The organism is Cryobacterium sp. TMT4-31 (assembly GCF_004403385.1).
Taxonomy (GTDB): Bacteria; Actinomycetota; Actinomycetes; order Actinomycetales; family Microbacteriaceae; genus Cryobacterium; species Cryobacterium zongtaii.
This window is the reverse complement of sequence record NZ_SOGI01000030.1, coordinates 55,885-112,337: the sequence shown is the minus strand read 5'-3', so window position 1 is coordinate 112,337 and position 56,453 is coordinate 55,885. Positions and strand designations below refer to the sequence as shown.

Here is a 56,453-nt window from a genome sequence, read left to right as displayed (position 1 = left end):
GATTTCCACGCAGTAGAGATCGGCGAGGAAACATGCTGTGACTTTTCCGTCACCAGGCACCGCCAGACACGCGTCGGCGCAATTCTCGCTCACCGCAATTAGCTCGTCGCATGCATTGTCGCAGGTGCGGATCCGCTCCTGTACCAGAGCGCTCGTGACGTCGCCGCAATGCATGGAACACACAGTGTCGCGGGAGCGCGCAACCCCCTCCCTGAGGCTACGCAGTGGGGTTATGGTCTGGCCATAATTACTTCATGAGAGGAAAGCTCATGGGAACCTTGACGTACGACTCGGGCCTCACAATCTATTTCAACGACTGGACACTCGCTCATCTTCAGGTCGCCATCGGGGTCAAGCTCCACCTAAAAGAAAGCTTTCATCTCTCCTGGAAAGATGAGACGGACGGTGACGGAGGGCGGGGCTCGATCTGGATATTCCCCGGCGCCCCACTCTTCTTCAAGTTCGCAGACGGCCGATGGCCTTTCCTCGATTTGGAGTGGGTCGAAGTGTTAGTCAAGTCCGCGAACACGCCCGAAGGAATGACGGTCATCCCAGAACCGCGCCCACTCGTCGCGAATCGACCCGCCCAGGACAGGGCAACAGTGCCCATGAGCGGCTGAGTTCGGTCAGCACATTTGGTTCGACGGGACAAAATCCGCAATGTCGTCGATAGCCATTCCGATCATTGTGCAATCTCGAAGGACTGCCTTCGTCTATTTTGCTTTGGTGTCCAGAGCGTTCCATTGGGACTGTATTTCGATTAGCACTGTCCGAGAGCTGTCCAGTCCTGGATGGCTGGGCTGACGAACGGGACCGCTGAGGTCTATGAGCCAGTGTGGGCCAAGAGCACAGTTCGATAATCCGTATAGGGCCTTTGACAGTTGAGCGCAAGCCCTTTACGGCCGTCGTGATCGCGCTCTATTCTCTGTGTGCATGGTCTCCTCACAACGCGAAGTTGATCTTGCAGACGTCTTTGTGCTCCTCGCCGACTCACTAAGTGCGGGCCGCGACGTCGTCGACACCATGGACATCCTTGTCCAGGCCAGCACCGAATTTACCGCGGCGACAGACGCCGGAATTCTTCTGGCCGACAGCGGTGGAGTTCTTCACATTGTGGCGTCTTCCAACGAGCGTACGAGCGAGGTCGAAGAGGCCCAGCTTGGTCACGATCAAGGCCCGTGTCTGGACTGCTTCGCTTCCGGGGAACCTGTAGAGATTCCTAATCTCTCCGAAGAATCCGGGCGGTGGCCTCAGTTTGTTGCGATTGCCCTCTCGCGAGGATTCGATGCCGTGCATGCCTTCCCATTGCGCCTGCGCGGTCACACTTTCGGGAGCCTTAACCTCTTTAGTTCCACCCGCGAACCGTTCAGCGACCAGGACGCAGCCTTGGCGCTGGCCTTGGCTCAAGTGGCAACGATCAGCCTCGTTCAGCATCAAACCATCCGCAATCAAGGCACGGTGAACGGTCAATTACAGCAAGCGCTGAAGAGCAGGATAGTCATCGAGCAAGCCAAGGGTGTTTTGGCGCAGCGCCACGGGGTGCCCATTGATGCCGCCTTCTCCTTGCTCCGCACCTACGCGCGCACAAGTAGTTCAAAGCTGCACGACATCGCTGATGGTGTCGTGCATCACGGGCTCTCGTTTTAGGTGGAACGATTGAGACGTCCGCTTCAACGCCCTCGCCTGGATTAGAAGTCCAGGGCTGCTTGCCTTCAACTTTCCGGTAGTTCAGCCAGCGGGTGGGTAACGAGGCGCCGGACAGGACCCCAGATTTCAGGCGGTTTGGTCGGTTGGGGTGACGTGGTGTTGGATGACTGTGGTCAGCGGCTGGATAGTCAGTTTGATCAAGGGGCATTCGTGTTCTCGGGTGTAAGAGTCGATGCTGACGGCAAGATTGTGGCGAGTCCACGATGTTCGGGGGCTGTAGGGGTTGCGGTCAATGATCTCTGGCGCTCCCAGATGAGTGGTGAACTCGTTGGTCAGGGCGCCGTACCCGAGCGAGATGGTGGGGCCGGTGGCGGTAGTGTCCGACAGATAGACACTGAGCCCGATCCCGTGCGGGGGACAGGTCGTCCAGGCGCCCCAGATGTCTAGTTCGGTGCAGTGCCAACGCGCAACCCGAACCGTACGTTCAGTGTGCCGGTGAGCGAGCAAAACGTTGCAGCAATGCCTCTCGAGTAGCGCAATTGCGTCGCGTTCCAGTACAGGCCACGTCCCAGAGAGTAGCGAGTCGACCAGGTCGAAAATTCGACGGGGCGTAGCGGCGGTGCTCATCGGGCACCGCAGCGTAAGTTGAAGCGGTTGCGTAGATTCATGAGCACCCCCACACGCGAGTGGGCCCCCTGCTCAACTCGCGCTTTCACATAGCTGACACCCCGGACGGGCCAATGTCAATATTTCGAGCCGGCGTCCTGGAGGCGAGGAGCCACGCCGTGACGTCGTGAATCAAAGTCGAAATCCGGCTGCGTCGATCAGTTCGAATCTTAGGATCTCGTCGGGCGTCGTCGACACGGATTTGCGATACTGGCGCGGCACGAAGACCCAGAGACACCGAACTCTCACCCGGCGCAGCTTGCCGCCAGTATCGACCTACAAGTCAACGGAGCGCGCGTCAGATTCAATTTCCGTACCGCTGATGATGAGCTAGCCGAGGAGGCTCCCTTTCGAGTTGATGAAAACACAGTCAGCGCCAGTCGGCCAACGCCCCTGCCAAGCTTCTGCGTGAACGCGCGAGGAGACCACGGACAGTCGATACCGGAATTTCGAGTTCATCCGCAATGAGGGCGTAACTGCAGTCGGAGAACTCGCGCATCAGCCATGCGCGGCGCTGGTTGGTCGGCAGATTGGCAAGGGCTAGGGCCAATGCCTCATTCTGAAGCAGCGTTTCGACGACTTTGAAAGGCTCGGTATCGAGGATTTCTGTTGTGTCATCGTCATACTCGGCAGCCACCGGGGCGCTCCTACGCATCCGGTCGAGGCATTTATTGCGCACCACACGCATTAACCAGGCCTTCACGTGCGCGCCATCGCTTAAGGTTGGTAGCTTTTCCCAAGCAGTAATGAGGGCCTCCTGCACGATATCGTCAGCATCGGCAGACGACTTCAGGATCCTGACGGCGTAACCACACATCAGATTCCGATAGCGACGCACCAAGACCTCAAAAGCGACCAAATTCCCGCTCGTCGCGACGTCAACCAGGACGCTATCCGGCTCGTCTTCGAGGAGCGACCGGCCGACGTCTGCCAGCAGTATCGAGCTGCTCGATGACTGCGCGGAAGGACCCACCGGTTCGGGCTCATTGTCTCGATCAGCTGAATTCACTCGTTGAGTATACAAACACAACGCGGCCCGCCAAGGGCGTTCTCGCCCAACGTCACGGCGTACCCATGGATCAGGCCTTCCTGATCCTGCGAGCGGCCGCGGCCAGCGCGCACATGAGCCTTCGAGACATGGCAACGAAGTGCGTGACACACCACGTCAGCGACAACGAACAAGCGATGATCAGCTAGGTCCGATCAGCGACCACCCCTTGCTCAGGAAAGAGTTAGGGGTCAATCCGGAGGTTCCACCGTCTCTCCAAACGGCGGCAGATTGATGTCCTCCTCATTTACCTCGACGTCCCCAACATCATCGGGACCGCCTGTTCCCGGCGCCACATTCACTTTGTCGGCAATCTCGGGGTCGAGCGTTGACGGTGCGGCGTCGGTCTGTTTGGCTTGCGTTTCAGTTTCGCTCGCCGGGCTGTAACTGGTGTCCTTGCGGGTCTGGTCGTTGTCGCCCAAGTCAGTGCCGGACATCGCAATTTCCCTCCATGTCGTGGATCAATTCACTCAAGCATGCGTTGTCAGGGGTGCTCCTGACTAGCATTCGACAAAGATGCGTCAGTCGCCGGTAGCAGAGGTCGCACGCGCATGGGCGGCCGTGATCCAGCCCTCTCGGCCGAATACTCCGGTCATATCCTCACCAGCCTCGGACTGTCACTTCACGAAACGGTCTGGCAGCTCAAGTTCTGGTCCGAGACTCACCGCGACGAGGTCTCAGCGCATCAAGCGCAATTTGACCATGCGCGATAGCTGGGCCCAGGCGCTGTCCATGGCGCGCGATCCACGCTGCGTCACCACGCGCTCCGGGTCGCGAAACATGTCAACAGTTGCGTTCCGATCTGACGCGCCGCCTACGAGCGTTTTCGGTGAGGGGTCGATCAGTAGCGGGTACTGCGTAACCGAAAAGACTGCGGCGGGCGGCACACGAGTACTACGCGGGTGTGGACTCTGGTACTGCCTCGTCGCTCTTTTTCGAGACTGGAGTCTGATGTGCAGGTGCGGCTTGGTTCGTAGCGTCGTAGGTGAACGAAAGGCATGTAATGATTCGAGTTCACTCTTTGACCAAGCGCTATGCCGCCCCGCGGACGCGCGGAAGGAAATCCTGCATGCGCCCTCTATCCGGCCGCTCTCAGCAAGGTCAACCAGGTGCACGCTCGCGTCAGACGGTACCTGTCGCTGCCGGGCTGGCGCTGATGCTCGGTTCCGTACTGCTGGTCGGATGCTCGCCAGCGGTGGCCACCCCGGAGCAGCGGTCAACGACCGCCCTCAAGTCGGCATCCGACGAGCTCAGCACTATCGTCGCCGGGTTCGCACCCGAGGGCTGCACCAACGCCTCGCTGCCCGTCACAGTCGAAGAGGAGCGCCTCACGGCGTTTATGCCGGACGAGGCCGATCCGTCGCGGCCCGCCGATCGTACGTTCGCACGCATGATGGTCGAGGGCGCCGGATTCGGTGAGTTCACCGCTGCTTTCGCCAAAGACGTCTGCGGACAGGGGTCCCTTGCCGATGCGAAGACCGTCGTCGAGGGACTGGGTACCCTGCTGTGGCAGGACGCTGTCGCCCGAGCTCAATCGACGGAAGGCGTCACCGGTGACCTGCCGGCGAGCGACGACCGACCGCTGTACTGGACGCGGCTGGAGGCCATGACCGTGCTGCATCAGTGGGGCCCGGACTTCACCCTCTCCACCAAAGAGCGTGCGTTGCTGGTCGATGCCTTCGACCGGGCGGCCCGCGGCATGCGCGACGTCGATCTGCCGTCGGGCGACCAGGTGGCGCGGGTGCTGGTAAGCGGATTCGATCCCTTCACTCTCGACGGTGGCGCCACGGGCAGCGCGGCGGGAACAGCCGGCAATCAGATTCGCTACGGTAATCCGTCCGGGGCGACCGTACTGGCGATTGACGGTACGACGACGACGGCTCCCGATGGCACCACGGTGCGCTACGAGGCGTACACGCTGCCAGTGAACTACCCCGAGTTCGAGCGCGGATATCTGGACGACACCGTAGGTCCACTCATGGAGCCCGGCGACGATCGGTTGGATGCGTCAATCACCATGAGCCAGGCGGCCGGGTCGCGGTTCGCGCTGGAGCAATGGAACGGCCGTTACCACGGCGACGTTGCCGGCAACGACAACTTTGCGCCCTGTCCGCCTGCCGGTTTGACCGGCGCCGCGCAGCTGGCAAAGGACAATCCTGGCTGCAACACCCAGGTGCTGGAGCGTTGGGGTGGCGGCGACACATTGACGGATCCACCACAGTGGACCGCGTCGACGCTACCGATCGAGCAGATGATCGCGGCACGCACGGGTTCGAATGTTCCCCGTCCGCCGGGCGATTCATGGGAAGACGAGTCGGTTGCGTTCGGCGTGCTGTGGAATACGAACTACAGGTATTTCCCCAGATGCGACTCAGGTGAAGAGAAGGAGACTTCCCAGCGCGAGGACACATACCCGCCTGCCCTCGAGCCGACGCCCCCACCCCAGGGCTCCTGCGCGCGCAGCGGCGGAGGTGGCACCTATCTCTCGAATGAGTCGGCCTACCGCAACACGCTGCTGCGCGATCGGGCGGGGCTCGGCATTCCGGCCGGGCACATCCACACCCCCGACATGCAGCACTTCCACACCGAGTTCGCCGCGACGGATGCGACGTTCGAGGCGTGGCGTGACGCCATCGTTGCCCAGGCGCGCGAGCTGATCGCGGTGGTGGGGACACACAGCTGACATCTGCGGGCACGTGCTCCGGAGCCGGCCAGACGACGGAGGGCACTGGGGCGCACGATATCGGCCGCCGGCGCACCCGGCCGGACGCGGTCCGAGGCGACAAATCGTACTCGTCCCGCGCGGATCACGCGGCGGCAGGCCAGTCGGAGACTCGACGCCGCCGCCGACAGGAACCTCCACAAACCATCGGTTATGAGGCATCCCGAATATGAGACACGCTGTCGCTCGGGCTGGCAGAGCGTGAGAACCCTCGTTGCCCTCTCTCAATGCGCTGATTCATGGGTGTCACCAGAGCGGAAAGTCAACGCCGTGTTCGGATTGTGGGCGGGGCCCGAATACGCGACGCTCAGTCTCGGTGATCTGGTGGTCGTTGATGGATGCCTCGCGGCGGCTCATCAGGCCGTTGGGCTCGAACTCCCACAGTTCGTTGCCGTAGCTGCGCCACCACTGGCCGTGATCGTCGTGCCACTCGTACTGGAACCGCACGGCGATGCGGTTGCCGCGGAAGCCCCACAGCCCTTTGCGAAGCGCGTAGTGCTGCTCACGCTGCCACTTTGCGGTGAGGAACTCAATGATGGCCGGGCGCCCGACGACGTGCACGTCCCGGTTTCGCCAGATCGAGTCAGGCGTGTAGGCAAGAGCGACCTTCTCGGGCTCGCGGCTGTTCCAACCGTCTTCGGCTGCCTGAACTTTCTGCAGCGCCGACGGTAAGTCGAAGGGAGGGAACGGGGGTCGGGATTCGGTCATTCCATCTGTCCTTTAAGTCAGTTAGCGCGGGTTGCGCGGATAAGAGTTGACGGCGGTCTGGGTGGCGGGCCCGCGCAGCTGCGCCGCCCGGGCCTGGTCCTGCCCGACCCCGGCTTGCGCCGCACAGCCAGCTCGCCGGCGTGGAAACCCACATCGGCGAGCTGGTGCGTTCGATCGTCGTCATCATCTCCTCGAGGACCGAGGGAGATTTACAGCCCGACTACGGGCCAGTCGTTCTCCACCTTGGCGAGCGTGTTGAAGTAATTGGTGAGGATGTTCAGCGCGAGGTTCGCGACGACCTCACCGATTTCCGTGTCGGTCACGCCAGCGGCGCGGGCTGCGCCGATCGCTTCGTCGCCCACATCACCGGCAGACTCTGCGATCGTGTTGGAGAGTTTGAGCAGCGCGGCAACATGCGGGTCCCTCGACTCGGCGCGGCGTGCGGAGTCGAGCTCGGCAGCATCCACCTTGGCGATATTGCTACCGATATAGGTGTGGGCGGAGAGGCAGTACTCGCAGCCGTTCAGCTGTGCGGTCGAGATCGCGAGGCGCTCACGCACCGCGGCAGGAAGGCTGCCTGATCCCACTGCGGCGGAGAGCGCGAGGTACCCCTTCAGCAAAGCGGGGCTGGTGGCCATGACCTTGGTCATATTCGGCACGAGGCCCAGTCCCTTCTGGACCTGATCGAGCAGCTCTTTGGCGACGCCTGTGGCCGTCTCGGGCTGGATCGGGGCGATGGTGGCGGCGGTGGTGGCGGTCATAGTTTTGTCTCCTCGTTTCTAATGCATGAACACGTGTTCATCCGTGACAAGTTCTACCATGAATGTTCTAACGGATGCAAGCTACTTGTTCCGTGATAGTCTGGTGAGGTGAGAAATGACATGTCAGACCGTAATTGGGTACTCGCTGACGAACCCGCCCCGGTGCGGCTGATGGCGACGAGATGGGCCGACTCGGAGGGTCAGCACGATGACTTCGCGGCCCCGTCGGACCTGGACGCGTGGCTGGATGCAGTCGGCGTTGACGTGCAGGGCGTGGCGGCCACGCAAGAGGAGTTCCTGAGCGCACGGACGTTTCGGGACTCAGTACGCAAGCTGGCAGCCCACGTCACGGGCGACCGCCGTCCGGCTGCCGTATCCGCCGTAGCCAGCGTGGAGGACGCGGCCCGAAACGTGAACGCCGCTGCCAGCCAGCGACCGATTGCCCGGCTGCGACTGCTCGACGCGCGCCTCGTGCTCGCCGCCGAATCGGCGCGGTCGCCAGTCGTCGTCGGCATCGCCGGCGTTGCCGTAGAAGCCCAACAGCTGCTCAGCGCGAATCCGGCCCTATTGCGGGCGTGTCACGCCCCAGGGTGCGTGCTCTACTTCACGAAGACGCACCCGCGGCGGGAATGGTGCTCGGTTGCCTGCGGCAATCGCGCCCGCGCCGCCCGGCACTACCAATCCGTGAGGTCTGCACGTAGCGCGCAAGTGCGTGCCGACCAGTAGTGTCCTGACCTGACTCGAGTCTCTGAACTGTTCGTCGCGCCAGCACAGCACAGAAAATAGACCATGAACTTGTACGTTTGCATCGTCATCAATCCTTTGCGTGAGTGCGTGCCGACCCAGTTGACACTGCTCTGGCCTGGACCTGACAAATAATCGTCAACGGATAGATCGCGACCTCCAGTGCCCCCCGCAAATTTCCACGGGCCGCTAATAGTTGTACTGAGCCGAGAGGTTGGTGACAGTCGGGGTTGAAAGAAGGGAAAACCTCTGGTTCTGGTGGAGACTCGGCATCTACCGGCAGTGCGCCCACCGATGGATCAACCGGCACCGCGCCGAAGGAACAACAGGGCTCCATAATCGGTCGTCACGCCCCCGCAACTGCGCACGCGGTGGGGGCGCACCTGCGCCCATAGCAAGCAACCACCCATGACCAAGGGAACCGCAATCATCTTCGGAGCTGGCCCCCTGCATGGGCTTCGCCCTTGCCCGCACCTTCGCCGCCGCCGGCCACAACATCGCCCTACACGCCCGCAGCGCCGACAGCAGGGTCGACTCCCTGACAACTGAGCTCAGTCGCGCCGACGTGGACGCCCGCGACTACGCTGCTGACGCCAGTGATCCCCGCCAGCTTTGCGCGCGGCGCTGTCGAAGGCCATCGATGAGCTCGGCGCCCCGTCAGCCCTGATCTGCAACGCGGCACTACTGCGCCCCGACGGACGGCGATGACGACGGAGGGGCCAACGCTCTTGCCGTCGACGTGCTCGGCGCCAAAATTGCCGCAGAGACTGTGCTCCTCGCTCCGCGACAACCGTGGCAGCCTGCTGTTCACCGGCGCTCTACAGGCTTACGCCACCGCACTACACGCAGTGGCTCCCCGTCGGCGAACGGAATCCGTCTATGCCCGTCGCTACAACGGCCGCTACATTAGGTGCCGCTCCGGGCCAGTCGGCCAATGAGCGTGGTCATGAACCCACTGGCCGTCTTCGTCAAGCGCCCAGACACCGCTCTCGATCGCGAAGTTCCACCACCAAATTTGCTTGGCAACGGACACGATCGGGAACTCTTCCGGCGATGCGGTGGCGTCGGAAATGAGCACGAGGGCGTTGGGGATGGAATGATCGGTGATATCGATAACCCTGGCGATAGTGCTGAAGCTCAGCGTTAACCAGCGTGATCCTGGATACAGAAAAACATCGCCTTCGTTGCGAATGTCGAGTCTCATCAGGCAACCGGAGGTTGTGTTTCTTCTCGATCTCGCTGAGCTGGTTGGACGTGAGGCCCGGGCGCATCCGTCTGATGTTGCCGGCGCCGCGGTCGCTGCAGAGTTGCGCGAACCGCTGCAGCTCTTGCCCGACCTCAGCGGCAGTCACGAGTTAGCTCCCATTGCACAAAGTCAAAGTAGGCACTCCAACTGCGGACGGGGGGGGAGAGGAATCGCAAGGAAGCCCCGCTCTCCTACTGGCTTGGACGAAACGTGACACGTCGACAAAAAGGAACCGTAGCGGCTGCCCTGTAGTTGATTCTGTGCTCCATTTATGAGCTTGAGACTGGGGAGAGTCAGGGCGGTTGCCCCTCCTCGGACTGTAGCTCTGAACGGGTATTCATCACAATTGAGCCCTGCAACTGGGGCTGGGCATTGAGCTGAACCGTAGTACCAGGCTTCGTTGGAGGGGTTCTCGGCGCTAGGGCGGTAGTCAAGCTTGACCCACCCTGGCGATTGGGTCGGCGCTGCCAGGTCGTGGTCGGTTGCTTCGGGGACGTCGGAACGCCCAGACGCGAAGATGGGCTGCTCCTTGCATGCCTTGTAAGGGTTTCCGTAGACGCCCGCCGCGGCGACGAGCCAGAAGCACTGGGAGAGCACTGTCTGAGCAACCGAATCCGCAATCCCGTTCTCAGCAGCGAACTGCGGGGCTGATTACGGGAGCCGCCAAAGACCGGGCAGAGCTGCCGGGGGAGCCGGCGACGCTGGGGACGGTCGCCGGTTGCGGCGAGGATAGGCCCACGTTGCCGACCACTCGCCCGTTAAAAGTGCCGGTGGTCGTGTACGTAAAGCGATTGGGACAACCACCACGTTCGGCTAGCGCGAGGGGCACTTCCCTGTGGTTGATCGTGACGAACGGTTCAATGTTGCGCGCAAGGGTTGCGTCGATGAGGCGGTCGTCGAAGTCGAGCCCGGCAGGGTTGCGCCGCGTCCCGTCTGGGAAAACTCGCGTCCATGACAGCGACATCCGGTACGCTTCGACCCGGTGGTTTCGCGAGCGCAAAGCAGGTCCGCACAACGTTAGGTTAGGCTTACTTGGCCCGATTCTGCGTTTCCCGCCCGTGTTGAAAGTCGCCCGCTATGCCCTCGCTAGTCTCTGTTCCCAGCCTGTCCCTTCTCGGCGGTCGGTCGGACGCTACCGCCCTCGTGGGCAACGGCGTCAGAATCAGCTATGCCGAGCTACTTCTGCTCATCCGGGCGCGTCGGACGCAGCTTGGCGAGACCCGTCGCCTGGTGATGATCGCGGCGGCTAATGGGCTGGAGCCGATTGTGACCTACCTCGCCGCACTCGAGGGCGGGCACCCCGTGTTCCTCGTTCCCGGCGCCTCAGATGAGGCGAGCCTGATCCACAGAGCCGCCCTCACCGAGCGTTTCCGGCCCGATGTCATTGCCGGCCACGGCCCAGAAGGGTGGACACTCGAGGAGCGCCACCCCGGCAGCGCACACAAATTCCATCCGGAGTTGGCCCTACTCGCCAGCACGTCGGGGTCGACAGGATCCCCCAAGCTCGTGCGCCTCTCGTACGACAACCTGCGAAGCAACGCCGCATCCATTGGCGAGTACCTGCGCCTCGGACCTGATGATCGCGCGGCTACGACCCTGCCGCTGCAGTATTGCTACGGGCTCTCGGTCGTTAACAGCCATCTGTTCGCCGGTGCAAGCATCCTTCTCACCGAGCGATCGGTGACGGACGAGGAGTTCTGGGACGAGGCATCCGCCCATGGAATCACCTCATTTGCGGGCGTGCCCTATACCTTCGAGATGCTGGAGGCCGGCGACTTCGCCGAGCGTTCGGTGCCGAGCCTGCGGTACCTGACCCAGGCGGGCGGTCGGCTCGCTCCGGAAGTCATCCGACGGTTCGCCCGTATTGGCGACGAACGGGGCTTTCAACTCTTCGTGATGTACGGCCAGACTGAAGCCACGGCTCGGATGGCCTACCTGCCGCCCGATCTGCTCCAGGACTCTGCCGGTGCCATCGGTCGACCAATTCCCGGCGGCCGGTTCCGCATCGACGCCCACGATGGCACGGAGGCTCCGGCCGGTAGTCAGGGTGAGCTCGTCTATGAGGGGCCGAACGTCATGCTCGGCTACGCCGAGACACCGGCGGATTTCGAACTCGGTCGCACCGTGCACGAACTGCGGACGGGGGACCTCGCGCGCCGGCGCGCCGACGGCCTGTATGAGATTGTCGGCCGGATGAACCGTTTCGTCAAAATCTTCGGATTGCGAATCGACCTCGACCGAGTTGAACGGCTCCTCCTCGACGAAGGGATCGAGGTGCGCGTGGCCAGCTCCGATGAACGGCTGCTTCTCTTCGCCACCTCGGATCGCGCAGCCCAACGCGCCCACGAGCGCGCCGCCGCCCTCGTCGGAATTCCCATGCGGGTCATCGGCGCGTATGCGATAGCCCAGTTCCCTCGCACCTCGAGCGGAAAGCCCGACACGGCGGCTCTCGTGCGGTTCGCGGCACTCCAGGATCGCGTCGAATCGACCTCTGACTCGGTGTGCCACGTGAGCAAGGCACACGGGGGCGGCGTCGCACCCGACATGATTCGCGATTTACTCTCGACGCTGCTGTCCCGACCTGAAGTGAGCCTAGACGACTCCTTTGCCGGGCTCGGCGGCGATTCGCTCAGCTACATCGAAGTGTCGCTTCGGCTCGAGGCGATGCTCGGGGAGCTGCCCAGGGACTGGCCGACCCGCTCAGTTCGGGAGTTGGCGGCGTTCGCCACAGAGGTGCGCGAGAACGCCGACAGAGCGCGAGCGGAAGCAGGCCCCGGTGCGCCGGGCGCTTCCGTCGATGCAGGCCGCCGCCCTCGCTTCGCACATCTGGTGCGCCTCGAGACTCCGGCCGTGCTGCGGGCGGTCGCCATCGTGCTCATTGTCGGCACGCACGCCGACTTGTTCGGCCTGAAAGGTGGCGCCCACCTGCTGCTCGCCGTCGCCGGATACAACCTTGCCCGCTTTCAACTCGCATCGGTGCCGGGGCGGCCCAGATTCCGTGGCCTCGGTCGCAGCGCTGCCGAACTCGCGGTGCCCGCGGTGCTCTGGATCGGTGCTGTCGCCCTCCTGAGCGGCCAGTACAGCCTCACCACTGTCCTGCTAGTGAACAACCTCGTGCCGGGCGACGGGCGGTGGAATGAACAGTGGCAGTTCTGGTTTCTCGAAGCGCTTCTGTGGACCCTCGTCGGTCTTGCCGTCCTGTTCGCCATCCGGCCGGTGGACCGGTTGGAGCGGCGGTGGCCGTTCGGCTTCGCCCTCGTCGCATTCTCCGTCGCCCTCGTGGCGCGTTTCGTTTTCGCCGGGCCGCATGCCGAGTATGTCGAGCGCTACAGCGGACCCGTGGTCGTGTGGCTCATCGCGCTCGGTTGGCTTGTCGCGCGAGCCGACAGCACGTCGAGGCGAGTCCTCGTTTCGATGGTCATCGGGGTGAGTTCGTTCGGGTTCTTCGACGATCCGCTGCGCGAAGCCATCCTCGCCGGCGGCGCACTGGTGCTGGTCTGGGTACCGGCTATTCGCGTGCCACGACTACTGGTGCCCGCTGTCGTCGCGCTGGCTGGAGCGTCGATGTTCATCTACCTCACCCACTGGCAGGTGTACCCGCCGTTCGAGCAGGATGCGCCGTGGCTCGGGACTGTGCTCTCGCTCATGGTCGGTGTCATCGCCTGGCGTGGGTACACGCTGGTGAGCGGTGGGGTCAGAGGAGCGATTTGGTCGACGCGTGTTACCTCGACGGCGCGACAGAAGTGACCGGTGCAGGTCTAGGCGTGCTCAGGGCTGACTTCTGGCCCGGCGCGCCAGGCTGAGGGTAGAGCACCACCCCGCCATCGACAGAAACCTGCACGGAGCGTCCGGCCGTGAACTGCGCCGCCGCGTGCAACGGCACCCGGTGCGTCGCCTCCGCCGGGAACTCGCCGCCGTCGAACGCCAGCGTGAGTTCGGCGCCTGCACCGGTTGACCGGACGTTGATGACAGTCGCGTTGCCGCCATCCGCAGCCGGCGCCAGACGCAGCTGCTCGGGCCGAACCATCGCGAACAGGGTGGCGGCCGCGCCGCTGCGGTCGTGCCGCACTGGAAGGCGTCCCAAGGCGCAGTCCACCGCGTCGGCGCCCGCCGGGCGCGCCGGCACGAGCACCACGTCACCCAGGAACTCGGCGACACGGGCATCGATCGGAGAGTCGAAGACGGTCGCCGGCGTACCGGCCTGCACCAGTCGGCCGCCCGCGAGCACACCGACTTGCTGCCCGAATGAGAGCGCTTCGTCTCTGTCGTGGGTCACCAGAATGGCCGTCACGTCGCTGAGCTCGAGCATATCGACGACCGCTTGCCGGGTCTGGGCGCGGAGACCCGTGTCGAGGGCGCTGAACGGCTCATCAAGCAGGATGACCTTGGGTCGCTGCGCGAGGGCGCGAACGAGAGCGACCCGCTGCTGCTGTCCGCCCGAAAGCTCGTGCGGCATCCTGGCGGCCAGCCTGGCGTCGAGAGAGGCGAATTCCATCAGTTCGCGCACACGCGCGTGATTCCTGGCCGCCCTGGGCAGTCCGAACGCGATGTTGCGGGCGACGGACAGATGCGGGAACAGTGCGCCGTCCTGTGCGACGTAGCCGATGCCGCGCAGGTGCGCAGGCAGACTCGATCGCGGGCCGGCTATCTCCCGGCCGTCGTGGGTGATGGTGCCGGTATCAGGTCGTTCGAAGCCGGCGATGAGTCGCAACAGGGTGCTCTTGCCGCTGCCCGACGCCCCGACCAGGGCGATTCGGGTGCCGTCCGGCACCTCGAGGGTGACGTCGCGGAGCACCTCCGTCGCGCCGAACGACTTCGAGATGCCAGAGAGGTGCAGGGTCATCGGAGGCTCCGTCCGGTTGCGTGGGCGAACATGAGGGCGACGGCCGGGCACGAGAGCAGCACCAGCACCACGGCGTAGGGGGCAGCGGTCGGATAGTCGAGTGAGGAAGCCGCGGACCAGAAGCTGGTCGCGACCGTGCGGGTGCCGGTCGGCGCGAGCAGCAGTGTCGCGGTGAGTTCGTTCGCCGCACCGAGCGCGACAAGGGCGCCGCCTGCGCACGCCGCCGGCACGAGTAGCGGCACCGTGACCCGCAGGCGCGCGACGAAAGGTGGGACGCCGAGCGATCGAGCGGCCTCTTCCAACGACTCGGGCACCTGCGACAGGCCGGCTCGCAGCGGAACGAGCGCACGAGGCAGGAGGATCACGACGTACGCGGCGATGACCGTGAACGCAGTTTGGTAAAGAGTGGGGGCGATGGCGAGGGTCGTCGCAACGAGGGCGAGCGCGACGATGATCGCGGGAAGGCTGCTGGCGAGGTAGGCGGCTCCTTCGAGGACGCGCGAGAGCCGGTCTGGGTAGCGCACCGCCAACCAGGCGAAGGGGAGTGCGACGGCGATCGCGCAGGCGGCTCCCGCAAGCGACAGGACGAGGGTCTGGACCGTCGCCGATGCGAGGTGCCCGAGGTCGGCCGTGTCAGCGCGGAACAACCAGCGCACCACGCTTGTCAACGGCACGAGGGTCGAGGCCGTGACGAGGCAGACCAGCCCGGCGACCGCCAGCGGGGCGAGGCGTCCCAGCGGTACTCGGGCCGGCGGATGCGGCGAACCGCCGCCTACCCTGGCGTAGCGTGCACGGCCGCGGGCGAGGGACTCAGCGACAAGCAGGACCAAACACAGCAGCACGAGCACCAGCCCGAGTGCGGCCGCGTTCGGCCCGGCGAAGGTTGTCTGATATGCGACAACGATGGCGGTGGTGAAGGTGTCGAAGCGCAGGAAGGCAAAGGCGCCGTACTCCGCCAGGAGGTGCAGCGCGACCACCAGGGCGCCACCCAGGACCGCCACGCGCAGCTGCGGTAACACGACCCGGAAGAGCACCGTCCACGAGCCCATACCGAGCGAACGCGCGGATTCCTCGAGTGCGGGGTCGAGGCCCCGGATCGCCGCCAGCGCGGGCAGGTACACGAGGGGGAAATACGCGGTGACCGCGACGAGCACACCGCCCCACAGCCCGCTGATCGAGGGCACAACGCTCGCCCACCCGTAACTGGCGACGAAGGCGGGAATCGCCAGCGGCGCAGCCAGTGCCACCGCGAAGACACGGCGCCCCGGCAGGGCTGTGCGCTCAACCAGCCAGGCGCCGCTGACCCCGAGTACAACCGATGCCGGAACGCCGATCACGACGAGGAGCACAGTGTTGACGAGCAGCTCGCCGACCCTCGGGCGGAACACCAGCGTCGAAAGCTCGTCCCAGCCCATGGCAACCGAGGCCTGGACGACGTAGCCGATGGGCACGAGCGCGCCGAGGGCAAGAACGGCGACGAGCGTGATGAGACCGCCGGAGGCGCGACGCGCTGGCGTGGCGACTAACGGCGGCCGGGTTAGGTGCGTAGTCAGAGTAGACCGGCTTCCGTCATGAGCTCGATAACCTTCGGGCCGTTCAAGGCTGAAGGGTCGATCACCGGGGCCGCCAAGCCGTCAAGCGGTGGAAGTTCGGACTTCGCCTGAACGTTCGAGGCTACCGGGTACTCGAAGCTGTACCCCTCGCCGAGGATCTCTTGGCCCTGCTCTCCGGCAATGAAGGCAAGAAACTGCTGGGCCTCGTCGGCGTGCGGGGCGTTCTTGAGCACGCCGCCACCGGACACGCTTACGAAGGCGCCCGGGTCCTGGTTGCCGAAATAGTGCAACTGGGTGTTGCCGCTGTCTTCCGCCGCGGCATCCTGATCGCGGTACCAGTAGTAGTGGTAGATGACGCCGACGGGCACTTCACCGGCACTGACAGCCTTCATGGTGACGATATTGTTGCGGTACTCGGTGGCGTTCGTTGCCAGACCCTCGAGCCACTCCAGCGCGGCGTCTTCGCCCTGCGTCTCGACCACAGCTGAGACGATGGCCTGGAAGTCCGCCTTCGCCGGGGCCGCACCCCAGCGGCCTTTCCACTCAGGGTCGGCTAGATCCAGGAGCGAGGTGGGCAACTCTGCCTCGGAAATAAGGTCAGGGTTGTAGACGAGCACAGTCGAGCGGGCGGCAATGCCGGTCCAGTCGCCCGATGAAGGTCGGTACTGCTCCGGCACGAGCGCGAGAGTGGCCTCATCGACCGGGGCGAGCAGGCCTGCCTTCTCGACGAGCGACATCGCCGGTGAGTTCTCGGTGAGGAAAACGTCGGCTTGAGAGGCGGCGCCCTCTTGCACCAGTTGGTTGCCCAATTCGCTGTCATCGCCATTGCGGAGGACCACTTCGATGCCGGATTCCTCTGTGAAGGCGTCGGCCCACTCTGTGGTGAGCTCCTCGTGCTGGGCGTTGTACACGACGAGCGCGCCGTCGGAAGTGCCACCATCCTGGCTGTCGCTCGAATCATCGCCCGGGCCGCTCGCTGAGCAGCCGGCAACGAGTAGTGCGGCGATGGCAACGGGGGCAAGGCGCGCGAGACGCAGGGGAAAGAGCATTGGGGACCTTTCAGTCCATGGGGCAGGTAAGGCAATCCTAAGCCACCAGTGCGCGCATCGTGCTGCCTCGCCGATCGCTGTGACGATAATCGGTATGCCGTGGTTCACCAACCCTAGAACGATGGCTGCTGCGGGCACGTACCGTTCCACGCATTCGTCCGCGCCTCCACCAGGTGTTGGCGGCCTCTCGTCCCAAGTGATCGAAGATGACGTAGTGGTGCACGGTGCGCCCGGAAACACCGACGTGACGAAAGCTCACTGATCACTAGCGCGCTGGGAGGGCGAAATATAGTATTTGGCCATGGCAGCTGCTTCAGTGCCTGCCGGTTTGGACGGGAAAGCGTCGGACACCATGTTGGCGCTTGGCCGTTTTTTCACGCGGTGGGACCAGACAGATGATGGACGCGCGGTGTTCCGTGAGGGCGGGCGCAAGGGTGATGTGTTCTACCGTGACCGGTGGAGTCATGACAAGGTGGTGCGTTCCACCCACGGGGTCAACTGCACTGGATCGTGTTCGTGGAAGGTATATGTTCGCGATGGCATCATCACCTGGGAGTCGCAACAGACCGATTACCCTTCGGTCGGCCCCGACAGTCCGGAGTACGAGCCGCGCGGGTGTCCTCGGGGTGCCGCATTCAGTTGGTACACCTATTCGCCAACACGGGTGCGGTATCCGTACGGCCGAGGTGTGCTCGTCGAGATGTACCGGGAGGCCAAGGCGAGGCTGAAAGATCCCGTGCTCGCTTGGGCAGACGTTGTAGATGACCCTGAACGGCGCAGTCGCTACCAGAAGGCGCGAGGGAAAGGCGGGCTCGTTCGCATTCCGTGGCAGGAGGCGGTTGAGATCGCCGCTGCCGCCCACGTTCACACGATCAAGAAGTACGGTCCGGACCGGTGCGCCGGCTTTTCCCCGATTCCGGCCATGTCGATGGTGTCTCACGCGGCGGGAAACCGGTTCATTCAGCTCATCGGTGGGGTAATGACATCGTTTTACGACTGGTACGCCGACCTCCCCGTGGCCTCTCCGCAGGTGTTCGGCGACCAAACCGATGTGCCTGAATCGGGGGACTGGTGGGACTCCACCTACCTGATGATGTGGGGATCGAACGTTCCAGTGACACGTACGCCCGACGCGCACTTCATGGCAGAGGTGCGGTATCGGGGCACGAAGGTGGTCGCGATCAGTCCGGACTATGCCGACAACACGAAGTTCGCCGACGAGTGGCTGCCCGCCCAGGCCGGCACAGACGCTGCGCTCGCGATGGCAATGGGCCACGTGATGCTCAAGGAGTTCTTTGTGGACCGCGAGGTTCCGTACTTCAGCGGATACGTACGCCGTTACACCGATCTGCCTTTCCTCGTCCGCATCGAGGAGCACGCTGACGGTGGCCTCGTGCCGACTAAATTCCTGATGGCGACGGACCTACCCGACCAGGCGAACACTCCTGATGCCGCCTTCAAGACGGTTCTGATCGACTCGGCCACCGGCGCTCCAGTGGTGCCCAACGGGTCCATCGGTTACCGGTATGGGGAGGCGGGCAAGGGCAAGTGGAACCTTGACCTGGAGGGTGTCGACCCGGTCCTGAGCCTTCTCGACGAGGCCGACGGCGGCGCATCCGCCCGAACCGCCGAAATTCGGATGCCCTGCTTCGAGGCGCCCTCCGGCGAGGGCTCGGTGGTGACCCGGGGTGTGCCGGTCCGGCGGGTGGCCGGGCACCTGGTCACCACAGTGTTCGACCTGATGCTCGCCCAGTACGGGGTTGGCCGTCCGGGGCTGCCGGGAGACTGGGCCACCGACTACGACGATGCGTCGACCCCGTATACGCCGGCCTGGCAAGAGGAGATCACGAGTGTGCCGGCTGCCGCCTGCATCCGGGTCGCGCGCGAATTTGCCCGCAACGCCGAGGAATCGAAGGGGCGATCCATGATCATCATGGGCGCTGGCATCTGTCAGTGGTTCCACGGTGACGCCACCTACCGCGCGGTGCTCTCGCTGGTGATGCTCACCGGGTGCATGGGGCGTAACGGCGGCGGTTGGGCGCACTACGTCGGTCAGGAAAAGACCCGTCCGATCACCGGGTGGATTTCCCTCGCGAACGGTTTGGACTGGAGCCGACCGCCCCGGACCATGATCGGGACCGGGTATTGGTACATGCACACCGATCAGTGGCGCTCTGATGGGTACTCGGCCGACTCCCTCAAGTCCCCCCTCGCCGAAGGACATTTTGATGGAATGCACACCGCGGACACCCTCGCTCAGTCGAACCGGCTCGGTTGGATGCCGTTTTACCCGCAGTTCGACCGCAACCCGCTTGATCTCGCCGATGAGGCCCAAGCGGCGGTGGATGCGGGGGAGGCGCCAGATACCCCGACCTGGATCGCCAACGCCCTTAAGAACCGGCGGTTGAACCCGGCCATCGACGATGTCGACGCTCCCGAGAATTGGCCGCGCACCCTGGTGCTCTGGCGTTCGAACCTGTTCGGCTCGTCGGCCAAGGGCAACGAGTACTTTCTGCGCAACCTCCTCGGCACCCATAACAACGTGATGGGCACCGACCACGTGAACGCCGCCCGACCCCGGGACGTGAAATGGCACGACGAGGCACCGGAAGGAAAACTCGACTTCCTTGTCTCCGCAGATTTCCGGATGACGTCGACAACACTGTTGTCGGACATCGTATTTCCCGCTGCCACCTGGTACGAAAAGCACGACCTCTCCTCCACCGATATGCACCCCTTCGTGCACGCCTTCAGCCCCGCCATCGACCCGCCGTGGGAGGCGAAAACCGACTTTGACACGTTCCGTCTGCTCGCAGAGGAGTTTTCCCGCCAGGCTAAGACGCATCTCGGCACCCGGCGGGACCTGGTCAGTGTGCCGCTGCAACACGATACGCCGGGGGAGATCGCCCAGCCCGGTGGAGTGGTCCGCGACTGGCGGGACACGGATATCCCGGCGGTACCCGGTCAGAACATGCCGGTTTTCTCGATCGTTGAGCGCGACTACACCGCGATCGCGGAGAAGCTCGCCACGGTCGGACCGCTCGCGGAGGAACGCGGCTTCACCGTCAAGAACATCACCTACCGGATGGAGCACGAAATTGAGCGGCTCGCACAGAGCAACGGGTTGATGCTCGGCGGGGCGGGCAACGGTCGCCCGGCCATCGATACCGATGCGAAATTCGCCCAAGCCATCCTGAGCTTCTCCGGAACGACCAATGGCGAACTTGCCGTGCAAGGCTTCCGCGAACTGGAAGAACAGACCGGCATGAAGCTCGCCGACCTCGCCGAAGGCTCCGAAGAGAAGCGGGTGACCTTCGCGCAAACCCAAGCGGGGCCCGTTCCGGTAATCACATCCCCGGAGTGGTCCGGGTCCGAGACGGGTGGGCGCCGGTATTCCCCGTTTACCATCAACGTCGAGCGGCTGAAGCCCTGGCACACCCTCACCGGTCGGATGCACTTCTTCCTCGACCACGACTGGATGCGCGACCTGGGCGAGGCCCTGCCAATCTACCGACCACCGCTGGATATGCAGCGGCTGTTCGGCGAACCGCGGTTTGGCCCGAATGGAACTTCCGAGATCACGGTGCGTTACCTAACCCCGCACTCGAAGTGGTCGATCCACTCGGAGTACCAGGACAACCTCTTCATGCTGTCGCTGTCCAGAGGAGGTCCGACAGCGTGGATCAGCCCCGCGGATGCTGCGGCGATCTCCGTCTCCGACAACGATTGGATCGAGTGCGTCAACACCAACGGGGTGTATGTGTGCCGAGCCATCGTCAGCCATCGGATGCCCGCGGGTGTCGTTTACGTCTACCACGCCCAAGAGCGCACGATCGATGTGCCGAAGTCCGAGGCGACCGGCCGCCGAGGTGGCATCCACAACTCGGCCACCCGACTGCTCGTCAAACCCACCCACCTCATCGGTGGGTATGCGCAGTTGTCCTACGCGTTCAACTACCTGGGACCCACCGGCAACCAGCGTGACATGGTCACCACAATACGAAAGCGTTCCCAGGAGGTGCGGTACTGATGCGCGTTATGGCTCAAATGGGCATGGTGATGAACCTCGATAAGTGCATCGGCTGCCATACCTGCTCGGTGACCTGCAAACAAGCGTGGACGAACCGCGCCGGCACCGAATACGTCTGGTTCAACAACGTCGAGACCCGGCCGGGACAAGGGTATCCGCGCCGCTACGAAGACCAGGAACGGTGGAAGGGCGGCTGGCAGCTTAACAAGAAGGGCCGACTGGTGCTCACGGGCGGTGGACGGCTGAAAAAGCTGTTCGGACTCTTCGCGAGCCCCGTGCAGCCCGAGTTGAAGGACTACTACGAGCCCTGGACCTATGACTACAAGACCCTGATCGACGCTCCGCTCGGAGACGACTTCCCGGTGGCCCGACCAAAATCGTTGATCACCGGTCGGGACACCAAAATTAGCTGGTCGGCCAACTGGGACGACGACCTCGGCGGCGCCCCGGAGATGGGGCACCTCGACCCCATCGTCGAAAAGGTGCGGCGGGAGTCGGAAGACAAGATCAAGTTCGCCTTTGAACAGACCTTCATGTTCTACCTTCCGCGGATCTGTGAGCACTGCCTCAACCCCTCCTGCATGGCGTCGTGCCCGTCCGGTGCCATCTATAAGCGCGTCGAAGACGGCATCGTGCTCGTCGACCAGGACAAGTGCCGAGGCTGGCGCCAGTGCATCACCGGCTGCCCCTACAAGAAGATCTACTTCAACCACAAGACCGGTAAGGCCGAGAAGTGCACCTTCTGCTATCCGCGGGTGGAAGTCGGTCTTCCCACCGTGTGCTCCGAAACCTGTGTCGGCCGCCTCCGCTACCTCGGTCTGTTCCTCTATGACGCCGACCGGGTCACCGACGCCGCCGCGGTGACGGACGTGACTGACCTGTACGAATCGCAGATGGACGTACTCCTAGACCCCAACGACCCCGAGGTGGCCGCAGCCGCCCTCGACCAGGGCATCCCCGCCGACTGGCTCGACGCAGCGAAGAAGTCGCCGGTATATGCGCTCGCCAAGGTGTACAAAGTGGCGCTGCCGCTGCACCCGGAGTATCGCACCATGCCGATGGTCTGGTACGTGCCGCCGCTGTCTCCCATCGTTGACCTGCTGAGCGAGCAGGGCCACGACGCCGAAGACAGCGGCAATCTCTTCGGCGCCATCGACGCACTCCGCATCCCCGTCGAGTATCTCGCTGAGCTGTTCACCGCCGGCGACACCGACAAGATCACCGAGGTGTTGCGCAAGCTTGCGGCGATGCGTGCCTACATGCGGGCGATCACGATGGAACAGGAACCCGACCCGTCGATTCCGGAAGCCGTGGGGATGTCGCCGGGCTCCATGTACGAGATGTACAGGCTGATGGCGATCGCGAAGTATGACGAGCGTTACGTCATTCCCAAGGCACACGTCGAGCAGGCACACGACCTGGAGGAGATGGGGTGCTCGGTCGATTTTGAGGGTGGTCCGGGCATGTATGAAGACTCGCCGTTCGGTGAGGCGAGCGGCAGGCCAACACCCGTGGCCGTGGAAAACTTCTACGCGCTGAAAGACCGGCAGACGTCCGATACTCCCGCCGGCGAGCAGGCCCTCCGAGGCCGCGTCAATCTACTGAACTGGGACGGCAACGGTAGCCCGACCGGTCTCTTTCCCGAGAAACGCGACCGACCAAGCGCTGCGGCCCCGTCGCCGGGCGATCTGCGCCCGCCCACGGAAAAGGGCGGCTCCCTATGAGGCGCGATCGAGCCGCCGCCGCGCACAGCCTGGCGCAGCGCGTGTTCTATCAGGCCGCGTCCTGGTGTCTGTCGTACCCGGATGCCAAACTCCTGGAACGGTGCGCGTTGATGCGGTCCGCGCTGGCCGAACACGGCCCGGCTGCACCGGATCTCACAGCGTTCATCGGGTACCTCGAGAACACCGCGTTGGGGACCCTGGAGCGTTCCTACGTGGAGACGTTCGACCTGAGCAAGCACCATCCGCTCTATCTCTCGTATTGGACCGACGGCGACACCCGTCGCCGGGGTGACGTGTTGGCTGAGTTCAAGCAGGTATACCGGGGCAGTGACTACCTGACCAACACCCACGGTGAGCTGCCCGACTTCTTACCGCTGGTTCTCGAGTTCGCCGCGTTGGCCGGCCCGATGGCGGGTCGCGATCTGCTCATCCGATACCGGCCCAGTGTCGAAATGCTCCGACTCGCGCTCACCGAGCACAAGTCACCGTACGCCACCGTGGTGGAGGGCATTTGTGCCACCCTTCCCGGCCCATCACCCGCCGATCGACAGGCCGTCCAAACCATGGCGGGCGTCGGCCCACCGGCCGAAAGTGTCGGCCTCGAACCCTACGACCCCCGTCTGCTTCCCCTGAACGGCGGCTCATGATGTGGGACGTGCTGCTCTGGGGCATTCTCCCCTACGTGATGGTGGCGATCCTGATCGGTGGGACCATCTGGCGCTACCGCTATGACCAATTCGGTTGGACCACCCGTTCATCCCAACTCTACGAATCCCGCCTCCTGCGGATCGGATCCCCGATATTTCACTTCGGGCTCCTAGCCGTCATCGCCGGGCATTTCTTCGGCCTGGTGGTCCCCATGTCCTGGACACTCTTTTTCGGGATGAGCCAGGATTTCTATCATCTCAACGCCCTGCTGGTCGGGGGAGTCGCTGGGGTATGCACTCTCGGCGGGATCGTGATCCTGATCTATCGACGACGCAAGACGGGGCCGGTTTTCATGGCCACGACCACCAATGACAAGATCATGTACGTCGTGTTGACAGCTGCGATCGTCCTGGGCCTCTGGACCACTCTCGCCAGCGTCTTCAGCGGTGAGCACGGCCACAACTACAGGGAAACGGTGTCGCCCTGGTTCCGATCCCTGTTCATCCTGCAACCCGATGTCACGGCTATGGCTGCCGCTCCGTTCTCCTTCCACATCCACACCCTCGTCGGCATGTTGTTGTTCACAATCTGGCCCTTCACCCGACTGGTGCACGCTTTCACCGCGCCTCTGCACTACTTGTTCAGGCCCTACATCGTCTACCGGTCCAGGGATCGAGAAGCCGGGCAGGTACGGCCGGCGCGGCGCGGGTGGGCGCCCATCGGCACCAAGGATCGCACTCCCGATAAGCGCTGATCGGAGCAGCGGCGATGGACACACCGATGGGCTCGAGAACCTCTGCACGGCAGAGGGCACACCACAGTAGAGGGACCAACCTCGCCCTCGCGACGCTCGCATCCGTCGTGTGCTTTTGGGCATGGACCAGCGTGTCGCCGCTGGGCATTCGCTACACCGAATCAATGGGCCTCTCCCCGGCCCAGACATCAGTGCTCGTCGCGATGCCTGTGCTTGTCGGATCGATCGGCCGGATCCCGGTGGGCGTGCTCACTGACAGATTCGGCGGACGCATCCTATTCGCACTGGTGCTACTAGCATCCGTCCCTGCTCTGGTGCTCGTCGCGATCGCAGGAACCCTCAACACCTACGTCTTCCTGGTGGCCGCCGCGCTGTTGCTCGGCGTGGCCGGAACCGTTTTTGCCGTGGGAATCCCATTCGTGAGTCACTGGTACCCGCCGAGCCGACGTGGCTTCGCCACCGGCGTGTTCGGGGCAGGGATGGGCGGTACCGCGTTGTCGGCATTCTTCACGCCTCGCCTGGTGGAACGGTTCGGATACGTTCCCACTCACCTCATCCTCGCGGTGCTCCTCATCGTTGTTGCCGTCATCGTGTGGCTCTTCATGGCCGAGTCCCCAGGATTCACGGCCAGCACTGATCCCTTCCTGCCCAAGCTCGCTGCTGCTGCTCGGCTCAGCGTGACCTGGCAGATGAGCTTTCTCTATGCGCTGGTTTTCGGCGGATTCGTCGCCTTTTCCACCTACCTGCCCACCTACCTGCGCCAGATCTACGACTTCGACCTCACTGCCGCCGGAACCCGGACGGCGGGGTTTGCGGTTGCCGCCGTTATCCTCCGCCCCGTCGGAGGGATCCTTGCCGACCGCATCGGGCCGAAACCGGTTGTGATGGGCTCGATCGCAGCCGTTTCAGTTCTCGCCTGGGTGGTGAATCTCCGCCCCGACGGTGAGATCCCTGCCGGCCTGACTTTCGTCGCAATGGCCTCGGCTCTCGGCCTCGGCGCCGGAGGAGTTTTCGCCTGGATCGGACGAAACGCACCGCCCGCCAGGGTGGGTGCGGTCAGCGGCATCGTCAGCGCGGCCGGCGGGCTGGGAGGGTACTTTCCGCCGCTGGTGATGGGGGCCACCTACAACGCTGCGGAAAACAGCTACGCCATCGGACTACTCCTCCTAGCCGGTACTGCTCTGGTCGCCCTGGTCTTCACGATGCTTTCTGTGAAAGACAAGACGCCTGTCACCACGAATCAGTGATGCCTGCGTCGACATGAACGAGACGACGCCCGTCTCAGCCACAATCGGACGGTCGCGGCGCATGGATAGAGATGGGGGAGGCGCGCGTGCCGTGGGATCTAGGGACTAACCACGATCGTGCCGATGACGGGAAGCGATCTGTGCCAAATTCTTGTTTTTCAAGTTTGGGTGAACTCGGAGGAGACCTTCTCAAGGCTCCGACCGATCAGGCTGAGGAGACTCTGGCGCAGCAGTTAGCGCACATCGCGTTCTCCGGCAAACTCGAATCGGCAGACCAGATCGAATTGACGGTCGTAGGCCATCCAGGTGGTGGGTTCAGTTTTGATAGCGCCCGGGTGCATGCGCGAGCAAACGAACTCCTTTGGCGTGGTCCCGTTATAGGCGTCGAAGATTCTGACGACGAGTCCGTTCGCATGACTAGCACTTACTCGGCTCGAGCCACGGACGCAGACGGCTAACGCGCTTCCTGCGAAGGGCGTCGCGGGCGGCGCTGCGCGCGCCGGCCGCCGCAGTTCCTCCGCGGTCCATAGAACAGGAGTCCATCGGCCGGGCGTCGGCTATTGGCTAGAGCCAGGCGGCCAGTTCGTCGGCGAGGGTGGGACGCGATCGGGCGAGTAATCCGCGCATTGTCGACTCTGGAACGACGAGTTCGATCGCGATATCTGCGTAGCTGCAGCCGGCGAACTCACGCATGAGCCAGGCCCGTTCTTGATCCAGGGGGAAGCTAGCCAACGCTAGACAGTGCGCCGTTTTGAAGTAGAAGCTGCACTACGTCTAAGGGACTACTTTCGACTGTGCCGGGGTGTCGAAGGACAGCGTTCCCGGATCTCGTAGGGTCGTCCGCAGGCGGACAGGGGACACGGCACATCACGTACGCCTGTCCTTGGTCAGTCCAGCGACATAGACTGATTGTTCGTTCGAGAGGGAGAGCCATGAAAATCAACGACGACGCTGATGGTGAGTACACCGATTCCGAGGCAGCGGCCGGCACGCCGGAAATTGACGCCGACGAGACGCAGGCAGAGGGCGAGTACACCGATAGCGATACTCCTAACGAGAACCCGCCGGCAACGGACACCACCTCACTCTGACCTCAGGTCGCGCTTTGCCGAGGGCAGCGCGTGTAGGTTAGCTCTCCGGCAGTCCCAGAACCGGTCGGCGGTGTGACCAGAAACGAACCAGATAGCTCGCTGTGTGACCAGAATGAGCCCGTATTCGTCCGTGCCAGCGCGTACACTAGACCCATGAAAACCGCGGAAATCCGCGGGATTCCGGCCCAGTTGTGGGTGGACGAAGAGCTCGAGACGGCTATCGTTTGTTCTTGGTTCGAGTCCAGGTACCCCAGCAGTAGCAACCCCCGGTCAAGCGGGGGTTTTGTTGTTAACATAATCACATTCTCGGCAGAGTATCTGGCCACAGTGCTGTTGTAGACAACAAATTCATTTAGAACGAGCGCACGCGAAAGCCCTGTTGAGAGACGTTTAGGGCCGATCCGTGGTGTCGAAATTCGCGTGGCTTGCCGTCATGCACGGATTGAGCGCAGGTAGGTATCCCTGCATCCTCTAAGTCGGCGACGGGGGAGCGGCGAGCAAGCACCGGGCCGTCGTCCTCCGTGCGAGTGAGAGCTGTGCCGAGCAGATCGGACAGCTGCTAGAAGGACTCGACAGAATGGGGAACGCCGCCTGCGAAATATAGTCTGTCGACAAGCCAGCCCTTGAGCGTCTCGTAGCCCTACGGATGCGAGATGGTGAGATGAATTTTGACAGTCGGATTAGTCGCACTGCTGCGGCCGAGCCGAGAGGTATCTCGTAACGTGGGGCCCGACGCCCAGCGGGCTGCGCCTTAGTCGAAGACGCGCCATTCGCGCACGAACTCATCGACGGTCTTGGTTTCGAGGTCGCGGCGCACAGTCTCCAACAAGAAGTGGGGTTCGCCGATGTCAGCGGCAGTGCGTAGAACCTCGGCTCCGCTCGCGCGCCGGCGGATGACTAGGTCGGCGTCGATCTCGACGTCACCCGATGCTGCGCGGATCAGTGCCCATGCCCGACGAAGCAGGCGTCGAGTGCGCGTGCCTGATGGCTCCTCGAGGTCTGCGATCAGGTAGTTTGACGCGCGATCCATTCCCTTATCTTGTCGTATCGCCAAGCGCCGGCGCACGTCCCCGAACCGTTAGAAAAGACATTCCTATAGATAAGCCGGCGGGTACCTCGTGCCCCACTGCGGATCATTGAACGCACCGGCGAATGCCGGCAGGGGCGACCGGCTACAGCACGTCCTCGCCCGCAGCGAAGGTGTGGTCGGGGTCTTCGAACTGCATGTCGTGGCGCACGTCAGGGAGACGTCTTCACGTTTCCTGTGGCTCGTATTCATCGGTATTTGGTTTCTAGGCCACTGGTCCAGATCGCCTGCCGCCTGCAGAATTTGAGAGGCCGTGCTTTCGGCCTAGGGCGGCATTCGTGATCTCAATGCTGATTCCGGACCGCTGTATCCACGACCGAGAAATGAACCATGACGACCTTGCACTCGCGCCGCCTGGCACTTTTTGCCCTCTTCGCCCTGCCCGGGCTGGCGATCTCTTCGTGGGTGACTCGGACGCCGGCCATCCGGGATCTGCTGGGCGCGACGACATCGGAGATGGGCTTGATCCTGCTCGGCTTGTCCGCCGGGTCGATGATCGGCATCCTTGCGTCCGGTCCTGCCGTCGCGCGCTGGGGAGCGAGGCCCGTGATGCTCGCGGGCACGATCGGGGTCATCCTGAGCATGCCGACGATCGGCGTCGGGGCAGCTTCATCGTCGGCCACAGCGACGATCATCGGCCTGTTTCTCTTTGGGCTGGGGATGGGGGGCGGGGAAATCGCGATGAACGTCGAGGGCGCCGACATCGAGAAGACCATCGGCCGCCCCGTGCTGCCTGCCCTGCACGGCTTCTTCAGTCTGGGCACTCTCGTCGGTGCCGGTGCGGGCATCGCTTTCACCGCGACCGACGTCCCGGTGTTGTGGCACTTGTCCGCGATCGGGGTCGTCACCGTCGTCGTCATGGGCGCGGCTGCTCCGCGTATCCCGCGCGGAACCGGGCAGGTTCTTCGGGCAGCGGAGCTCACGGCGGCGGCGCCTCGGTTGCCTCTGTGGCGCGACACGCGCCTTCTTCTTATCGCTGCGTTGGTGCTCGCGATGGCGCTCACCGAAGGGACCGCGAGCGACTGGCTCCCCTTAGTCATGGTCGACGGCCACGGTTTCGACGCCACATCGGGGTCTGCCGTGTACACCGGATTCGCCGCCTCCATGACGATCGGCCGCTTCGTCGGTGGGGCGTTCGTCGCCCGTTTTGGCCGTGCACCTGTTCTGCGAGTCGGTGTCCTCAGCGCCGTTGTGGGCATGGCCCTGGTGATCTTCGTCGACAGCCAGGTCGCCGCAGTAGCGGCCGTCGTCCTCTGGGGCCTGGGCGCGTCCTTGGGTTTCCCTTTGGCGTTGTCCGCGGCAGGAGAAGGAGAGGGAGACCCCGCCAGGCGCGTCGCCTTCGCGGCCACGGTCGGATACGTGGCATTGCTCGTCGGGCCGCCCCTCATCGGGTTCGTTGGCGAACACTCCAGTCTCAGGACGGCACTGATCGCCCCGCTCGTCCTAGTGGCGGCCGCTGCATTCATCACCCCTGTCGTCAGGCCTCCCGAGGCTTTGACCGATCGTGCTGGGTCGCCTTTGCCAGTGCGTGCGGCGCTTCGCTGACCCGGAACGGTTGAAGCGGACTGTCACGCCCGGGCGTCGAACCGGCGGCGATAGCTCGACGGCGTGCTGCCGAACGCGGCGGCGAAGTTCTGGCGCAGGGTAACGGGGTTGCCGAATCCGCACGACGCGGCGATCTGATCGACCGAGAGTTCCGACGTCTCGAGAAGCCGTCTGGCTTCATCGAGTCGGCGAGACCTTACCCACGCGGCCGGTGTCGCCCCCGTGGCGTTGCGGAAAGTCCGTACGAAGGTGCGGCGGCTCATGTGCGCCGCGGCCGCGAGGCGGTCAACGCCGAGATCCTCCCCAAGATTTTCCAGGGCCCAGGTCGATGCGACGGCGATGGGGTCGGCTGCGGCTTGGTGCGCCAGGGGCCGCTCGATGTACTGCGCCTGCCCGCCCTCCCGATGTGGTGCGACGACCAAGCTTCGCGCGACCCGGTTCGCCGCTTCGGCGCCGAGGCGCGTCCGGACTACATGCAGGCACGCGTCGATACCGGAAGCGGTACCCGCCGACGTCATCACGTCGCCGTGATCGAGATACAGCACGTCCGCGTCTACGGTGACGCCCGGATGTCTCCGGGCCAGGTCGCCGGCGGCGTGCCAGTGCGTCACCGCACTTCGGCCCTCGAGCAGGCCGAGGTCGGCGACGGCGATCGCCCCGAGGCACAGCCCGACGATCGTCGATCCGCGACCGTGGGCACTGAGAAGCGTTGCCCGGAATGCAGGCCGGATCTTCCGGCCGTCGTCGATCCATGAGGGGACGACGACCAAGTCGGCGTCAAGGACAGCGTCAAGACCCATAACCCGGCCCAAGGTGTACCCCTCGGCAGTGCGGATCGAGCCCGCGCGGTCGGAGAACAGAACTGTTTCCCACTGGGCCAGCCCCTGCCGACTCACCTCATCGAAGACCATCTGCGGCACCGAAAGATGAAACATCGGGACACCATCGAATGCGTAGATCGCGATCTTCACAGAAACCCTTTCTCTGGCCTGATGCCATCGTAATACTGCACACGGGCCAGTCGCGGAGACGGCGACAAGACCGGTAGCGTGGAGACGTGCCCCATCCAGTTATTACCCCAACACCCACTTCCGCTGACAGAGTCACCGCCAAGGCCGTGTTCATCGATTTCGATGGGACATTCGCTGATCGAGGAGTCATCCCACCCGCTCACGTAGAAGCCGTTCGTCGAGCGCGGTCCAACGGCCACAAGATATTCCTGTGCACGGGCCGACCGAAATCGATGCTCGCTCGCAACGTGCAGGCCGTCGGATTCGACGGCCTTGTCGCTGCTGCTGGCGGCTATATTGAGGTTGACGAGCAGGTCTGGTCTGACCAGCGGTTTTCGGCTGACCTAGCAGCGAGAACGATCTCCGTCCTCGAGAAATACGACGTCACCTACGTCCTCGAAGCACCCACCGCGATCTTCGGGCCGCCCGGAAGTCGCGAGCGGATACACGGGATTCTCTTTGGAGCCTTTCCCGGCGATGGCCAGGGGCCGAGCGACATCCTCGCGTCACTTCAGATACCTAACGACCTCAACGATTGTTCGTTCGGTAAAGTCACAATTTTCGACTCCAGAGTGCCGGTTCCCGTCCTCGCGGAAGAGATCGGCATCGATATCGCGGCACTTCCGAGTTCCATCACGGGGTTGAAGGATAGGGCGGGTGAGCTGTACATCCCCGGCGTTGACAAATCGGTCGGTATCGCCGCTGTCATCGCTCGATTCGGAATCGACCAAAGCGACGTCGTTGCCATCGGGGATGGGACCAACGACCTTGAGATGCTCGCCTTCGCTGGTACTGCTGTCGCCGTTGAAGGATCCCCGAAAGCGTTGCTCCGGCTGGCCGACCTGGTCATCCCAGGCCCTGACCGTGAAGGAATAGTCTTCGGCTTCGATGCTCTAGGCCTGACACGTCCAGAAATTCGACCAGTGCGTCCCGACGTGGAAGAGCCTGAGCGCGTCTGGTAGAGGTATCCAGGCCGTCTCCACGTCAGACCGAACACCCCCACGTGAACCGGCTTTTACCATTGATAGGCGAGGAATTTTCCCTCTATGGTTACCCGGACTCGATCGCCGTCGGGGTGAGCAACGCGGCCGAGTTCGACATTGCAATTGATCGCGCTCATGATCCCGTCACCGAATTCCTCGTGAATGAGTTCTTTGAGTGCGGGGCCGTAGACCTGGAGGAGCTCGTGGAACCGGTAGATCGTTGGATCGCTCCTTAGCGAGTCGTCTGCTGTGCGGGAGGGCTGACGCTGCATCGCTGTGACGGCGTCGTCGTCCAAACCCAGCAGCTCGCCAAGCGCACGTGCCTGGTCGGCCGGAATCGGGTGGAAGCCGAGAATCGCGGCCGCGGTCCACACCGGTGGGCGGGAGATAGCCGACGCGAGGTCCTCCCAGGTGAGCCCGATTTTGATGCGCAGTTGGTTCGCCAGCTCTCCCGCCTCACCCTTCTCCATGCGTTACCTCGCCGTCGTTATAGTCGTTGCCACGGGAGAACTCGACGAAGGTGCAATCGGTTTCTCCTACGGCCCACGCATCGTGTTCGGGCGGGAGCAGCATCACGTCTCCGGTGGAGAACTCGGCATGCTCACCGTCTCTCATCTCGACGGCAAGGGTTCCGGCGGTAACGAGGGCTACGTGTGGCAGCACGCACAGATCGGTGCCCGCATATTCCTTGAGGTCCGCGGACCAGCGCGCGCCAACGTGGAACGTGATTTGCGTGACCTCCACACCATTCAGGCTCGCCGTTCGCTTAGCGATGCGCCCGTGGACGCCGGAGGACGCGGTCAGGTCAGCCGCACGGCGCCTCGGGATAGCGCCCACCCGCACAGCCCTCCGATCCGAGATGCGCCGCCAGATCAGGGAGCACATCGCCGATCCAGATTTCAATGCGCTCACGCTGGCCGCGAACAATCACATCTCGGTGAGGACTCTGCAGATGAAATTCGCGGCAGCGGGCACGACTCCAGCAGCCACGATCCGGGCGGTACGCCTCGAATTCGCGCGCCACCTCATAGACCGCGGTAACACCGTGCCACGCGCAACGTTCGACAGAGGATGCCGACAGCCCAGTGCGTTCGCCCGCGCCTTCCGGCGCCAGTACGGCACACCACCCTCCCGGCACTCCTCCTTGCACGCACCTGACGAAAGCTAGTCGAGGAGCGGCTCGCGAGTCTGAGGCGCCCCACCTGTGACACCTCAGACGATCACCAGATTGAGCACGTCTGCGGGTAGTACAGTCCACAGCCACTGGTGTGGGGGCATTCGTATCGAACGGAAGACGCAAATGCGTCCGTTTGACAAGCCGTGGCGGCGTCCGGGGCAGTATCCGGTGGTCATACCGCGAAGGACCCTGATAGTGGACGCTTAGCAAGTACGGAGGCGAGACTTTCGGGTTCGTGAACTCAGAGTGCGGCTGCTCGCTGGGCGCCGAGGACGGCGGAGCTGCCGAGGTTGTCCTTCGGCAGCACGGAACCGTCTGCGATCGCATCGGTCCAGGCCTGGGCGGTGGCGACCGCGGCGAAGTTCGAGTTCAACAGCGCCATGAGGGTCGTGTGCACGGTTTTCGCGTCGGAGAAGCCCGCATCGTTGGCGATGTTGATGGATCCGGTCGCGTCCGAGAGGACCTCGGCGGTCAGCCCGTGGGTCTCGGACTCGGCGGCCGAGGCGATGATGCAGTTGTTGGTCATGTAGCCCACCAGGGTGATCGTGTCGACCTCGTGCTCCCGCAGCCAGTCGAGAACATCCGTGCCGGCGAAGACCGTGCCGAATTGCTTCGTCACGGACTTCCACCCGGGGCTCTGGCGGTTCGCAATCTCGGGATGCAGCGCGAAACCGGCCATCGTCGGGTTGAAGACAGGTGCCTCATCTCCAGCGCTGTGCTGGATGACAGCGATCGGAATTCCTGCGGACGTGGCCGCGTCGATGGCGGCGGTGATCTTCGGCAAGGAGTCCTGGTGAGCCGGGTACTTGATCTCCAGCGGTCCGCTGAAATACTCCTGCTGCACGTCAACGAGGATCAGTGCGCGACGGGGTGTGTTCATAGTCATTAGGTCCAGACGTTCGGGCAGCGTTAACTGCGTTTCCTCTATGATCCCGTGCTCCCTCACGGCACACCATTGGCTCACATGACGCAATGCGATGACTTTAGGCCAGTTGAGACGGGACCGATATCTCACCACTTTTGCGTTGGAAAGTGTGATCTCCAAACGTTTGGGCTGCTCCAGTTGACGTAGAGTGCTTGTTGACTCTACAAGACGTAGAGTGCTTGGAGTGCGTAAGTCGCGCACTTATCGGTAACCCGGAGGAGACCCCATGCAGACCCAGTTCACGATCGCCGGGATGCATTGTGCTCATTGTGAGGGTCGGATTCAGCGTGAGGTCGGCGCAATCGAGGGTGTCTCAGAGGTGTCATCGGACTACCGCACGGGAATTGTCATCGTCACGAGCGCCAAGACTGTACCGACAGTGGCATTCGCTGCCGCGGTGGACGAGGCAGGCTACGACCTCCTCGATGTCTGACACGCGCGCAACTCCCACGTCCCCTATCTCACGCGACTGGTGGATGGCCGCGGCCGCATTGGTGTCTCTCGCCGTGGTGGTAGTGGTTGTCGTCAACAGGGGGGACTCCGGTTACGCAGCACTGAACCGCGGCTATCCAGGCCTCGAAACGTCAGTGACCAGTGCCGTCCTGCGTTTTGTCGTCGACCTTGCCGGTGCCCTGTGTATTGGCTCGCTCGCCGTGGTGACGCTGGTCGTTCCGCGGTCGGGGAAACAACGGATGTTCATCCGAAACGGGGCCGACCTCGTCATTGTGCGCTGGAGCGCACTGGTCTGGACCGTCGGCGCGGCTGCGCTCATCGCCGTGGATGCCGCAGACGCTAGTGGCGCCCCGCTGTCCAGGCTCTTGGAACCCGGCGCTCTGCCGTACTTGGTGCAGGCCTCGTACCTACCCGGCGCCTGGATCGTCGTCACCGTGCTTGCATTGACGATTTTCTGTGCCGCGAATTTCGTGCAGACCTGGATGGCGAGCCTGGTCCTGGCCGTGTTAGCCGCGCTGGCGCTGCTCACCCCGGTTCTCGTTACCCAGGTGCTCGTGGGACCCAACCATGACCTCGGCGGCGACGCGGCGATGCTCGGCACGCCCGCCATGGCACTGTGGCTCGGCGCGAGCGTTGGTATGGTGCTGGGCTGGCGGAGTGGCCGCACCAGCTCTCCTCTGGCCGTTGTCCGATTCACAATCTTGTCCTGTTGCTGCGCCGTGACGGTTGCGGCCTCTCAACTGGTGATCGCGGTCTTTGAGCTTGCCGGGTCGTCCCCATTCGCGAGTCCCACCGGCCTGCTCTTCCTTGTGAACTTTGCTATTCTCGCCGCCCTCGCGGTGCTGGGTGCCCGGCAGGTCCGCCGGCAGCTGACCGCGCAGGCGCTGGCAGCCCCCGCGGCAACCGGGGCGGTGCCCGGCCGTCTGATAGCGGCATCTGTACTATTGGTGGTCTCACTCGGCGTCACCGTGATGATGACCCGGATCCCGCCGCCGCAGTACTTTGTGCCTACCTCCATCGAGCAGCTCTTTCTCGGCTTCGAGGTCCCGGAGGCTCCCACCTTCGGCGTGCTGATTACGGCCTGGCGCCTCAATATCCTCTTCGCCGTCATGGCGACAATCGCGGTGACCGCGTATCTTCTGGGTGTGCTGCGACTGCGTCGCCGCAACGACGTGTGGCCCGTCGGCCGCACGATCGCTTGGGTGCTCGGTTGGGTGGTCCTCGTGCTCACTACCTCGTCGGGCCTGGGCCGGTACTCCACGGTCTCGTTCAGCCTGCACATGTTGATGCACATGAGCCTGAATATGCTCGGCCCGCTGCTGCTCGTGCTGGGCGGCGTGGTGACCTTGGCCCTCCGCACCCTAGCCCCCCGCAAACGCAGCGAACCAGCCGGCCCTCATGAATGGCTGACCGGCCTGTTGAACTGGCGGATGACCCGGGCGATGTACGCTCCGCTCTGGGTCTTCATCTCCTTCGTGGGCAGCTATTACCTGATCTACCTCACTCCGATCTTCCAGGAAGCCCTGCGCTACCACTGGTCGCACCAGCTGATGAACCTGCACTTCGTGCTCGGAGGGTACCTCTTCTACAGCCTTGTGATCGGCGTGGACCATCCCCCTCGCCCGCTACCGCACATCGGCAAACTGGGCCTGGTGCTGGCCGCAATGCCCTTCCACGCGTTCTTCGGTGTGGTGATCATGACCCAGACCGACATCATCGCCGAGACCTTCTACCGCTACATCGACGCCCCCTGGATGACCGATCTTGCCGGCGACCAATACCTCGGCGGCGGGATCGCCTGGTCGGCCGGGGAGTTACCGCTCATTGTGGTGGTGATCGCCCTAGTCACGCAGTGGGCAAGACAGGACGCTCGCACGGCGTCCCGCACCGACAGGCATCTGGATACCGGTATGGACGACAGCTTCGACGCTTTCAACGACATGCTGGCCACGCTCGCCCGCCGCGAGGCGGCTCGTCCCACCAGCCCGAACCTCCCCGAAGGATCTGCCCATGAGCGTTGAGTCGCTGAACCGTACCGCCCCTGCCGATGAATACTTGGAACTCGACGTGGGCGGAATGACCTGTTCGGCTTGTGCGAATGCCGTGGAGCGCCGGCTCAACAAGCTGGAAGGCGTCACTGCGTCGGTGAACTTCGCGACCGAACGGGCGCTGGTATCTGGCCTGCCCGCAGCGGAGGCGCAGCTTGCCCTCGACGCCGTGGCCCGGGCCGGGTACAGCGCTGCCGTGCGAAGCGGCGATGACGACGCCTGGTCCCTGCGGGCAACCGAGGTGAAGATCTCGTCGCTCCGGCGTCGCTTGGCCATCTCGGCGCTGCTCACAATCCCGCTGTGCGATCTCACCATTCTGCTGGCGCTGGTGCCCGACTTCAGGTTCGTGGGGTGGCAACTGGTCTGTATCCTCCTCGCGCTCCCTATCGTCACTTGGGCAGCGTGGCCGTTTCACAAGGCCACCCTGCGCAACCTGCGGCACGGCTCGGTGAGCATGGACACTCTCGTCTCTCTCGGAACTGTGGTCTCGTTCGGCTGGGCGGTCTATTGCATGGTATTCGCGCCCAGTACCGAACCGGGCTACTGGTTGGGCTTTGGTGTGACCCCAGCAGGCGCCGACTCGATCTACCTCGATGTGGCTGCCGGCATGGTCACCTTCCAGCTCGGCGGGCGATACTTCGAAACACGCTCGCGCCGGCGCGCCGGAGACGTGCTCAATGCCATTAGCAACCTTGCCGTTCGGCAGGCTCGGATTGTTGGTGAGAGCGGTGACGAACAACTCATCGCTACTGCACAGCTGCGGGTCGGCGACACCCTGGTCGTGCTGCCAGGTGAACGACTGCCCGCCGACGGCATCGTGACTGACGGAAGGTCCACCCTGGACACGAGTGCTATGACCGGCGAGTCCGCGCCTGCCGAAGTCGGCCCCGGCGACAGTGTGATCGGTGGCACCGTGAATGTGAGCGGGCGGCTCCGCATTCGTGCCGTGGCTGTGGGAACGCGCACCCGGCTTGCGCAAATGGCGGCGCTCACCGACGACGCTCAGCGTCGCAAGGCCCGTTCCCAGACCTTTGCTGACCAGGTGTCGTCGATCTTCGTTCCTATCGTGATAGCGCTGGCCGTGGTGGTCACCGTGGCTTGGCTCTGGTCCGGAGCCGATGCTTCCACGTCCGTCGGTAATGGAATTGCCGTGCTCATCATCGCGTGCCCGTGCGCGTTGGGTCTCGCCACCCCCACCGCGCTCATGGTGGGAGTAGGCCGCGGCGGCCAGCTCGGTGTGCTGATCAAAGGGCAGGATGCCCTCGAGGCCAGCGGCGTCATCGACACCGTGGTCTTCGATAAAACCGGTACGGTCACCACTGGCGACATGCAGGTTGTAGCCGTCGTGCCGCTCGGCTCCCACGACCGCCCGTCGGTACTGCGGGCCGCCAGCGCGATCGAAGCGGCCTCCGAGCACGCAATCGCCCAAGCAATCGTGGGCTTGGCCCGAGACGAGCTGGCCGAGATTGCTCCGGTACAGAACTTCACTGCGCTGACCGGTCTCGGTGCAAAAGGAACAGTCGACGGCACGGTGGTTCTCATCGGCAACCAACGTTTCATGACAGACCAGGGCGTGGTGATTCTTGGTGAGGGCAATGATGAGTTGACGAACGCCCTTCAGTCCAGTTCCACCGTTGTTGTTGTCGCCGTAGACGGCGCCGCCATCGGCATCATCGCCCTCTCCGACACGATCAAACCCTCGGCCGCGCCCGCTATCGCCGCGTTGCAGAAGCTGGGTTTGCACACGGTGTTGCTCACGGGCGACACCGTCGTGGTGGCAACGGCCGTGGGCGGTGAGATCGGAATCGACGAGGTCATCGGCGGTGTGTTACCCACCGATAAAGCCGCAGTGATCGAACGCCTGCAGCAGTCCGGCCATCGTGTGGCGATGGTGGGTGACGGTATCAACGACGCCGCCGCGCTGGCGACGGCAGATCTGGGCCTGGCGATGGTGCGCGGCGCAGACATCGCCATGAAGGCCGCAGACATCATCCTCGTGCGGGAGGACCTGCGGGTGGTGGTCGACGCCGTGCTGCTAGCCCGACGCACGCTTCGCACCATTCGGGGCAACCTGGTGTGGGCATTCGGCTACAACATAGCCGCCATCCCGTTGGCCGCGACGGGGCTGCTGAACCCACTCATCGCGGCGGCGGCAATGGCGGCATCGTCGGTGTTCGTGATCTCCAATAGCCTGCGCCTGCGCAACTTCGAACCCGGAGACCATGTCGGCTAGTGCGTAGAGCGGCGTCAGATGTCGACAAGAGCGGCGTACCGGCGTGCTCGAGCGGCTCCCACGCTGCCACGGGGCGGGCGGGCCGCGACTCTGCGGGCGCGCAGCAGCATCGAATCGTCGCCGAGAAGCTCCCCGACCTTCAGCAGAGCGTTGGCCGTGTGTACCGCCCCCACCCGGCGGGCCGCAGCATCGTCGGCGATGAGTTCGACAAGAAGGCGAGTGGTCTCCTCGAGGCGGCGCGCGCCCGGGATCATCGGCAGGCACATGCGGTTAAGCTGAGCCAGCTGCGAGATGCGACCGTGCCGTTGTACCAAGTGTGTTCTTTCATGCTCGACGATGGCACGAAACTGTCCCCGGCTGAGTTCGCTTTCCAGTCGCGACGAGACCAGAACTCCGCCGTCGGCCCCGGGCGTGCAAAGGGCAACTGGTAGCGCGGACGGCACGATCGTCACGCGTACGCCGTGCATATACAGGTTGCGGCAGTCGGAGGCCGCTGACAGCAGGGTGAACTGAGCGTGCAGCCGCCGCTCGGCGTCGGCGAGGGGCTCCGCCGTAGCCATGACCAACGCGACGAGCGCGCCCACCCCGGCGAGCCCGACCCAGCCGAGTAAAACCAGGGAAGTGGGGATCAGCCATGAATTTGAGCTGCTGGGAGCGCCGGCCATCGCCATGATCGCGCTGATGGTGATGGTCAGACTGGCGACGATACAGGCCAAGCCGCCCAAAAACACTGAGTACCACGCTAGGAGCGCCAAGCGAGGGCTGCCTGTGGTCACGCGCTCGGACACGAGCAGATACGGCGCCCCGCCGATGAGGAGGAATGCCGTCGCGGCGAGGGTGAGCACAACGACGATCGTCACGACGTGTCCGTTACTCTTCCGGGCCGAGAGCGCGCCTGAGGAGATCGGCGTCTTGAGACCCCAATGAACCGGCAAAGCGCAACAGGGCCGCGCTGCGGTCGCTGCTGGAGTGAAGCGCAGACTCCATGGCATCCGCGACGAAGGTGGGTTCGGAATGTGTCGCTGCAAAGACGGCGCCGCTGGCTCCGAGTGGGGACTTGGTCACCACGCCCTTGGTGCTGAGCCTGTCTAGCACGGTGAGGATCGTGGTGAGCGCCGGGGTGGGGCCCTCAGTCGGGAAGGAGTCGCAGATGGTTCTCGCCGATAGCGGAACGCTCGAGTTCCAGAGGACGCGCATAACTATGCCCTCAAGTTCGCCTCTGTTGCGTCGCACCTGTCTACCCAAACCTTCCCTCTATTGTCATTTTACAGGGCGTGACCGAGCGGGGTGGAAGGCATCGGCCCCGAGATCACTTCACACGTTCATCAGAAAGAGCATCACGCCCATTCCCGCCGCCATGACCGTGTGGCACAACGAGTGAAGGCGGTGCCCTCGCACGCCCAAGAACCGGCACAGCCACCACAGCGTTGCCGCACCGGAGGCGACGATGAACACCACGTTGACGACGTCTGCCCAGACTGGCGTGGCGGAGATCATCGCGCCGGCACCTCCACCGTGGTGGCTGGCGTGGGCCGAGCTGCTCTCGCCTCCCATGACTCCAGCCATGAGTAGCGGCATCGCCGCCAGCATCCAGATCATGGCCGCATCCATGACGATATGACTGACGAGATCCACTTTGCCGGCGAGCGGCTTCGTTCTGCCGAAAAGCGGGAACAACGAGAGGGTGAAAACTCCGAACAGCGCAACCTGCGCCCACGTAACCGCATCTATGACGTACACCCAGACCATCACGATCATCGCGATGCTCATCAAACCGTGATTGAGATGGATCAACCCCATGTCCGTCAGCCCCTCATACCGTGAGCGGGATGCAATCCGATGCTGGACGAGAACCCTCAAGCAAACGACGGCGGTGAACAAGAAGGCGATTGTCAGGATGAAGTCCCACGGAGATCCGATCATGCACCCACCCTACCTCTACATCTTGTAGAGTCTGAGTCTGAGTCTGAGATCGAGAGAAAGAGGTCGGCATGACCGCCATTGACCGACCGGCCAGGCCCGGGACGCCGTACGCGCCAATCAAGAGACGCGGCACCAATTGGTATGCCGCATTCTGGCGGTGGCACTTTTACGGATCGATCATCGTGATTCCCGTCCTGTTCCTGCTCGCTGTGTCTGGTATGACGTACATGTTCCGGAGTCAGGTCGACGCGTTCACCCACCCCGGTGTGCTTACTGTCACTCAGCCTCAGGGTACGGTGCGCGTGCCCCTCTCTGCCCAGGAATCCGTCGTCCGCGCCGCGTTCCCCGATCGAACGGTTCTCTCCCTTGTCGACGCCACGGGCGATCGGTCCACGATTTTCGTGACGGAATTGGTGGACGGCAGCAGTAGCAACGTTTACGTCGACCCCTACACCGCTACAGTCACCGGGGACCTGACATCGGACCAACTTGTTTCCGACTGGGCAGAGCGGGTGCACGGAGACTTGCTACTGGGCGACGAGGGGATCGGCGACCGCATCGTCGAACTGGGGGCAAGCTGGGCCATTGTCCTGAGTATTAGCGGGTTCATTATCTTCTTCCTCGGCCGACGGCCACGAAAAGCAGGAAGAAACAAGAACGTCACGGGTTCACGAATTCGGGGAATGCATGCCATCGCTGGTGTGCCCGTGGGCCTGGGCATCCTGATGCTGGTCGTCTCGGGACTGCCCTGGACTGGAGTCTGGGGAACGCTAGCGCAGCAGGTCGCAACGGACACCTCCGCTTCTCTGTGGGGCGAGGATCCCGGGGCAGACTCGACGATTCGCGACCTGATGGAGAAGACAAACGGAACCTCCGCGGAGGCGGGCTGGGCGATTGGTAACGGCCCACTCGGCGCCAGCGCTGGTGGCGGCACGCCGATCTCGATCGATATCGCGGTCGCCGCGGCGACCGCTGCCGGCGCCCCCGAGCCCTATTCCGTCATGTATCCCGATGGTGACACGGGAGTGTTCAGCGTGACAGGTGGTCAGTGGGACAACAACGGAAACGCCGCTGAATCCGATGTGACCCAAGAGCAGACCGTGCACGTCGATCAGTACTCCGGTGCGATAGCAGCTCGCTACGGCTACGACGACTACAGTGCGGTGGCCAAGGTCGTATCCCAAGGGATCGCTGTGCACGAGGGGCGACGCTTTGGGGCCGTCAACATGATCGCAACAACCTTGTTCTGTCTGGCGGTGATCTTCATGTGCGTGTCGGGGCCGATCATGTGGTGGACTCGGCGTGGCACGGCTTCCGGGACTGCGGCTCCCCGTGCCAAGCTGCCAGTGTGGGGTCACCGGGTCTTGCTCGTGGCAATGACGGCCCTCGGCATCTTCCTGCCGATGTTCGGGCTGTCGCTGCTGATCGTCCTCGCGCTGGACCAGCTGCTGATCCGCAGGGTGCCCCGGTTGCGCCGTTTCTTCAGAACGGCGTAACCGAGTCGCCCACGCGAGTCAGATCGACAGCGCTGTCAGTGGGTTACTTCAGACCCCAGAAGGCATCTTCAGCGGGGCCGTCTTCGGAGAACAGGTGCACCTCAACGATCTTGCCGCTCCGGACCGTGAGCAGATCGATGCCGGCCATGTCCATGGTTGCTCCGGCACTGTTCCCTGAGAACCGCACCGGCACGGCGACCAGGTCCCCATTGACCATCGGGGCACCGGCGACGGCGAGCTGAAAACTGCCTGCGCTGGCTTCCATCATTCCGCCGAGAAGGGCGCCGACCCCGCCCACGCCATGGTGGTCTCCCGAGAACTGGTGATCGCCGGGCTGGTGCCAGAGGACGTCGTCGCTGAACTGGGCCATCACGGTGGGGATATCGCCGCGGCCGAGGGCGGCGAAATAGGTCTCAGCAACGGCTGCGGGGGTGGGCTCGGTCATTTTGGTGGCTCCTTCGTCGGTGTGTTCACCCATAGTCACAGATGGTAACTTGTTACCTCAACGTAACTAAGGAGATGCATGTCGAACGAAGCCCCGGTATGGAACGTCATGTTGGCTACCTGCCCCTCCCGAACCTCGTTGGCGAAGATCGCCAACAAGTGGACCGCGATGATCGTCATCACGCTCAGCGACGGCCCGGCCCGGTTCGGTGCCATCCGCGAGAGCGTCGGGGGCATCAGCGGCAAGGTGCTCTCGGGAACGCTTCGCGACCTGGAACGGGACGGGGTCCTCACCAGGACCGCGTACGACGAGATGCCACCTCGAGTGGAATACGAACTCACGTCGTTGGGGCGCACGCTACGCGAGCCTCTGACCGCCTTGGGCATCTGGGCGGAGCAGCACATCGAAGCGGTTCTGGACGCCCGAGACGCTTACGATCAACGGCCGACGGACAGGTGACGCAACCGGCGTCCACGTGAAGTCCTGGTGTCCGCTACGCGCTCGCGGGTTCGGTCACACAGGACGCGGGCAGCGGGACGGCGCCTTCAGCGTCGATCAGAGGCACTGTGGCCGCCCAGGTGTTCATCGCCTCCAACACGGGGCGCAGCGCCTCACCTGACGCCGTCAGCTCGTAGACCACACGAGGAGGAATCTCGGCGTACACGGTCCTGGTCACCAATCCATAGGTCTCAAATCGTCGAAGCCGGTTCGTGAGAGTGTGGGCACTGATGCCAGTCAGTGCATCGCGCAGCTCAGTGAACCTCGCCGGCCCGGTCAGCAGCTCTCTGATGATGAGCGTCGCCCAGGGGCCATCAAGCAGGGTCAGGAATCGAGCAATGCCGCATTCTGGCCAGGGCGCACCGGAAAATGTCATATTTTGAGGCTACTCCATTAGTGCAGTTGACGTAACTGGTGCATCGCGTGCACTAATGGTTCCCATGACCTATCTCATTCACGGCGCCACGGGCGCCCAAGGCGGCCCCGTCGTCGCAGCCCTCCGCAAAGCCGGCAAGAACGTCACAGCCGCGGTTCGCAACCCATCCAACTATGAGGGCGACGCCGTCGCCGTCGATTTCAGTTCGGTCGAGTCCCTGGAAGAGGCCTACCGCGGAGTCGAGGGCCTCTTCGTGCACCTGCCGATCGGGACTGCCGAACAGCAACTCGCCCACGCGCGGACCATCGTTGAGGCCGTCACGCGCGCCCAGCCCGCACGGGTGGTCGCCTCTACCAGCGGGTACCGCGTGAACACGACCGAGGCGGGGGAGGACGCCGCGTCGGTTCTCGTGAGGGGACTCATGGCGAGCGGTGTGTCAGTAGCCATCGTTGAACCCCGGCTCTACCTAGAGAACCTCCTTCTGCCTACAGTGACTGGACCCACCCGTGAAGAGGGAATGCTGCGTTATCCGATCCGTGACGACTACCGTGTGTCGTGGAGTTCGCACTTGGACATCGCCGACGTGGTGGTTCGACTCTTCGATCAGCCCGAGGTCACCGGTGTGGTCGCGGTCGGAGCTCTTCCCGGTCTTCTTGGGGACGACTTGGCAACGGGTTTCGGAACGTATCTTGACCGGAGCGTGAGCTTTGAGGCGCAGGATCCAGACGACTTCGGTGCCCTCATAACGCCGTTGTTCGGCAAAGCCGGGGCCGACCCGGTTGTTGCGTCCTACCACTGGAGGCTCACTCAGACCGGTGAGGAGATCGAAATGGGAAATAGTGCACAGCAACGTCTCGGTATCGAACCGCGCTCCATCGAGCAGTGGCTTCGAGACGTCCGAGCCTGACCTGGATCTGATCACCGGGTTGCTAACCGTCCCTGAATCACCTTGTAGGTAGAGCCAGTCCGCGAGGACTGGCTCTACCGCTTTATCTACCCGCGAATCACCGCCCTCAGTGGGTGGGCATGCCGTAGTGGTCGGCGATCAGTTCCACCGTGCGGGACTGGGCACGGCGCGAGTATCCCGAAACCACCAGCATCACCTCGTCGACACCGGTTTGTGCCTGAAGCTCTTCCAGGCCTGCGGCCACCTGGCCGGCGGTTCCATGAAGAGTCCGATCGGTGTATTCCTCAATGATTTGTCGCTCCTGCACGTTGGCCTGGAAGGCCTCCACTTCCTCGGGAGGAAGCAGCGCGAAGGGCTTACGCTGGAACATCCTCAGCATTGCCATGGCGGTGGACGTCGACTGGCGCCGCGCCTCGGCGGGATTCTCATCAGCAATCGCCCCGATGCTGACCAGGCTGTATGGCTCCGCGAGGAACGAAGACGGCCGGAAGTTCTCGCGGTAGATCCGCATGGCATTCAGGATGTCGGCGCTGCCGAACTGCAGTGCGAAGGCATAGGGCCGACCGAGGCGGGCGGCAACGTGCGCGGAGTAGGTCGATGATCCCAGAACCCAGATATCAGCGCTGGTCTCCGATCGTGGGACCCGGTTCTGCTCCGCCTGCCACGGGCCCGGCACGGCGGGCACATTACGATAGGGGTGATCCGGCGGAAAGTCATTGCCCAAGAATCCGAGCAGTTCGTCGATTTGCTCGGGGAATTCGTCGTTCGCCGTGTGGTGACGGCGCAGGGCCGCAGCGGTTGCTCCGTCGGTGCCCGGAGCCCGACCGAGGCCGAGATCGATCCGTCCTGGAGCCAGCGCGTCGAGCATGCCGATTTGTTCGGCGACCACCAGGGGCACGTGGTTGGGCAGCATGATCCCGCCTACGCCGAGCCTGATGCGCTCGGTCTCGCCGGTGAGCCGAGCCACCATCAGCTGCGGGGACGAGACGGCGGCACCGGGCATTGCATGATGTTCGGACATCCAGAACCGTTGGTAACCGCGCCGGTCGGCCAGCTGCGCGAGCGAGATCATCTCGTGGAAGGTTTCCTCTACCGGGTGGCCAACCCCGGTGAATGCATTGTCGAGTATCGACAAAACGAAGGGGGCGGTGCCGGAAGGGCTCGGATTGTTCATATACTACCTAACTTGTCACGGAATAATATTGGTTTTGACGTGACAATTCACTCTAAGGTCTCATCACGGCAAAGTGCAACTGATACCGTGAGCGCTATGACAAAGGTTCCATTGCCCCTCGCTCCGGGCACCGCCGAGCATCCGTGCTTGGCGTTGGTCAACAGCATCGTCACCCTCCCGGGCGGGCAGCGGGTCGATGAGCTCAACAGCCCGGAAAGTGCCACCGCGTGGCTCGTCATGCACGCCCTCGCACCCGCCCATACTGGATTGCTGGCCTATTGCCAACTTCAGCTCACGGATCTGAGAGCGAACCTGCGGAACGCGCTGGAGTCGCACACCGAAGGTGTCGCGCCGAATGCCGAAACATTGAGCGGCATCAACCGCGCCCTGACCGCAGTGCCCAGCGCGTCGTTGCTGCGATTCGACCCCGACGCAGGGCTGCTCCGGGTTCCGAGCCATCCAACGAGCCAGCTCGTCGCTCACGCCATGGCCCACATCGCCGAGGATGCCGCTGCGTTGTTGACTGGCCCGGATGCGCATCGCATCGCGCAGTGCGCATCCGCACCCTGTGATCGGTTCATGATTCGAACGCACGCAAGGCGGCAGTGGTGCTCGGAACGCTGCGGCGCCAGGCAGCGGGCCAATCGCGCCTACGCCCGGAAACAGGACCAGTCTCCCGCCGTATGACGGGAGAGGGTCAAGCTCGAACGACGGTGAGCGGCGCCGGTAATCGGGGGCTCGCCTCTGGCGCATCGGGAACGGGACACAGCCTGCGCGTGCGATCGCGGCGAGGTGTTTCGGCCGGGACCACACTCACTGATCGCGAAATGCCGTTCTCAGTGGCTGCACACGCTCATGGCTCGTAACCGCGCATCGACGCCGCGAGGTATCGCCCTGTGACGCTCTCGGGATTCTTCGAGATCTCTTCCGGGCGGCCGGTGGCCACGATGCGGCCACCGGCCGTGCCGCCGCCCGGGCCCATGTCGACCACGTAGTCGGCGTTGGCGATCATGTCGAGGTCGTGCTCGATGATGATCACGGTCGCACCTGTTTTTAGAAGCTGGTCGAGGACGCCAAGGAGCACTCGGGTATCCAGCGGGTGAAGGCCGACCGAAGGTTCGTCAAGGATGAAGAGGGTGCCCGTGTGCTTTCGGCCGAGCTCGGTTGCGAGTTTGAGTCGTTGCGCTTCGCCGCCGGAAAGCGACGGAGTGTCTTCGCCGAGTGTCAGATACCCGAGTCCGAGCGTGACGAGGGTCTGGAGTTTCTTCTTGATACGGGGGCGGTCGGCAAACAATTCGGCAGCGTCCGCGACGGTGGTGGCAAGGATCTCGGGCAGAGTGCGGTCGCCCTGCCGTGTGGCAATTCGGATGTCGTCGGCGTCAGGTCTGTATCGGGTGCCGTTGCAATCGGGGCAGGGGATGTCGATATCGGGAAGGAACTGGACATCGAGCACGACCTGGCCCGTGCCTTCGCATCGCGGGCACTTGAGCGAACCGGTGTTGTACGAGAAGTCGCCCGGCTTCAGGCCGTTGTCGCGCGCTGCGGGGGTGTCTGCGAATGCGCGGCGAAGTTCGTCGAGAACGCCGCTGTATGTTGCCACGGTGGAGCGCACATTAGTGCCGATCGGGGTGGCGTCGACGACATTGGCGCTTGCCAGGCCGGCAGCGTCCAGGCTCCGGACGTGCGAAGGTAACGCACCGCCCCCATGTGCCGCGGCGATGGCGGGGACAAGGCTGTCGAGGACGAGAGTGGTCTTGCCCGAGCCGGACATACCGGTCACTGCGGTGAGCCGACCCTTCGGGATGCTGACGTCGAGGGCGTGGACGGTGTGCATGGCGGATGTGACGAGTCGGATCGTCCCGTCTGCGAATACCTCCTTTTCGCCGGCGCGCGTTCTGGTGATGACGTCGGCGCGTCCGGTGAGGTATTCGCCGATCAGGGAAGCGGGATTGGCGCCGATCTGTGGAATGGTTCCCTGCGCGAGCACCGTTCCGCCCGTCGCGCCAGAGCCTGGTCCGATCTCGATCATCCAGTCTGCTTCACGTAGCACCTGGACGTCGTGATCGACGAGGACGACAGAGTTCCCGTCGTCGAGCAGGTCGCGCATCACTCCGATGAGGCCGTCGATGTTCGCCGGATGCAAGCCGATGGACGGTTCGTCGAGGACGTAGAGGACCCCGGTGGTTTCGTTGCGCACGGCCCGAGCCAGTTGCACCCGCTGGCGTTCTCCGGTGGAGAGCGTTGAGCTGGCACGGTCGAGGGTCAGGTATCCCAGGCCCAGTTGCAGCAGACGTCGGCCCATCTCGGCGAACTGGCCGGCAATGAGCGATGCCATCGGCTGCAGATCGGAGTCGACTGTGCTCGGGATCGTCGATACCCAGGAAAGCACCGTGTCGAGGTCCTTTCCGGCCGCTTCAGCGAGGTTGATGCCGTCGACTTCGCTTCCGAGCGCCTGGTCCGACAGCCGAGTGCCGTGGCACGACGGGCACGCGTGTGCCGTGATGAACCGGTTCACGCGACCGAGTCCAGCTTCGCTGGTCGCATTGTCAATCGCCTCGCGGACGGCCTGCCTGGCGCTGCGGTAGGTGAAGTTCAGGTCGAAGAGCTTTCCCGACTTCGAGGGGACCCGGATCTCCCGCTTCACGGCGGGGCCATCCGTGACCATCCATCGTTCTTTCTCAGTCAAGTCCCGGTACGGTACGTCGATGCGCACGCCGAGTTCGGCCGCGACCTGGGGCATCACGGAAAGTCCGAACATGCCCCACGGAGCTACCGCTCCGCCTTCGATAGTTTTCGAAGAATCGGGGACAAGAGTGTCATCATCGATGTCGCGCACTGTGCCTGTGCCGGTGCAGACGGTGCAGGCGCCGTCTGAGTTGAACGCGAGAGTTTCGGCGCCGGGCGGGTAGAACGAGGCACCGCACTCGGGACAGACCAGGTCCTTATTCGCAGCGACGTCGATGGTGGGAGCAAGGCGATGCCCGTTGGGACACAAGTGGGAACCGAGACGCGAGAACATCACCCGCAGCACATTCAGCAACTCCGTCGATGTACCGAATGTCGACCGAACGCCGGGCACTCCCGGCCGCTGCCGGAGCGCCAAGGCGGCGGGTACATGCTGAACGGAGTCCACCGTTGCACGCGTGGCATGCGACATCCGTCGACGCGTGTACGTCGAAAGCGCCTCGACGTAGCGACGCGAGCCCTCCGCATACAAAACACCGAGCGCGAGCGACGACTTCCCCGAACCGGACACACCCGCGATCGCGACGAGACGGCCGATGGGCACATCCACATCGATGTTCTTGAGATTGTGGACTCGAGCACCACGAACTTTGATCGACGTCGGCTGACTGATGGTCATATCTGTCTCTCTTGGAGCCTTCAGTGTGTCATTTGCAACGTTGGGTTCAGGCAACTCGAGCTTGAACCTACCGCACGGTCGACTCCAGTTCGGTACTGGGCCGAAGAGGCATCATCGCTGCTGGCACGTCGCCGCTGTCGGGTACGCCGAAGCCGGTATCCGCCACAACAGGTGGTGCATAGTCGCGCTCTGTATGTCTACTTGCCGCGGTGATTCGTCAAGGATTGCATTGGGTAACCCGTTACCTCAACGTAACTAGGTGGGTGTGGTGATCACGGAGCGACCGGAGTGGAATGTACTGCTCGCTTTTTGTCCAGGTGAATCGAGCGCGCTGAAATCAGTTGGATCGTCGGGTACCGTCTCCCGCGACTCCTGTGGATAAGAATCGGCCGCGGACTTTGTCAGCGAAGGCCCCGCATCACGAATATCCGCGTCATGAACGTGGCGGGCATACGAATCTTCCGGTCCCAGAAATAGAGTTGGCGAGCTGGCGCCGTAAGGGACGGCTCACGTGCGCCGGAAACGTACGCCCAGATCGGGCCCTGAGGCAGACGGAGTAGGGCTGCCAACCATGCCTCGCGGACACCCCGAATGCTCGCGAGCCGGGGGCGACGCCGCCGGTGAAGCCCGAATCTCTCAACCCTCAGATGGGTCGACTGGGAGATTTACTTCGAACACCCTCTCGGAATAGACAGCGAGTTTTTCCGTACTTTGCGCAAGATGCTCCGCAGCCCGTACCGCATCGGGCAAAGCCAGTGCGTCGCGTCGCATGAGATCGCGGTGCCAGCGGCGGAGTCGATCGAGGCTCTGCTCTTCCTCCTCCAACTCGCCGAAGGTGAACTTCTCTTTCGCGAACTCGCGATCGATCTCCGCATCGAACTTGCCGCAATCAGCGATGAACTCATTCCACTCATCTCTGCGCGCCGCAGCGAAAGCGTCCCGCAGGATTGAAGCGTCAGCTTGGCTTTGGCCGGTGACCTCGAACACTGCAAGGGTTCCCTCGCCCCGCTCCGCAAGTTCGCGAACGGCCGGCACCTGCTCGGTGAAGGCTAGCAAGTTCGGTACCGCCCAAGCACCCGCCGTCGCCGGCACGGCTCCCATCCGTCTGAGTTCCCGCCATATCGCCACACGGTGGCGCGAAGGTTGCGCGGGCACGCGCGGGATGAGAAGGAGCCAGGAAGCGAAGGTAGTGTCAGTCACAAACGCAATGTAACACACGTTACAGGCGTGGTGCTGTGTCTAAAAGGAGAACATCACTGTCGAGATCCCGCTCGGGCCGTGTGGGTGTAGCAGGCATCCGAGGAAAAATTATGGCAAACCGCGCCAGCATTCAGCGGGCTGCCCCCAGCCTCACCACCTGGAGGTCCCATCCGCAGAGTTGCTAACCGCCCACGTGGACGATAGGGCGTTTGCGTGGGTCTGGTTCACTTTCACGCAGGATCTCCCGAACCACCGGTGGGGTGTCGCCTCGACCCAGAAGGAGATAACGGAACATATATATCAGTGGGTTGCCTTCGGACCATTCAAAATATGCGTCTGGCCCGAATATCACGTGTGACTTGAGATAGTGCTCCGATACCGCGCCCAACCTCGGTCACCACGAATCGGGTCCGGTGCGTTCAAGCGCGTGAAAAGCGACATCCAGCAGCTCATGCAGGTCACGAGTCTCGCGACTATCGGCCCAGGCAGACAAGGCAGCGGAGAACGCGCCAAGACTGGCCTGCACGAGCACCCGTGAACGCAGGGGTGCATCTTCGCCATGGACCCGCTCTGCGATGATGGGCTGCAAGAGCTCAGCCCACGCAAGGTGCTTCTCCGCGTTTCGGGCATGCAGTGACGGCGTGCTGGAGAGCAAGCGGATGGCGACCTTGTCGCCTTGGGTCTGGGGCCGGCTCCGAAGCATCGTCGCGTACGCGGCGTGCAATGACTGCATGACGGGTTCTTCGACCGGGCGTCCCTCGAGGGCATCGCGCACAATCGTGCCGTAGGCGGCAAGCGTGCCCACCACCATGTCTTCCTTTGCGGGGAAGTAGCGGTGCACGCTCCGGACCGAGATGCCTGCCGCAGCGCCGATTTGCTCGACGGTGACGCACTCGAATCCATGCTCGGCGAATAGGTCTATCGCTATGTCGGCCAACCGTTGCCGAACCATGTCGCGGGTCACGGCTCGAAGCCCGCCGGCTGGATTGCTGATTTCAGTCACGAGCTCATTCTACATCTGCCGAATTTGGCAGAGTCTGCCATTCGGGGCCTATGATGACAATTACGGTTTTTGGGAAGGAATACACCATGCAGGAACGCACGCTAGGTCAGCAGGGCCTCACTACGTCCGCCATCGGCTATGGCGCGATGGATACCGCTTTTGGCGACGGCAGCGATTACGACGCCGCGTCGATCGCCGCGATCCGTCGCGCCTTTGAGGGCGGTGTCAGGCATTTCGACACAGCGGAGCTCTACGGGTGGGGCAAGGGCGAGAGACTGCTCGGTGCGGCTCTCGCCCCGATTCGGGAGGAGGTGACGATCGCGACGAAGTTCGGCTTCACGCCCGCGTTCGCTCCGAACTCGCAGCTCGACCATGTGCGCGATGTCGTCGACGGCAGCCTGCGGAGCCTGGGCGTAGAGTCCATCGACGTGCTGTACCAGCACATCCACGACCCGGCAGTGCCCATCGAGGACGTTGTCGGCGTGATGAAGGAGTTCGTCGATGCCGGCAAGGTGAAATACCTCGGCCTGTCCAACACCACTCCGGAGAACGTTCGCAAAGCGCACGCGGTGCATCCAATCAGTGTTGTGCAGTCTTCGTACTCGATCTTCGACCGCGCGTCCGAACCCTTCTTCCCCGTCCTCGAAGACCTGGGAATCGGCCTCATCGCCTACCGCCCTTTGGCGCGGGGGTTCCTGACTGGCGCCGTGAAGCCACTCGACGGCTACCCGGCTAACGACTTCCGCCGCCACAACCCGTGGTGGGCACCCGGGAACTTCGAGGCGAACCTCGCAATCACCGAGCAACTGGGGTCCCTTGCCGAGAGCAGGGGTGCAACCCTTTCGCAGCTTTCGCTTGCGTGGTTGTTGCACCGGAAGTCCTACATCGTCCCTATCCCTGGCTCCCGAAGCGTAGAGCGGGTAGCCGAAAACGATGCGGCGGCCGACCTCTCCTTGACCGCCGATGACATTGACCTCATCGAGCAGATCGTCCCAGACGGCGCTCACGTCTGACGCCGACCGCCGACCACCGAACACCTTTGAAAGGCATCTCATGCAGAAACGCACTCTTGGCCAGCAAGGCCTCACCACCTCCGCGATCGGCTACGGCTCGATGGGCATCTCCTCGTTTTACGGACCCGGCCAAGCCCACGAGGGCGTCGCCGCGATCCAGAAGGCCTACGAGCTCGGCGTCACCTTCTTCGACACCGCCGAGATGTACGGCTGGGGCGAGAACGAGAAAGTCGTCGGCGGTGCGGTGAAGAGCTTCCGCGACGACGTGGTGATCGCCACGAAGTTCGGCTTCACGCCCGAATTCAGGCTCGACAGCCGCCCGGAGCACATCCGGGAGGTCGTCGAGAACAGCCTCCGCTACCTCGGCATGGACCACATCGACGTCCTCTACCAGCACCGCCCCGACCCGAACGTGCCCATCGAAGACGTCGCCGGCACGGTCAAGGAACTTATCGAAGCAGGCAAGGTGAAGTACTTCGGTCTCAGCGAGGCCGGCCCCGAGACCATGCGCCGCGCTCACGCCGTACAGCCGGTCTCGGTCCTGCAGACCGAGTACTCCCTCTTTGACCGCGAGATCGAGAAACTGTTCCCGACCCTCGACGAGCTCGGCATCGGATTCGTGCCCTACTCGCCTCTGGGACGCGGATTCCTCACCGGCACGGCCAAGCCCGGAGCCGAGTACGACGAGACCGACATGCGCCACACCGCTGCCCGCTGGCAGGCCGGCAACTTCGAAAAGAACCTCGAGGCGACCCGCCAGTTGGGTGAGTTGGCCTCCTCGAAGGGCGCGACGGTCGCGCAGCTCGCCCTCGCCTGGATCCTCGCCCAGGGCGAGCACATCGTCCCGATCCCCGGTACCCGAAGCGCCGCACGCGTCGAGGAGAACCTCGGAGCCGCCGACCTAACCCTCACCGAGACAGATCTCGACCGCATCACGCAGATCCTCCCCACGGGCGGCTTCGGCTCCCGCTTCCCGGCCGGTATGAGCGCCGAATGGGAGTGATCGCGACCTCGCGACGCAGACTCGGCTCCCACAATCACCCACTTAGATCATGATCAACAAGGAGGAACGAATTCCGGCTGGGTACGTCCCAAGGCCTGCGTGTATCCGTCTCGCGATTTTTGAGAAAACTTCACTTTGGAGCGTGACGATGCGCCGGGTCTGACCGTCTGAGATAGGTAGCCGATGATTCGGCGGATGTGCCGCACCGGCCATCGAGACGCATTCGTTCCACTCGGCAGCCTCGTTCGAAGGAGAACCTCATGACCTCAGCGCAGAACGAACCCCGCCAGGTGCCGCCAGCACAAACATCCGGCGACACCCAGCCGGCCGCTCACGCAGCCACCAGCGGTAACACCATCCGCGAGGATGTTGTGGCGAAGCAGAAGGAACAGTTCGGCGGCATGCGGTTCGGCACCGCTTTCTTCGGCTGGCTCACCGCTACAGGGGCGGCGGTGCTGCTTACCGCGTTGGTCGTCGGCGCCGGCGCTGCCGTCGGGCTTGGCACGCAGGCCGACCCAGAGCAGGCAGCGGGGGCAGCAACCGAGAACGCCGCAACGGTGGGCCTAATCGGGGCAATCGCGCTCGGGGTCGTCGTGTTCGTCGCATACTTCTGCGGCGGCTATGTCGCCGGGCGGATGGCGCGGTTCAGCGGCGCGAAGCAGGGCATCGCCGTCTGGCTTTGGGCATTGATCGTGGCTGTGGTGCTGGCTGTCGTGGGAGCCATAGCAGGCAGTCAGTTCAACGTCCTCGCCAACCTGAACAGCTTCCCGCGCATCCCCATCAACGAGGGCGACCTTGCCCTCGGCAGCATCATCACGGCCATCGCTATCGCCGTCGTCAGCCTCGGCGGCGCCATCCTCGGCGGTCTCGCCGGAATGCGCTACCACCGCAAGGTCGACAAGGCCGGCCTCGGCCGCTAGTCCGCACCACTCAACAGCACCCTTGCATCAACCCTGATCCTCAATTCGATCCACCGCCCCACCACCGCCGGGCAACTGGTCCGGCGTGCGAAGTAGGAAGAGAGAAATGACAATGATCAACACCAACAACATCGATTCCCTTATCGGTGCCAACGTCGTCGACACCGAGGGCCGCAAGGTCGGTACCGTCGGCCAGGTGTACCTGGACTCGTCCACCAACCAGCCCAGCTGGGTCACGGTGAAGACCGGACTGTTCGGAACCAGCGAATCCTTCGCACCCCTTGAAACTGCCGATTGGACCGGCGACGAGCTCCACATCGGCTTCGCGAAGGATGTCGTAAAGGATGCCCCCCGCATCGACACCGACGGCGCGCTGGAGAGCGCCGACGAAGACGCCCTCTACAGGTACTACGGCCTCAGCGGATCCACCGTCGGCCAGAGCACCGGCAACACCGGAAACTCCGACGACACCCGCACGGATGCCGCTGCCGGTGACCGTCGCACCGAGGGATACGACACCTCCGGGCCCACCACCGACGAAGCGATGACCCGCTCCGAGGAGCAGCTGCGCGTCGGCAAGGAGCAGGTGTCCGCTGGCCGCGCCCGACTGCGCAAGCACGTGGTGACGGAGAACCAGACCGTCACGGTACCGGTGAGCCACGAAGAGGTCACCCTCGAACGTGAACCCATCACCGACGCCAACCGCGGCAACGCCAACTCCGGTCCCGACCTCAGTGACGAGGAGCACGAAGTCCAGCTCACCGAGGAGCGCGTCGTGGTGGATAAAGAAACCGTTCCGGTGGAGCGGGTCCGCCTGGGCACCGAAACGGTGACCGAAGACCAGCGGGTCTCCGAAGACGTGCGCAAAGAAGAGATCGACTACGACGAGTCAGACATCGAGCGCAAGGGCCGCCGTGCCCGCGACGACACCATTTAGCACCTGAAGAACCGCCAGGCCCGGGAGGCTTCGGTCCCCGGGTCCGGGTGCCGTGGGAGGCGCGACCGTGCGGCCCAGTGCTATTCAGTTGGTCATGACGTTTCGCGCGGAAGCCTTCGAAGCCTAAACAGCCAAGAGTTTTCGCGACCTGAAACAACTAAGAGGAGCAGACGTATGTCACAACGCAACACTCTCGTTCGAAGCCTTCATGATGTGGGCCTGGCCGCCTGGTTCGGTGGTTCGCTGATGGGCGCGGTGGGGCTGAACAGCGCTGCCGCTTCCGTCAGTAACCCCCGGGAACGGCTGGCGGTGTCCAGCGTGGGTTGGAAGCACTGGGCGCCGGTGCAGTGGGCGGCCATGGCCGCGCATGGCCTCGGCGGGGTCGGCCTGATCCTGGGCAACACCGAGCGGCTCGCCGCCCAGAAGGAAGGGCGGGTGAACACCGGCGTCAAGCTGGCACTCACGCTGGTCGCCATCGGCACCAGCGTGTATTCCGGCGTGCTGGGAATGAAGATGGGCGCGAACGCAGGCGAAGCGGTCGAGGGCACCACCGAACCCAGCGAGGTCACCTCAGACGAGTTGGCGTCCGCCCAGAACCAGCAACGCATCCTGCAGTGGGTCACTCCGGTCGTCACGCTTATCCTGATCGTGCTCGGCGCCCAGCAGGGCGAACAGCAGCGGCCGGTGCCGTCGGCCAAAGCCAGCTGGTTCCAACGCGCTATCAGGCGCTAACCGCCCCATCCCCGGCCCGGGTCGATTCGACCCGGGCCGGCACCTGTCGGCGGCGAGACCGCTCTCCCCGGGAAGAGCGGTCTCGCGATTTAGCGCCAGGAGGCCAATTCCCGGGCAAGGGTGTGACGCGATCGGGCCAGGAGCCCGCGCACGGTGGACTCCGGAACTACGAGTTCAAGCGCGATGACCGAGTAGGTGCAGCCGGCGAACTCGCGCATGAGCCAGGCACGTTTTTGATTGATGGGAAGGCTGCTCAACGCCAGGGTAAAGGCGTCGTCCTGGAGCAGCAACTCCACGACGTCCAAGGGGCTGCTTTCGCTTGTGGCCGGGATGTCGAACGAGAGCTCCGTTCGATCGTGCGCCAACTTACCGCGAAGTCGGGGTGGCTCGAGTTTGTTAGGGGACAGTCAGCCGCGGGCGATCGCGACCGCTTCGGCGACCGCCGACATGCTGTACACGTTCATGAACAAGGGGCCAGGTGCTTCGCTCAGATCGGCGGTAGTTAGTTCACCCGTGTCAAAGGGACTGAGCCCAGCGTCGACGACTAAGCGCGCCACCATGTCCTTGGCCTCGTTGTTGTCCCCGGCTATGAACATGACGGAGGGAGTCTGGTTGATGGCAGCGGCGGCCTGATCTACCGACAAATTATGGAGGGCCTTGACCACAAAGGCGTCCGGGAACAAGTCTGCGACCTTCGCTGACGAAGTGTTGGTGCCGAGATCGACCAACCCAGTGCGCTCTGGGTTGAAAGGATTAGTGGTGTCGACGACCACCTTTCCTGATGCTGGACCGACGAGCGCTGCCGCGTGCGCAATCAGCTCGAATGGCGGCGCGAAAACGACCACGTCCGAAAATGCTGCCACCTTCTCTACCTCAAGCACGCACGCCAACGAACCTAGCCGGCCGACAAAATCTTCGAGACGGCCCAAATCGCGCACATAGCTGAACGCGACCTCGTGGCCTCGCTTCACCCACTGCTCGCCGTACAGCTTGCCTACGTTGCCCGCGCCTACAATTCCGATCTTCATTTCCGCTCCCAACCCTGATCACTTCGACTATCGAAGTGAAGCCGAAGCTACCACTTCGAATATCGAAGCGCAAGCGATAGTGTGGCTTTATGTCAACCACCCCTCTTCCAGGAAGACCTGCCAAGGGTTCGCGAACAGGGCGGCCGCTGTTCGCACTGCTCGACCTCATGACGCGGCGATGGAGCATGAGAATTGTTTGGGAATTGCAGGGCCACGCGCTCACGTTTTTGGAACTTCAACGAGAGTGCGACGGGATGTCATCTTCGACGCTGACTCTCCGACTTCGTGAACTCACTGAAGCGAAGCTGGTCGCCCGTCAGCACGACGGTTCATACGAGTTGTCCTCGCTTGGAGCCGCTCTACCTGCGGCGTTCGGGCCGCTTGTTTCCTGGGCGGAGGAGTGGGCTGACGCTACAGCAGCTGATCACTCGGTGACGGAGGGCCGAGAACTTTCGAACTCCGACGCCTCTCCGACCTCCGAATAGACGCCCC

At 63.5% G+C, this 56,453-nt stretch carries 55 protein-coding genes and 1 pseudogene (1 of these 56 running past the window's edge); 29 read left to right on the top strand and 27 right to left on the bottom strand.

All coding sequences use genetic code 11. From position 1 onward, the window contains the following. Window positions 1–269 precede the first annotated feature (269 nt). Both E3T19_RS07145 and E3T19_RS07140 read left to right on the top strand, forming a co-directional pair. Window positions 270–620: an ATP-dependent DNA ligase gene (locus E3T19_RS07145; RefSeq protein ID WP_088456599.1), complete on the top strand. Its 351-nt coding sequence runs from the start codon at window positions 270–272 to the stop codon at window positions 618–620. Window positions 621–933: 313 nt separating this feature from the next. Next, complete coding sequence (locus tag E3T19_RS07140) at window positions 934–1,647, top strand: GAF and ANTAR domain-containing protein (RefSeq protein ID WP_134408445.1); 714 nt, start codon at window positions 934–936, stop codon at window positions 1,645–1,647. Between the two features lie 1,036 nt (window positions 1,648–2,683). Here the strand turns inward: E3T19_RS07140 and E3T19_RS07135 are convergent. Beyond that, a complete protein-coding gene (locus E3T19_RS07135; protein ID WP_241980064.1) occupies window positions 2,684–3,322 on the bottom strand; it encodes an RNA polymerase sigma factor in 639 nt (212 codons plus the stop codon). Here E3T19_RS07135 and E3T19_RS19630 point away from each other — a divergent pair. Next, window positions 3,265–3,510: an ANTAR domain-containing protein gene (locus E3T19_RS19630; protein WP_088456596.1), complete on the top strand. Its 246-nt coding sequence runs from the start codon at window positions 3,265–3,267 to the stop codon at window positions 3,508–3,510. The two genes, E3T19_RS07135 and E3T19_RS19630, sit on opposite strands and share 58 nt — an antisense overlap. Before the next feature lie 42 nt (window positions 3,511–3,552). On the opposite strand, the gene E3T19_RS07125 is transcribed toward E3T19_RS19630, so the two are convergent. Then, entirely contained in the window at window positions 3,553–3,798 is a 246-nt protein-coding gene (locus tag E3T19_RS07125; protein ID WP_134408443.1) for a hypothetical protein, read from the bottom strand. A 719-nt stretch (window positions 3,799–4,517) separates the two neighbouring features. Between E3T19_RS07125 and E3T19_RS07120 the strand changes: the two genes are divergently transcribed. Beyond that, on the top strand, window positions 4,518–6,044 hold the full coding sequence (locus E3T19_RS07120; RefSeq protein WP_240632208.1) for a hypothetical protein: 1,527 nt from the start codon (window positions 4,518–4,520) through the stop codon (window positions 6,042–6,044). A 285-nt stretch (window positions 6,045–6,329) separates the two neighbouring features. Here the strand turns inward: E3T19_RS07120 and E3T19_RS07115 are convergent, their stop codons facing one another. Next, entirely contained in the window at window positions 6,330–6,791 is a 462-nt protein-coding gene (locus E3T19_RS07115; protein WP_134408442.1) for a nuclear transport factor 2 family protein, read from the bottom strand. 209 nt (window positions 6,792–7,000) lie between these two features. After that, window positions 7,001–7,552, bottom strand: a complete 552-nt coding sequence (locus E3T19_RS07110; RefSeq protein ID WP_088456592.1) for a carboxymuconolactone decarboxylase family protein — start codon at window positions 7,550–7,552, stop codon at window positions 7,001–7,003. Between the two features lie 120 nt (window positions 7,553–7,672). Between E3T19_RS07110 and E3T19_RS07105 the strand changes: the two genes are divergently transcribed. Together E3T19_RS07105 and E3T19_RS07100 are read left to right on the top strand one after the other, a co-directional pair. Next, window positions 7,673–8,278 carry a CGNR zinc finger domain-containing protein gene (locus E3T19_RS07105; RefSeq protein WP_198415068.1) on the top strand — a complete coding sequence of 202 codons (606 nt, stop codon included), beginning with the start codon at window positions 7,673–7,675 and terminating at the stop codon, window positions 8,276–8,278. A 283-nt stretch (window positions 8,279–8,561) separates the two neighbouring features. Further along, window positions 8,562–8,654: pseudogene (locus E3T19_RS07100) on the top strand (leucine zipper domain-containing protein); the annotation flags it as partial. A gap of 543 nt (window positions 8,655–9,197) precedes the next feature. Here the strand turns inward: E3T19_RS07100 and E3T19_RS07095 are convergent. Next, the gene (locus E3T19_RS07095; RefSeq protein ID WP_134408441.1) at window positions 9,198–9,500 is read right to left on the bottom strand and encodes a hypothetical protein; all 303 of its coding nucleotides are present in this window, start codon (window positions 9,498–9,500) and stop codon (window positions 9,198–9,200) included. Window positions 9,501–10,170: 670 nt separating this feature from the next. Continuing rightward, window positions 10,171–10,542 (bottom strand): family 1 glycosylhydrolase, encoded by a 372-nt coding sequence (locus E3T19_RS19625; protein WP_370294258.1) that lies wholly within the window; start codon window positions 10,540–10,542, stop codon window positions 10,171–10,173. Window positions 10,543–10,685: 143 nt separating this feature from the next. On the opposite strand from E3T19_RS19625, the gene E3T19_RS07085 reads away from it, so the two are divergent. Then, window positions 10,686–13,289 (top strand): AMP-binding protein, encoded by a 2,604-nt coding sequence (locus tag E3T19_RS07085; RefSeq protein WP_166788819.1) that lies wholly within the window; start codon window positions 10,686–10,688, stop codon window positions 13,287–13,289. Here E3T19_RS07085 and E3T19_RS07080 read toward each other — a convergent pair. The 3 genes from E3T19_RS07080 to E3T19_RS07070 form a co-directional block, all read right to left on the bottom strand. Continuing rightward, window positions 13,264–14,385 (bottom strand): ABC transporter ATP-binding protein, encoded by a 1,122-nt coding sequence (locus tag E3T19_RS07080; RefSeq protein ID WP_088456587.1) that lies wholly within the window; start codon window positions 14,383–14,385, stop codon window positions 13,264–13,266. The two genes, E3T19_RS07085 and E3T19_RS07080, sit on opposite strands and share 26 nt — an antisense overlap. Beyond that, window positions 14,382–15,836, bottom strand: coding sequence for an iron ABC transporter permease (locus E3T19_RS07075; protein ID WP_241980062.1), 1,455 nt, complete (start codon window positions 15,834–15,836; stop codon window positions 14,382–14,384). The genes E3T19_RS07080 and E3T19_RS07075 overlap by 4 nt, the downstream gene beginning before the upstream one ends. Before the next feature lie 98 nt (window positions 15,837–15,934). After that, complete coding sequence (locus E3T19_RS07070) at window positions 15,935–16,987, bottom strand: iron ABC transporter substrate-binding protein (RefSeq protein ID WP_088456585.1); 1,053 nt, start codon at window positions 16,985–16,987, stop codon at window positions 15,935–15,937. A gap of 301 nt (window positions 16,988–17,288) precedes the next feature. On the opposite strand from E3T19_RS07070, the gene E3T19_RS07065 reads away from it, so the two are divergent. The 5 genes from E3T19_RS07065 to E3T19_RS07045 are packed head-to-tail and all read left to right on the top strand — an operon-like array spanning window position 17,289 to window position 25,390. Next, on the top strand, window positions 17,289–21,017 hold the full coding sequence (locus tag E3T19_RS07065; protein WP_198418773.1) for a nitrate reductase subunit alpha: 3,729 nt from the start codon (window positions 17,289–17,291) through the stop codon (window positions 21,015–21,017). Next, window positions 21,017–22,741 (top strand): nitrate reductase subunit beta, encoded by a 1,725-nt coding sequence (gene narH / locus E3T19_RS07060; RefSeq protein WP_088456583.1) that lies wholly within the window; start codon window positions 21,017–21,019, stop codon window positions 22,739–22,741. Before E3T19_RS07065 ends, narH begins: the two co-directional genes overlap by 1 nt. Beyond that, window positions 22,738–23,388, top strand: a complete 651-nt coding sequence (gene narJ / locus E3T19_RS07055; protein ID WP_088456582.1) for a nitrate reductase molybdenum cofactor assembly chaperone — start codon at window positions 22,738–22,740, stop codon at window positions 23,386–23,388. Before narH ends, narJ begins: the two co-directional genes overlap by 4 nt. Beyond that, complete coding sequence (gene narI / locus E3T19_RS07050) at window positions 23,388–24,143, top strand: respiratory nitrate reductase subunit gamma (RefSeq protein ID WP_134408461.1); 756 nt, start codon at window positions 23,388–23,390, stop codon at window positions 24,141–24,143. The genes narJ and narI overlap by 1 nt, the downstream gene beginning before the upstream one ends. Window positions 24,144–24,169: 26 nt before the next feature. Then, entirely contained in the window at window positions 24,170–25,390 is a 1,221-nt protein-coding gene (locus tag E3T19_RS07045) for an MFS transporter (RefSeq protein WP_134408438.1), read from the top strand. 564 nt (window positions 25,391–25,954) lie between these two features. Here E3T19_RS07045 and E3T19_RS07040 read toward each other — a convergent pair. Further along, a complete protein-coding gene (locus tag E3T19_RS07040) occupies window positions 25,955–26,122 on the bottom strand; it encodes a sigma factor-like helix-turn-helix DNA-binding protein (RefSeq protein WP_240632206.1) in 168 nt (55 codons plus the stop codon). A gap of 200 nt (window positions 26,123–26,322) precedes the next feature. On the opposite strand from E3T19_RS07040, the gene E3T19_RS18920 reads away from it, so the two are divergent. Continuing rightward, a complete protein-coding gene (locus E3T19_RS18920; RefSeq protein ID WP_166788818.1) occupies window positions 26,323–26,481 on the top strand; it encodes a hypothetical protein in 159 nt (52 codons plus the stop codon). Between the two features lie 751 nt (window positions 26,482–27,232). Here the strand turns inward: E3T19_RS18920 and E3T19_RS07035 are convergent. Continuing rightward, the gene (locus tag E3T19_RS07035; RefSeq protein WP_088456580.1) at window positions 27,233–27,511 is read right to left on the bottom strand and encodes a hypothetical protein; all 279 of its coding nucleotides are present in this window, start codon (window positions 27,509–27,511) and stop codon (window positions 27,233–27,235) included. 387 nt (window positions 27,512–27,898) lie between these two features. Between E3T19_RS07035 and E3T19_RS07030 the strand changes: the two genes are divergently transcribed. Continuing rightward, window positions 27,899–29,113: an MFS transporter gene (locus E3T19_RS07030; RefSeq protein WP_134408437.1), complete on the top strand. Its 1,215-nt coding sequence runs from the start codon at window positions 27,899–27,901 to the stop codon at window positions 29,111–29,113. A gap of 23 nt (window positions 29,114–29,136) precedes the next feature. Here the strand turns inward: E3T19_RS07030 and E3T19_RS07025 are convergent, their stop codons facing one another. Beyond that, a complete protein-coding gene (locus E3T19_RS07025; protein ID WP_166788817.1) occupies window positions 29,137–30,084 on the bottom strand; it encodes a GlxA family transcriptional regulator in 948 nt (315 codons plus the stop codon). A gap of 86 nt (window positions 30,085–30,170) precedes the next feature. Between E3T19_RS07025 and E3T19_RS07020 the strand changes: the two genes are divergently transcribed. Further along, the gene (locus E3T19_RS07020; RefSeq protein WP_088456578.1) at window positions 30,171–31,085 is read left to right on the top strand and encodes an HAD hydrolase family protein; all 915 of its coding nucleotides are present in this window, start codon (window positions 30,171–30,173) and stop codon (window positions 31,083–31,085) included. Between the two features lie 53 nt (window positions 31,086–31,138). On the opposite strand, the gene cynS is transcribed toward E3T19_RS07020, so the two are convergent. Continuing rightward, on the bottom strand, window positions 31,139–31,576 hold the full coding sequence (gene cynS, locus E3T19_RS07015; protein ID WP_088456577.1) for a cyanase: 438 nt from the start codon (window positions 31,574–31,576) through the stop codon (window positions 31,139–31,141). After that, window positions 31,563–32,018, bottom strand: a complete 456-nt coding sequence (locus E3T19_RS07010) for a hypothetical protein (RefSeq protein WP_241980060.1) — start codon at window positions 32,016–32,018, stop codon at window positions 31,563–31,565. Before E3T19_RS07010 ends, cynS begins: the two co-directional genes overlap by 14 nt. Between E3T19_RS07010 and E3T19_RS19620 the strand changes: the two genes are divergently transcribed. Beyond that, window positions 31,966–32,274, top strand: a complete 309-nt coding sequence (locus tag E3T19_RS19620) for a helix-turn-helix domain-containing protein (protein WP_166788816.1) — start codon at window positions 31,966–31,968, stop codon at window positions 32,272–32,274. The two genes, E3T19_RS07010 and E3T19_RS19620, sit on opposite strands and share 53 nt — an antisense overlap. A gap of 250 nt (window positions 32,275–32,524) precedes the next feature. Here E3T19_RS19620 and E3T19_RS07000 read toward each other — a convergent pair whose 3' ends face one another. Then, a complete protein-coding gene (locus tag E3T19_RS07000; protein ID WP_370294257.1) occupies window positions 32,525–33,169 on the bottom strand; it encodes an isochorismatase family protein in 645 nt (214 codons plus the stop codon). 265 nt (window positions 33,170–33,434) lie between these two features. Between E3T19_RS07000 and E3T19_RS06995 the strand changes: the two genes are divergently transcribed. The 3 genes from E3T19_RS06995 to E3T19_RS06985 all read left to right on the top strand — a co-directional run bounded on the left by E3T19_RS06995 (window position 33,435) and on the right by E3T19_RS06985 (window position 37,942). Then, on the top strand, window positions 33,435–33,641 hold the full coding sequence (locus E3T19_RS06995; protein WP_134408433.1) for a heavy-metal-associated domain-containing protein: 207 nt from the start codon (window positions 33,435–33,437) through the stop codon (window positions 33,639–33,641). 154 nt (window positions 33,642–33,795) lie between these two features. Continuing rightward, window positions 33,796–35,682 (top strand): cytochrome c oxidase assembly protein, encoded by a 1,887-nt coding sequence (locus tag E3T19_RS06990; protein WP_166788815.1) that lies wholly within the window; start codon window positions 33,796–33,798, stop codon window positions 35,680–35,682. Beyond that, a complete protein-coding gene (locus tag E3T19_RS06985; protein ID WP_134408431.1) occupies window positions 35,672–37,942 on the top strand; it encodes a cation-translocating P-type ATPase in 2,271 nt (756 codons plus the stop codon). Before E3T19_RS06990 ends, E3T19_RS06985 begins: the two co-directional genes overlap by 11 nt. 14 nt (window positions 37,943–37,956) lie before the next feature. On the opposite strand, the gene E3T19_RS06980 is transcribed toward E3T19_RS06985, so the two are convergent. The 3 genes from E3T19_RS06980 to E3T19_RS06970 form a co-directional block, all read right to left on the bottom strand. Beyond that, on the bottom strand, window positions 37,957–38,802 hold the full coding sequence (locus tag E3T19_RS06980) for a M56 family metallopeptidase (RefSeq protein WP_134408430.1): 846 nt from the start codon (window positions 38,800–38,802) through the stop codon (window positions 37,957–37,959). Window positions 38,803–38,812: 10 nt separating this feature from the next. Next, a complete protein-coding gene (locus E3T19_RS06975; protein WP_255455319.1) occupies window positions 38,813–39,175 on the bottom strand; it encodes a BlaI/MecI/CopY family transcriptional regulator in 363 nt (120 codons plus the stop codon). Window positions 39,176–39,256: 81 nt separating this feature from the next. Next, window positions 39,257–39,865, bottom strand: coding sequence for a DUF5134 domain-containing protein (locus E3T19_RS06970; protein WP_134408428.1), 609 nt, complete (start codon window positions 39,863–39,865; stop codon window positions 39,257–39,259). Window positions 39,866–39,933: 68 nt separating this feature from the next. Between E3T19_RS06970 and E3T19_RS06965 the strand changes: the two genes are divergently transcribed. Next, a complete protein-coding gene (locus E3T19_RS06965) occupies window positions 39,934–41,361 on the top strand; it encodes a PepSY domain-containing protein (protein WP_134408427.1) in 1,428 nt (475 codons plus the stop codon). A gap of 43 nt (window positions 41,362–41,404) precedes the next feature. Here E3T19_RS06965 and E3T19_RS06960 read toward each other — a convergent pair whose 3' ends face one another. Next, the gene (locus E3T19_RS06960; protein ID WP_134408426.1) at window positions 41,405–41,806 is read right to left on the bottom strand and encodes a nuclear transport factor 2 family protein; all 402 of its coding nucleotides are present in this window, start codon (window positions 41,804–41,806) and stop codon (window positions 41,405–41,407) included. A gap of 78 nt (window positions 41,807–41,884) precedes the next feature. On the opposite strand from E3T19_RS06960, the gene E3T19_RS06955 reads away from it, so the two are divergent. Further along, the gene (locus E3T19_RS06955) at window positions 41,885–42,265 is read left to right on the top strand and encodes a helix-turn-helix domain-containing protein (RefSeq protein WP_088456572.1); all 381 of its coding nucleotides are present in this window, start codon (window positions 41,885–41,887) and stop codon (window positions 42,263–42,265) included. A gap of 34 nt (window positions 42,266–42,299) precedes the next feature. Here E3T19_RS06955 and E3T19_RS06950 read toward each other — a convergent pair whose 3' ends face one another. Beyond that, window positions 42,300–42,680, bottom strand: coding sequence for a helix-turn-helix domain-containing protein (locus E3T19_RS06950; RefSeq protein ID WP_088456571.1), 381 nt, complete (start codon window positions 42,678–42,680; stop codon window positions 42,300–42,302). 64 nt (window positions 42,681–42,744) lie between these two features. Here E3T19_RS06950 and E3T19_RS06945 point away from each other — a divergent pair, with 64 nt between their 5' ends. Continuing rightward, the gene (locus E3T19_RS06945; RefSeq protein ID WP_134408425.1) at window positions 42,745–43,587 is read left to right on the top strand and encodes an SDR family oxidoreductase; all 843 of its coding nucleotides are present in this window, start codon (window positions 42,745–42,747) and stop codon (window positions 43,585–43,587) included. Window positions 43,588–43,693: 106 nt separating this feature from the next. On the opposite strand, the gene E3T19_RS06940 is transcribed toward E3T19_RS06945, so the two are convergent. Continuing rightward, window positions 43,694–44,761 (bottom strand): LLM class flavin-dependent oxidoreductase, encoded by a 1,068-nt coding sequence (locus tag E3T19_RS06940; protein ID WP_134408424.1) that lies wholly within the window; start codon window positions 44,759–44,761, stop codon window positions 43,694–43,696. A gap of 96 nt (window positions 44,762–44,857) precedes the next feature. Here E3T19_RS06940 and E3T19_RS06935 point away from each other — a divergent pair, with 96 nt between their 5' ends. Beyond that, window positions 44,858–45,448, top strand: a complete 591-nt coding sequence (locus E3T19_RS06935) for an ABATE domain-containing protein (RefSeq protein WP_134408423.1) — start codon at window positions 44,858–44,860, stop codon at window positions 45,446–45,448. A 166-nt stretch (window positions 45,449–45,614) separates the two neighbouring features. Here E3T19_RS06935 and E3T19_RS06930 read toward each other — a convergent pair whose 3' ends face one another. From E3T19_RS06930 to E3T19_RS06915, 3 genes are all read right to left on the bottom strand, one after another. Next, entirely contained in the window at window positions 45,615–48,125 is a 2,511-nt protein-coding gene (locus E3T19_RS06930; protein ID WP_134408422.1) for an excinuclease ABC subunit UvrA, read from the bottom strand. A gap of 636 nt (window positions 48,126–48,761) precedes the next feature. After that, window positions 48,762–49,325 (bottom strand): Chromate resistance protein ChrB, encoded by a 564-nt coding sequence (locus E3T19_RS06925; RefSeq protein ID WP_088458042.1) that lies wholly within the window; start codon window positions 49,323–49,325, stop codon window positions 48,762–48,764. Between the two features lie 394 nt (window positions 49,326–49,719). After that, a complete protein-coding gene (locus E3T19_RS06915) occupies window positions 49,720–50,328 on the bottom strand; it encodes a TetR/AcrR family transcriptional regulator (protein WP_198415729.1) in 609 nt (202 codons plus the stop codon). 86 nt (window positions 50,329–50,414) lie between these two features. Here E3T19_RS06915 and E3T19_RS06910 point away from each other — a divergent pair, with 86 nt between their 5' ends. From E3T19_RS06910 to E3T19_RS06890, 5 genes are all read left to right on the top strand, one after another. Continuing rightward, window positions 50,415–51,341 carry an aldo/keto reductase gene (locus E3T19_RS06910; RefSeq protein WP_134408420.1) on the top strand — a complete coding sequence of 309 codons (927 nt, stop codon included), beginning with the start codon at window positions 50,415–50,417 and terminating at the stop codon, window positions 51,339–51,341. A 40-nt stretch (window positions 51,342–51,381) separates the two neighbouring features. Next, on the top strand, window positions 51,382–52,344 hold the full coding sequence (locus E3T19_RS06905) for an aldo/keto reductase (protein WP_088456566.1): 963 nt from the start codon (window positions 51,382–51,384) through the stop codon (window positions 52,342–52,344). A 260-nt stretch (window positions 52,345–52,604) separates the two neighbouring features. Beyond that, on the top strand, window positions 52,605–53,264 hold the full coding sequence (locus E3T19_RS06900) for a hypothetical protein (RefSeq protein ID WP_174776214.1): 660 nt from the start codon (window positions 52,605–52,607) through the stop codon (window positions 53,262–53,264). A 106-nt stretch (window positions 53,265–53,370) separates the two neighbouring features. Continuing rightward, on the top strand, window positions 53,371–54,201 hold the full coding sequence (locus tag E3T19_RS06895; protein WP_370291300.1) for a DUF2382 domain-containing protein: 831 nt from the start codon (window positions 53,371–53,373) through the stop codon (window positions 54,199–54,201). A 174-nt stretch (window positions 54,202–54,375) separates the two neighbouring features. Further along, window positions 54,376–54,933: a hypothetical protein gene (locus E3T19_RS06890; protein WP_088456564.1), complete on the top strand. Its 558-nt coding sequence runs from the start codon at window positions 54,376–54,378 to the stop codon at window positions 54,931–54,933. 89 nt (window positions 54,934–55,022) lie between these two features. Here the strand turns inward: E3T19_RS06890 and E3T19_RS06885 are convergent, their stop codons facing one another. Both E3T19_RS06885 and E3T19_RS06880 read right to left on the bottom strand, forming a co-directional pair. Then, window positions 55,023–55,229, bottom strand: coding sequence for an RNA polymerase sigma factor (locus tag E3T19_RS06885; protein WP_240632499.1), 207 nt, complete (start codon window positions 55,227–55,229; stop codon window positions 55,023–55,025). Window positions 55,230–55,340: 111 nt separating this feature from the next. Next, window positions 55,341–55,961 carry an NADPH-dependent F420 reductase gene (locus E3T19_RS06880; protein WP_134408419.1) on the bottom strand — a complete coding sequence of 207 codons (621 nt, stop codon included), beginning with the start codon at window positions 55,959–55,961 and terminating at the stop codon, window positions 55,341–55,343. An 89-nt stretch (window positions 55,962–56,050) separates the two neighbouring features. On the opposite strand from E3T19_RS06880, the gene E3T19_RS19555 reads away from it, so the two are divergent. After that, the gene (locus E3T19_RS19555; protein ID WP_088456561.1) at window positions 56,051–56,446 is read left to right on the top strand and encodes a helix-turn-helix domain-containing protein; all 396 of its coding nucleotides are present in this window, start codon (window positions 56,051–56,053) and stop codon (window positions 56,444–56,446) included. Here the strand turns inward: E3T19_RS19555 and E3T19_RS06870 are convergent. Beyond that, a protein-coding gene (locus E3T19_RS06870) for an epoxide hydrolase family protein (protein ID WP_134408418.1) crosses the window boundary here: on the bottom strand, window positions 56,386–56,453 show its final stretch. Its footprint extends 1,138 nt past the window's final position; 68 of the gene's 1,206 nt are visible here — the last part of the coding sequence; its start codon lies off the right edge, out of view — the gene reads right to left on this strand; the stop codon is at window positions 56,386–56,388. The two genes, E3T19_RS19555 and E3T19_RS06870, sit on opposite strands and share 61 nt — an antisense overlap.

Bases quoted from the DNA above. Each gene is read 5' to 3' on its own strand.
- E3T19_RS07145 (WP_088456599.1), top strand. From the start codon at position 270: ATGGGAACCTTGACGTACGACTCGGGCCTCACAATCTATTTCAACGAC.
- E3T19_RS07140 (WP_134408445.1), top strand. From the start codon at position 934: ATGGTCTCCTCACAACGCGAAGTTGATCTTGCAGACGTCTTTGTGCTC.
- E3T19_RS19630 (WP_088456596.1), top strand. From the start codon at position 3,265: ATGACTGCGCGGAAGGACCCACCGGTTCGGGCTCATTGTCTCGATCAG.
- E3T19_RS07125 (WP_134408443.1), bottom strand. From the start codon at position 3,798: ATGTCCGGCACTGACTTGGGCGACAACGACCAGACCCGCAAGGACACC.
- E3T19_RS07120 (WP_240632208.1), top strand. From the start codon at position 4,518: ATGCTCGGTTCCGTACTGCTGGTCGGATGCTCGCCAGCGGTGGCCACC.
- E3T19_RS07115 (WP_134408442.1), bottom strand. From the start codon at position 6,791: ATGACCGAATCCCGACCCCCGTTCCCTCCCTTCGACTTACCGTCGGCG.
- E3T19_RS07110 (WP_088456592.1), bottom strand. From the start codon at position 7,552: ATGACCGCCACCACCGCCGCCACCATCGCCCCGATCCAGCCCGAGACG.
- E3T19_RS07105 (WP_198415068.1), top strand. From the start codon at position 7,673: ATGTCAGACCGTAATTGGGTACTCGCTGACGAACCCGCCCCGGTGCGG.
- E3T19_RS07095 (WP_134408441.1), bottom strand. From the start codon at position 9,500: ATGAGACTCGACATTCGCAACGAAGGCGATGTTTTTCTGTATCCAGGA.
- E3T19_RS07080 (WP_088456587.1), bottom strand. From the start codon at position 14,385: ATGACCCTGCACCTCTCTGGCATCTCGAAGTCGTTCGGCGCGACGGAG.
- E3T19_RS07070 (WP_088456585.1), bottom strand. From the start codon at position 16,987: ATGCTCTTTCCCCTGCGTCTCGCGCGCCTTGCCCCCGTTGCCATCGCC.
- E3T19_RS07065 (WP_198418773.1), top strand. From the start codon at position 17,289: ATGGCAGCTGCTTCAGTGCCTGCCGGTTTGGACGGGAAAGCGTCGGAC.
- narH (WP_088456583.1), top strand. From the start codon at position 21,017: ATGCGCGTTATGGCTCAAATGGGCATGGTGATGAACCTCGATAAGTGC.
- narJ (WP_088456582.1), top strand. From the start codon at position 22,738: ATGAGGCGCGATCGAGCCGCCGCCGCGCACAGCCTGGCGCAGCGCGTG.
- narI (WP_134408461.1), top strand. From the start codon at position 23,388: ATGTGGGACGTGCTGCTCTGGGGCATTCTCCCCTACGTGATGGTGGCG.
- E3T19_RS07045 (WP_134408438.1), top strand. From the start codon at position 24,170: ATGGGCTCGAGAACCTCTGCACGGCAGAGGGCACACCACAGTAGAGGG.
- E3T19_RS18920 (WP_166788818.1), top strand. From the start codon at position 26,323: ATGAAAATCAACGACGACGCTGATGGTGAGTACACCGATTCCGAGGCA.
- E3T19_RS07035 (WP_088456580.1), bottom strand. From the start codon at position 27,511: ATGGATCGCGCGTCAAACTACCTGATCGCAGACCTCGAGGAGCCATCA.
- E3T19_RS07030 (WP_134408437.1), top strand. From the start codon at position 27,899: ATGACGACCTTGCACTCGCGCCGCCTGGCACTTTTTGCCCTCTTCGCC.
- cynS (WP_088456577.1), bottom strand. From the start codon at position 31,576: ATGGAGAAGGGTGAGGCGGGAGAGCTGGCGAACCAACTGCGCATCAAA.
- E3T19_RS19620 (WP_166788816.1), top strand. From the start codon at position 31,966: ATGCGCCGCCAGATCAGGGAGCACATCGCCGATCCAGATTTCAATGCG.
- E3T19_RS07000 (WP_370294257.1), bottom strand. From the start codon at position 33,169: ATGACTATGAACACACCCCGTCGCGCACTGATCCTCGTTGACGTGCAG.
- E3T19_RS06995 (WP_134408433.1), top strand. From the start codon at position 33,435: ATGCAGACCCAGTTCACGATCGCCGGGATGCATTGTGCTCATTGTGAG.
- E3T19_RS06985 (WP_134408431.1), top strand. From the start codon at position 35,672: ATGAGCGTTGAGTCGCTGAACCGTACCGCCCCTGCCGATGAATACTTG.
- E3T19_RS06970 (WP_134408428.1), bottom strand. From the start codon at position 39,865: ATGATCGGATCTCCGTGGGACTTCATCCTGACAATCGCCTTCTTGTTC.
- E3T19_RS06965 (WP_134408427.1), top strand. From the start codon at position 39,934: ATGACCGCCATTGACCGACCGGCCAGGCCCGGGACGCCGTACGCGCCA.
- E3T19_RS06960 (WP_134408426.1), bottom strand. From the start codon at position 41,806: ATGACCGAGCCCACCCCCGCAGCCGTTGCTGAGACCTATTTCGCCGCC.
- E3T19_RS06955 (WP_088456572.1), top strand. From the start codon at position 41,885: ATGTCGAACGAAGCCCCGGTATGGAACGTCATGTTGGCTACCTGCCCC.
- E3T19_RS06950 (WP_088456571.1), bottom strand. From the start codon at position 42,680: ATGACATTTTCCGGTGCGCCCTGGCCAGAATGCGGCATTGCTCGATTC.
- E3T19_RS06945 (WP_134408425.1), top strand. From the start codon at position 42,745: ATGACCTATCTCATTCACGGCGCCACGGGCGCCCAAGGCGGCCCCGTC.
- E3T19_RS06940 (WP_134408424.1), bottom strand. From the start codon at position 44,761: ATGAACAATCCGAGCCCTTCCGGCACCGCCCCCTTCGTTTTGTCGATA.
- E3T19_RS06935 (WP_134408423.1), top strand. From the start codon at position 44,858: ATGACAAAGGTTCCATTGCCCCTCGCTCCGGGCACCGCCGAGCATCCG.
- E3T19_RS06930 (WP_134408422.1), bottom strand. From the start codon at position 48,125: ATGACCATCAGTCAGCCGACGTCGATCAAAGTTCGTGGTGCTCGAGTC.
- E3T19_RS06910 (WP_134408420.1), top strand. From the start codon at position 50,415: ATGCAGGAACGCACGCTAGGTCAGCAGGGCCTCACTACGTCCGCCATC.
- E3T19_RS06905 (WP_088456566.1), top strand. From the start codon at position 51,382: ATGCAGAAACGCACTCTTGGCCAGCAAGGCCTCACCACCTCCGCGATC.
- E3T19_RS06900 (WP_174776214.1), top strand. From the start codon at position 52,605: ATGACCTCAGCGCAGAACGAACCCCGCCAGGTGCCGCCAGCACAAACA.
- E3T19_RS06895 (WP_370291300.1), top strand. From the start codon at position 53,371: ATGACAATGATCAACACCAACAACATCGATTCCCTTATCGGTGCCAAC.
- E3T19_RS06890 (WP_088456564.1), top strand. From the start codon at position 54,376: ATGTCACAACGCAACACTCTCGTTCGAAGCCTTCATGATGTGGGCCTG.
- E3T19_RS06880 (WP_134408419.1), bottom strand. From the start codon at position 55,961: ATGAAGATCGGAATTGTAGGCGCGGGCAACGTAGGCAAGCTGTACGGC.
- E3T19_RS19555 (WP_088456561.1), top strand. From the start codon at position 56,051: ATGTCAACCACCCCTCTTCCAGGAAGACCTGCCAAGGGTTCGCGAACA.